The sequence below is a fragment of the Nostoc sp. genome, assembly GCF_036917935.1.
Classification (GTDB): Bacteria; Cyanobacteriota; Cyanobacteriia; order Cyanobacteriales; family Nostocaceae; genus Nostoc.
Genome location: NZ_JBALEL010000015.1, coordinates 1 through 57,671, shown reverse-complemented (window position 1 = coordinate 57,671; position 57,671 = coordinate 1). Strand labels below are relative to the sequence as shown.

General features: G+C 43.1%; 34 protein-coding genes, 1 tRNA gene, 3 pseudogenes and 1 other annotated feature (1 of these 39 running past the window's edge). Of the genes and pseudogenes, 16 read left to right on the top strand and 22 right to left on the bottom strand.

From position 1 onward, the window contains the following. The 3 genes from V7K62_RS06930 to V7K62_RS06920 all read left to right on the top strand — a co-directional run. Positions 1 to 5,041, top strand: the 3' portion of a protein-coding gene (locus V7K62_RS06930; RefSeq protein WP_334863006.1) for an AAA family ATPase. 2,123 nt of this gene lie to the left of the window's left edge; the window shows 5,041 of its 7,164 coding nt (coding positions 2,124-7,164); its start codon lies beyond the left edge, outside the window; it ends in the stop codon at positions 5,039 to 5,041. 137 nt (positions 5,042 to 5,178) lie between these two features. Continuing rightward, on the top strand, positions 5,179 to 5,391 hold the full coding sequence (locus tag V7K62_RS06925; protein WP_334863005.1) for a hypothetical protein: 213 nt from the start codon (positions 5,179 to 5,181) through the stop codon (positions 5,389 to 5,391). After that, positions 5,384 to 5,623, top strand: a complete 240-nt coding sequence (locus V7K62_RS06920) for a hypothetical protein (protein WP_099101018.1) — start codon at positions 5,384 to 5,386, stop codon at positions 5,621 to 5,623. The genes V7K62_RS06925 and V7K62_RS06920 overlap by 8 nt, the downstream gene beginning before the upstream one ends. Here V7K62_RS06920 and V7K62_RS06915 read toward each other — a convergent pair. The 9 genes and pseudogenes from V7K62_RS06915 to bchH all read right to left on the bottom strand — a co-directional run bounded on the left by V7K62_RS06915 (position 5,612) and on the right by bchH (position 20,426). Next, the gene (locus tag V7K62_RS06915) at positions 5,612 to 12,232 is read right to left on the bottom strand and encodes a HAMP domain-containing protein (protein ID WP_334863003.1); all 6,621 of its coding nucleotides are present in this window, start codon (positions 12,230 to 12,232) and stop codon (positions 5,612 to 5,614) included. The two genes, V7K62_RS06920 and V7K62_RS06915, sit on opposite strands and share 12 nt — an antisense overlap. A 362-nt stretch (positions 12,233 to 12,594) precedes the next feature. Further along, positions 12,595 to 12,819 carry a hypothetical protein gene (locus V7K62_RS06910; protein ID WP_334863063.1) on the bottom strand — a complete coding sequence of 75 codons (225 nt, stop codon included), beginning with the start codon at positions 12,817 to 12,819 and terminating at the stop codon, positions 12,595 to 12,597. After that, the gene (locus V7K62_RS06905) at positions 12,803 to 13,288 is read right to left on the bottom strand and encodes a PIN domain-containing protein (RefSeq protein ID WP_251955518.1); all 486 of its coding nucleotides are present in this window, start codon (positions 13,286 to 13,288) and stop codon (positions 12,803 to 12,805) included. Before V7K62_RS06905 ends, V7K62_RS06910 begins: the two co-directional genes overlap by 17 nt. 98 nt (positions 13,289 to 13,386) lie before the next feature. Next, positions 13,387 to 14,202 carry an NACHT domain-containing protein gene (locus V7K62_RS06900; RefSeq protein ID WP_334862998.1) on the bottom strand — a complete coding sequence of 272 codons (816 nt, stop codon included), beginning with the start codon at positions 14,200 to 14,202 and terminating at the stop codon, positions 13,387 to 13,389. 371 nt (positions 14,203 to 14,573) lie between these two features. Further along, positions 14,574 to 15,014, bottom strand: coding sequence for a hypothetical protein (locus V7K62_RS06895; protein ID WP_334862997.1), 441 nt, complete (start codon positions 15,012 to 15,014; stop codon positions 14,574 to 14,576). A gap of 514 nt (positions 15,015 to 15,528) precedes the next feature. Beyond that, positions 15,529 to 15,878: pseudogene (locus V7K62_RS31485) on the bottom strand (hypothetical protein); the annotation flags it as partial. A gap of 1 nt (position 15,879) precedes the next feature. Continuing rightward, complete coding sequence (locus V7K62_RS06890) at positions 15,880 to 16,065, bottom strand: type II toxin-antitoxin system HicA family toxin (RefSeq protein WP_334862995.1); 186 nt, start codon at positions 16,063 to 16,065, stop codon at positions 15,880 to 15,882. Beyond that, positions 16,065 to 16,286 carry a type II toxin-antitoxin system HicB family antitoxin gene (locus tag V7K62_RS06885; RefSeq protein WP_334862993.1) on the bottom strand — a complete coding sequence of 74 codons (222 nt, stop codon included), beginning with the start codon at positions 16,284 to 16,286 and terminating at the stop codon, positions 16,065 to 16,067. The genes V7K62_RS06890 and V7K62_RS06885 overlap by 1 nt, the downstream gene beginning before the upstream one ends. Before the next feature lie 315 nt (positions 16,287 to 16,601). Then, positions 16,602 to 20,426 carry a magnesium chelatase subunit H gene (bchH, locus tag V7K62_RS06880; RefSeq protein WP_334862991.1) on the bottom strand — a complete coding sequence of 1,275 codons (3,825 nt, stop codon included), beginning with the start codon at positions 20,424 to 20,426 and terminating at the stop codon, positions 16,602 to 16,604. A 486-nt stretch (positions 20,427 to 20,912) separates the two neighbouring features. Between bchH and V7K62_RS06875 the strand changes: the two genes are divergently transcribed. Continuing rightward, positions 20,913 to 21,854, top strand: a complete 942-nt coding sequence (locus V7K62_RS06875; protein ID WP_334862989.1) for an N-acetylmuramoyl-L-alanine amidase — start codon at positions 20,913 to 20,915, stop codon at positions 21,852 to 21,854. A gap of 544 nt (positions 21,855 to 22,398) precedes the next feature. Here V7K62_RS06875 and V7K62_RS06870 read toward each other — a convergent pair. From V7K62_RS06870 to V7K62_RS06855, 4 genes are all read right to left on the bottom strand, one after another. Further along, complete coding sequence (locus V7K62_RS06870; protein WP_334862987.1) at positions 22,399 to 24,054, bottom strand: mechanosensitive ion channel family protein; 1,656 nt, start codon at positions 24,052 to 24,054, stop codon at positions 22,399 to 22,401. A gap of 124 nt (positions 24,055 to 24,178) precedes the next feature. Then, positions 24,179 to 24,685, bottom strand: a complete 507-nt coding sequence (locus V7K62_RS06865) for a hypothetical protein (protein WP_334862985.1) — start codon at positions 24,683 to 24,685, stop codon at positions 24,179 to 24,181. 339 nt (positions 24,686 to 25,024) lie between these two features. After that, the gene (locus tag V7K62_RS06860) at positions 25,025 to 27,244 is read right to left on the bottom strand and encodes an EAL domain-containing protein (protein ID WP_334862983.1); all 2,220 of its coding nucleotides are present in this window, start codon (positions 27,242 to 27,244) and stop codon (positions 25,025 to 25,027) included. Positions 27,245 to 28,017: 773 nt separating this feature from the next. Beyond that, entirely contained in the window at positions 28,018 to 32,259 is a 4,242-nt protein-coding gene (locus V7K62_RS06855) for an ATP-binding protein (protein WP_334862981.1), read from the bottom strand. 962 nt (positions 32,260 to 33,221) lie between these two features. Here V7K62_RS06855 and V7K62_RS06850 point away from each other — a divergent pair. The 8 genes from V7K62_RS06850 (at position 33,222) to V7K62_RS06815 (ending at position 39,835) form a co-directional block, all read left to right on the top strand. Then, on the top strand, positions 33,222 to 33,422 hold the full coding sequence (locus tag V7K62_RS06850) for a hypothetical protein (protein ID WP_099100993.1): 201 nt from the start codon (positions 33,222 to 33,224) through the stop codon (positions 33,420 to 33,422). Positions 33,423 to 33,697: 275 nt separating this feature from the next. After that, complete coding sequence (locus V7K62_RS06845) at positions 33,698 to 34,423, top strand: hypothetical protein (protein ID WP_334862979.1); 726 nt, start codon at positions 33,698 to 33,700, stop codon at positions 34,421 to 34,423. Between the two features lie 32 nt (positions 34,424 to 34,455). Next, positions 34,456 to 34,524 (top strand) — tRNA-Phe (locus V7K62_RS06840). A gap of 512 nt (positions 34,525 to 35,036) precedes the next feature. Further along, a complete protein-coding gene (locus V7K62_RS06835) occupies positions 35,037 to 36,470 on the top strand; it encodes a vWA domain-containing protein (RefSeq protein WP_334862977.1) in 1,434 nt (477 codons plus the stop codon). 175 nt (positions 36,471 to 36,645) lie between these two features. Further along, positions 36,646 to 37,191 (top strand): hypothetical protein, encoded by a 546-nt coding sequence (locus V7K62_RS06830; protein ID WP_334862975.1) that lies wholly within the window; start codon positions 36,646 to 36,648, stop codon positions 37,189 to 37,191. Next, positions 37,188 to 37,967: a DUF4145 domain-containing protein gene (locus V7K62_RS06825; protein ID WP_334862972.1), complete on the top strand. Its 780-nt coding sequence runs from the start codon at positions 37,188 to 37,190 to the stop codon at positions 37,965 to 37,967. The genes V7K62_RS06830 and V7K62_RS06825 overlap by 4 nt, the downstream gene beginning before the upstream one ends. A 174-nt stretch (positions 37,968 to 38,141) precedes the next feature. Next, positions 38,142 to 38,197, top strand: a sequence feature (23S ribosomal RNA rRNA prediction is too short). Between the two features lie 144 nt (positions 38,198 to 38,341). Then, a complete protein-coding gene (locus V7K62_RS06820; RefSeq protein ID WP_334862970.1) occupies positions 38,342 to 39,175 on the top strand; it encodes a hypothetical protein in 834 nt (277 codons plus the stop codon). A 12-nt stretch (positions 39,176 to 39,187) separates the two neighbouring features. Continuing rightward, the gene (locus tag V7K62_RS06815) at positions 39,188 to 39,835 is read left to right on the top strand and encodes a HesA/MoeB/ThiF family protein (RefSeq protein WP_334862968.1); all 648 of its coding nucleotides are present in this window, start codon (positions 39,188 to 39,190) and stop codon (positions 39,833 to 39,835) included. A 231-nt stretch (positions 39,836 to 40,066) separates the two neighbouring features. Here the strand turns inward: V7K62_RS06815 and V7K62_RS06810 are convergent. The 3 genes and pseudogenes from V7K62_RS06810 to V7K62_RS06800 form a co-directional block, all read right to left on the bottom strand. Then, positions 40,067 to 40,246, bottom strand: a pseudogene (locus V7K62_RS06810) (cytochrome P450); the annotation flags it as partial. A 94-nt stretch (positions 40,247 to 40,340) separates the two neighbouring features. Beyond that, on the bottom strand, positions 40,341 to 44,090 hold the full coding sequence (locus V7K62_RS06805; RefSeq protein ID WP_334862966.1) for a beta strand repeat-containing protein: 3,750 nt from the start codon (positions 44,088 to 44,090) through the stop codon (positions 40,341 to 40,343). Positions 44,091 to 44,848: 758 nt separating this feature from the next. Then, positions 44,849 to 44,986: a hypothetical protein gene (locus V7K62_RS06800; protein WP_334862964.1), complete on the bottom strand. Its 138-nt coding sequence runs from the start codon at positions 44,984 to 44,986 to the stop codon at positions 44,849 to 44,851. 86 nt (positions 44,987 to 45,072) lie between these two features. Between V7K62_RS06800 and V7K62_RS06795 the strand changes: the two genes are divergently transcribed. The 3 genes and pseudogenes from V7K62_RS06795 (at position 45,073) to V7K62_RS06785 (ending at position 50,733) form a co-directional block, all read left to right on the top strand. Beyond that, on the top strand, positions 45,073 to 45,912 hold the full coding sequence (locus V7K62_RS06795) for an efflux RND transporter periplasmic adaptor subunit (protein ID WP_334862962.1): 840 nt from the start codon (positions 45,073 to 45,075) through the stop codon (positions 45,910 to 45,912). A 96-nt stretch (positions 45,913 to 46,008) separates the two neighbouring features. Further along, a pseudogene (locus V7K62_RS06790) lies at positions 46,009 to 49,284 on the top strand (efflux RND transporter permease subunit). A gap of 201 nt (positions 49,285 to 49,485) precedes the next feature. Next, entirely contained in the window at positions 49,486 to 50,733 is a 1,248-nt protein-coding gene (locus tag V7K62_RS06785; protein WP_334862960.1) for a bifunctional sterol desaturase/short chain dehydrogenase, read from the top strand. A 218-nt stretch (positions 50,734 to 50,951) separates the two neighbouring features. Here the strand turns inward: V7K62_RS06785 and egtD are convergent, their stop codons facing one another. After that, positions 50,952 to 51,986, bottom strand: a complete 1,035-nt coding sequence (egtD, locus tag V7K62_RS06780) for an L-histidine N(alpha)-methyltransferase (protein WP_334862958.1) — start codon at positions 51,984 to 51,986, stop codon at positions 50,952 to 50,954. A gap of 347 nt (positions 51,987 to 52,333) precedes the next feature. Next, the gene (egtC, locus tag V7K62_RS06775) at positions 52,334 to 53,122 is read right to left on the bottom strand and encodes an ergothioneine biosynthesis protein EgtC (protein ID WP_334862956.1); all 789 of its coding nucleotides are present in this window, start codon (positions 53,120 to 53,122) and stop codon (positions 52,334 to 52,336) included. Between the two features lies 1 nt (position 53,123). On the opposite strand from egtC, the gene V7K62_RS06770 reads away from it, so the two are divergent. Further along, positions 53,124 to 53,894 carry a nucleotidyltransferase domain-containing protein gene (locus V7K62_RS06770; protein ID WP_334862954.1) on the top strand — a complete coding sequence of 257 codons (771 nt, stop codon included), beginning with the start codon at positions 53,124 to 53,126 and terminating at the stop codon, positions 53,892 to 53,894. 394 nt (positions 53,895 to 54,288) lie between these two features. Here the strand turns inward: V7K62_RS06770 and V7K62_RS06765 are convergent, their stop codons facing one another. The 4 genes from V7K62_RS06765 to nagA all read right to left on the bottom strand — a co-directional run bounded on the left by V7K62_RS06765 (position 54,289) and on the right by nagA (position 57,518). Beyond that, positions 54,289 to 54,669: a DUF423 domain-containing protein gene (locus V7K62_RS06765; protein WP_334863061.1), complete on the bottom strand. Its 381-nt coding sequence runs from the start codon at positions 54,667 to 54,669 to the stop codon at positions 54,289 to 54,291. Between the two features lie 64 nt (positions 54,670 to 54,733). Continuing rightward, positions 54,734 to 55,222, bottom strand: a complete 489-nt coding sequence (locus V7K62_RS06760; protein WP_334862952.1) for a hypothetical protein — start codon at positions 55,220 to 55,222, stop codon at positions 54,734 to 54,736. A 276-nt stretch (positions 55,223 to 55,498) separates the two neighbouring features. Continuing rightward, entirely contained in the window at positions 55,499 to 56,185 is a 687-nt protein-coding gene (bchM, locus tag V7K62_RS06755) for a magnesium protoporphyrin IX methyltransferase (RefSeq protein ID WP_334862950.1), read from the bottom strand. 169 nt (positions 56,186 to 56,354) lie between these two features. Continuing rightward, positions 56,355 to 57,518, bottom strand: a complete 1,164-nt coding sequence (nagA, locus tag V7K62_RS06750) for an N-acetylglucosamine-6-phosphate deacetylase (RefSeq protein WP_334862948.1) — start codon at positions 57,516 to 57,518, stop codon at positions 56,355 to 56,357. Positions 57,519 to 57,671 lie beyond the last annotated feature (153 nt).

Below are 57,671 nucleotides of genomic sequence, written 5' to 3'. Positions count from 1 at the left end.
AATTTTGCTGAAGAATGCTAGTCATGAACAAGTGAATGAGCAAATTTTTAATTTAGTCAATCAGCTTAATCTCGCAGTGGATCTGATTATTGAACAAACAGAAAAAGATGAATTGGTACGATTGAATTTAATCGCTGGTAAAAAGGCAAAAGCTTCCACAGCCTACACTCCTGCGAAAAGATTTTTTAGCGTGGCGATGAATCTTTTGGCTGAAAATGCCTGGATTGAACAATATAAACAAACATTTACTTTATTTAGAGAACGGGCTGAGTGTGAATTCTTAACAGGAAATTTAGAGCAAGCGGAAGAATTATTTGAGCTACTATTGCTGAAAGCAGAATCTCATTTGGACGAATCTAATATTTATATGCTGCAAATCAGACTCTATCAAGTTGCAGGTAGGTATGAAGAGGCGCTGACATTGGGATTAGAAGCTTTAAAACTTTTTGGGGTAATATTTCCTGATTCAAATGAGCAAGTGCAAAGTGCGATAGCGAAGCGCAGCAGCGTTGGCGAAGCCTCTCGCAGAGAAGCGCTGATCGCAATTGAAAAAAACCAGGTATTAATAAATTTAGGTGATAGACAAGTCTCTGATTTAATTGATGCTCCGGTAATCGAAGATCCAAATATTAAGACACTGATTAGTCTGTTGACTACTTTGGGCCCACCGACTTATCTCGGTAGACCTGATCTCTTTCCCTTAGTCGTACTTAAAGCAGTTAACTACTCACTCAAGTTTGGTAATACAGAAGATTCCTGTTTTGCTTACAGCATGTACGCCATGTTGTTAGTTTCCATCTTCCATGATATTCCTACAGGCTACGCATTTTCCGAGATGACAATTCAATTAAATGAAAAGTTACATGACTTGAAACTTAGAGGAGTTGTTCTACACATTCATGGAAGTCATATTAACGTTTGGTGTAACCATATTGCCAGCAATATTCCCTTTTTAGAACGGGGATTTATCGGCTGTGTAGAAGCAGGTGATGTGACGATGGCAAACTATAACGGCTATCAAGCCTCCTGGCAAATTATCCAGTTAGGCTCTCCACTTGCAGATACATATAAATCTCTAGAAAAATATATTATCTTCGCCCGCCAGTCTAAACATGAGGCTGTCTATCAGACAATCAGATTACAGCAAATGCTACTGATGAATCTGCGTGGACTAACTCACCAAAATCTGACTCTAAGTGATGATAATTTTGATGAATCACGCGCATTGTCTGTGATTAGAGATGCAGGGTTTGTTAGTGGAATTATTTTTTATCACATTATCAAATTAATTATCTTTTTTACATATCGACAGTATACAGAGGCGCTTAATTCTGCCTTAAAATTATCAAAATTTCCAGTTGCAACATTAGCATTACCAATTGAAACAGATTACATTTTATATTACTCACTGACTCTAACGGCTCTTTATCTAACAGTATCTTCTCAAGAGCAAGAACAGTTTTTGCAAACCTTAGAATCCCATCAGCAGCAATTGCAATACTGGGCTAAACACTGCCCGGAAAATTTCTTACATAAGTCTCAATTAGTCGCTGCTGAAATAGCTCGGATTCAAGGTAGAGACTTGGAAGCAATGCGTTTGTATGAGCAATCAATTGCTTCAGCCCGTGAGCAGGGATTTGTACAATATGAAGCTTTGGCTAATGAGCTAGGTGGTAAGTTTTACTTGGAACGTGAGTTTGAATTAATTGCCAAAACCTACTTACAAGTAGCTAAAAATGCATATCTGCGCTGGGAGGCATTTGCTAAAGTCAAGCACCTGGAAGAATCCTATCCTCAGCTATTACCACAGCAACAGCTTGTCTCTAACGATACGTTTTTCAGCACAGGTGAACATCTAGACTTTCTATCGGTAGTTAAAGCCTCTCAAACCATAAGTAGTGAAATTGTTTTTTCGCGGTTGTTGAAAACATTAATGCAAATTGTCATTGAGCAAGCCGGAGCAGAAATCGGTTATTTGTTGCTTGAACACGATCAAAATTTGGTGATTGAAGTAGAAGCTAAGGTTAATCCCCAAGCAGAAAAGCTTAATGTTTTTCGACCTGTATTAGAGGGTGAAATTTCACAGGTTATTCCTAAATCAATGCTGAATTATGTCCAGCGAACTCAAAAAACAGTGATTTTGCAGAATGCCACCGAGGATAATCTATTTTCTCAAGACGAGTATGTAATTCAAAAGCAACCGAAATCTGTACTTTGTTTGCCGATCGCCCGTCAGTCGAAATTACTTGGTATTTTATATTTAGAAAATAATCTGCTCTCCAGCGCCTTTACACAGGAAAAACTTTCTGTACTGAAAATCTTGACAGTTCAAATTGCCATCTCTCTAGAAAATGCTCGTCTTTATCAAGGTTTAGAAAACAGCCAAGCACAACTTAATTTGGCGTTAAAATCTGCCAAAATCGGTGTTTGGAGTTGGGATATAACCAGCGATCGCTTTGACTGGGATGAGCAGATTTATCAACTATTTGGGTTGACACCTGAAACCTTTGCTGGGACTTCCGAAGCAATTTTAGCTCGTCTGCATCCAGATGATCGGGGATTGCTGGCTGAATCTTTGAGTCGAGCGATTAACGAAGGCGTGGAGCATAATTTAGAATATCGAATTATTCAAGATGACGGCAGTATCCGCCACGCATCCTGTCGGGGAAAAGCCTTTTTCAACGAAACTGGGAAAGCTACACACATGAGTGGTGTTGTGCTTGATATCACAGCTCGCAAACAATCTGAAGCCGAACGTATCCAACTGATTCAAGAGCAAACCGCCCGACAGGAAGCAGAAGCCGATCAAGAACGAGCAGCGTTTTTGGCTCAAGTCAGTGCAACCCTCGCCTCTTCCCTCGATTACGAAAGCACACTAGCAAGTGTGGCTAACCTGGTTGTGCCTTACTTCGCCGATTGGTGCGGCGTTGATCTTTTGCAAGACAACCAATCAATTAATCGGGTAGCAGTTGCTCACCGAGATCCAGAGAAAGTAAAACTCGGTTGGGAACTTCATCAGCATTATCCCAGAAAGTTGGATGAACCTGGAGGTGTGCCAAAAGTGCTGCGTACAGGACTTGCTGAAATGGTAACTGAAATTTCAGATGCAGCCCTAGCAGCAGCCATCCCAGATGCAGAACATCTGCGGATTCTGCGTGAACTTGGTTTAAAGTCCTGTATAATCTTGCCTTTGATGGCACGTGAAAGAATTTTTGGTGCAATTTCTTTTGCGATTGCTGAATCAAAACGTCATTACAGTACGGCTGACTTGTCATTAGCAGAAGATGTTGCCCATCAAGCAGCGATCGCCATCGATAATGCCCGCCTTTACCAAGAAGCACAGCAAGCACAGAAAACGGCAGAGCGAGCCTTAGAGCGCATTGCCCGTCTCCAATCCATTACGGCTGCCCTTTCAGAATCCCTGACACCTACCCAAGTATCTGAAGTGATTGTGGAGCAGAGTATGGCTGCTTTGGGAGCCAGTTGTGCCCTTGTTGCTTTGCTGAATGAAAGTAAAACTGAACTGGAAATTGTGCGTGCGGTTGGCTATAAGCAGGATTTTATCGACGTTTGGCGTAATTTTGCCATCGATTCACCCTCTCCCTTAGCAGAAGCTGTGCGAACTGGGAAACCTCTTTGGGCTGAACCAATACAAAATCGGGTAGCTCGTTATCCCCATTTAGCTGAAGCTTACGCCCAATATGACTTTGAAGCCTGGATTTCTATTCCATTGATGGTAGAAGGTTGGGCAGTTGGCGGTATAACTTTGGGATTTACCCAGCCTCAACAACTTAGTGGAGAAGATCAAGCATTTATCTTGGCTGTTGCTCAACAATGCGCCCAAGCGATCGCTCGCGCCCATCTCTATGAAGCCGAACGAATGGCACGAAGCGCTGCGGAATCCGCAAATCGCATCAAAGATGAATTTCTCGCTGTGCTATCCCATGAACTGAGAACACCGCTTAACCCGATTCTGGGTTGGGCAAAACTGATGCGGAGCCGCAAGCTTGATCAAGCAACAAGCGATCGCGCCCTAGAAACCATTGAGCGCAATGCCAAGTTGCAAACCCAATTAATTGAAGATTTGCTGGATGTTTCTCGCATCCTTCAGGGTAAACTTAACCTTAACTTCGACCGGATTAATTTGGTATCAGTGATTGAAGCTGCGATCGAGACAGTGCGTTTAGCGGCGGAGGCTAAGTCTATCCAGATTCAGACAATTCTTGAATCTGGTGTCGGGGAAGTTTTAGGCGATGCCAATCGATTGCAACAAGTCATTTGGAATATCTTTTCTAATGCCATTAAGTTTACTCCCATCGGTGGACAGGTAAAAATTAAATTAGAGCAAGTTGCCTCACAGGTACAAATCCGTGTAACTGACACAGGGAAGGGAATTGCACCTGAGTTCTTACCTTATGTATTTGATTATTTCCGTCAAGCAGATGGTGCGACAACTCGAAAATTTGGCGGTTTAGGTTTAGGATTAGCGATCGTTCGCCATCTTGTGGAACTTCACGGGGGAACTGTGCAAGCAGAAAGTCTGGGCGAAGGTAAAGGAGCAACTTTCACTGTCAGACTTCCATACTTACAGGATGAAAGCAAAAAAATCAAGGATGCAAAAGATAACTCCTCACTGGTGGCAGCTCAGTCTTCGCCGCTGTTTGGCTTGGAGATTCTGGTGGTGGATGATGATGCAGATATGCGAGAATTCTTGCCCTTCATGCTGGAGCAATATGGTGCAACTGTTACCGTTGCAGCCTCAGCGATTGAAGCTTTAACTGCATTGAGTCAATCCCAGCCAAATCTGATTATCAGCGATATTGGGATGCCAGAAATGGATGGCTATATGCTGATGCGACAGGTGAGAAGTTTGGAACCAGAGCAAGGGGGGAGAATTCCGGCGATCGCTTTAACTGCTTATGCTGGTGAGATGGATCATCAACAAGCGATCGCTGCTGGATTTCAACAGCATATTTCTAAGCCTGTAGATCCAGAGGAATTGGTAAAGGCGATCGTGTCATTGGTTCCCGATTTGGCATGATGGTGGAATATAGCAGGTTACAATTTTGGCAGAGTCAATTGCTTCACTCTAACCGATTAAAAGTCAATAAGGTTCAGTTAGGGCTTGATCCTGCTAGAGGAGGTCAGCGATCATGTACAACACAATAAGGAGGTAATTTGACCCAAGAAAAACAGCCAAACGAGAGTATAAGGCGCTCTCAGGGCAAATTTGACCCCTTCCAAGAAACTAGGCAATGGTCAGCAGCAGCGTCCGAGGAACGCTGTAAAAGAATAGCCAGAAACACAGGTAAACGATTAGTCGAAATAATCGACACAGAAGACGAACCCCTACCAATAATTTGTATTTTTGAGGACTACCCAGATGACTGAGACAGCAACCCAAATACCGTTAACCGCCTTACTTCCTATGCTGACAGCGATTGGCGAACGGGACTACCCACGTTTTAAAGAGCTTGAGATTGATTTTGCCTCTACTCACGGCGTAGAAGTGTGGGAGGATGTTTTTAATTTTCGTCTCAAGCCAGCACTGGACAAAGACTCTGACCGTTGGCTGTTAATTCAAAAATGCAGTAAAGGTTTTACAGTAGTATCAACGATATAGCCAAACACGCAACAGTGAAAGCAATTGTTCGGTATCTACGGGTTTGGTGATGTAGTCTGATGCACCGGCTTGAATACACTTTTCGCGATCGCCTTGCATGGCTTTAGCGGTCAGTGCAATAATCGGCAAAGATTTAAATCGATCGTTCTGGCGGATCGTGCGTGTTGTTTCGTAACCATCCATTTCTGGCATCATTACATCCATCAAAACGACATCAATATCTGGTGTATTTTCTAACAGGGTAATCCCCTCCCTGCCGTTTTCAGCATATAAAACCTGGATTTGATAACGCTCCAGCATACTCGTAAGGGCGAAGATATTCCGCATATCGTCGTCTACAATTAGCGCTGTTTTGCCAGTGAGTAAGTAGTCTTGTGAATGCAGTTGTTCGAGTATTTGGCGCTTCGGTGCAGGTAAATTTGCTTGGACTCGGTGTAAAAATAATGCTGTTTCATCGAGGAGACGTTCGGGCGATCGCACATCTTTAATAATGATTGTCTCGGCAATCCGTCTGAGTTCCGTTTCTTGAGCTTTGCTAATTTCTCTACCTGTATAGACAATAATTGGTAAAGTTTTACCGTGAGGTAAAAGCTTTATCTGCTCGATCAGTTCAAACCCGGTCATGTCGGGTAGCCCTAAATCGAGGACAAGGCAATCAAAATGCTGGGCGCGAATAGCTTCTAAAGCTGCTGCACCAGTGGCTACAGCAGTGGTTGAAACATCGCTGTTGCCAATCAACTCAACAATACTCAGCCGTTGAGTATCATCATCTTCGACTACCAATAAATTTTTCACCTGGCGCTCAACAAAACCTTTAATTTTGGCCAACGCCTCAGATATTGTCTCGCTGGTTAAGGGCTTTTGCAGATATGCGATCGCACCTAGTTGTAAACCGCGTTGTCTCCCTTCCTCAACGGTCATGATGTGTACGGGAATGTGACGGGTATTTGGGTCATGTTTGAGACGATCTAATACCGTCCAACCATCCATTTCTGGCAACCGGATATCTAGCAAAATGGCTGAAGGCAGGAATTGCTGCGCTAGCATTAAACCTGTACTACCGGTTTGGGCAGCTATCACCTTGAATCCTTGTTGTTGCGCCATATCGAGAAGGATACGCGCAAAATTAACGTCATCTTCGACAATTAGTAACACGCGATCGCCTCTTTCAATAGTAGTGCGATCGTCATTTATGAGTGCTGTTAGCGGATGGCTAGGGTTTAGCCCCTGCTGAGTGCTGAGTGCTGTTAGCGGATAGCTAGGCTTCAGCCCGTGGGGAATGGGGAGTGTCGATCTAGACTCAGCACTCAATTGTGGTAAATAGAATGTAAAGGTGCTACCTTCACCTGGTTGACTAATTAGTTTAATTTCGCCGCCGAAGAGACGGGCGATTTCGCGACTAATTGATAAGCCCAATCCGGTACCGCCGTATCTGCGACTGGTAGAGCCATCGGCTTGCTGGAATGCCTCGAAAATCACTTTTTGTTTTTCGGGGGCAATGCCAATGCCTGTATCGCTGACTGAGAAAGCAATCACAAGCTGGGCACAATTTAAGGTTTCGTGGTCGTTGCTCCACCCTAGCTTCGCCACCGCAATCCGTAAGCGTACCTCTCCTTGCTCTGTAAATTTAAAAGCGTTGGAGAGGAGATTTTTCAACACCTGTTGTATGCGTTTGACATCTGTATAAATGCTGTTTGGCAATTCGGGAGTAAATTCAATAACGAAGGCAAGTCTTTTACTCTGAGCGATTTGGCGGAAGGTGCGCTCAGTCTGCTCACCCAACTCTGCTAATGGCATTTGGGTCATGTCAATGGACATGGTTCCCGATTCAATTTTAGCGAGATCCAGAATGTCATTGATTAATGTCAACAAATCAGTACCGGCTGAGTAAATTGTCTGGCTGTATTCCACTTGCTTGCTGGTAAGGTTGTTATCAACGTTATCTGTTAACAATTTCGCCAAAATCAACAAGCTGTTTAGGGGTGTCCGCAGTTCATGGGACATGTTGGCGAGAAATTCTGATTTGTATTTTGAGGAAAGGGCGAGTTGTTCGGCCTTGTCTTCTAAAGACAGTCTTGCTTGTTCAATTTCGCGATTTTTGCGCTCGACTTCTTTTTTCTGCATCGCCAACAACTCTGCCTTTTCTTCTAATTCGGCGTTGGTTTGTTGCAATTCCTCTTGCTGTCCTTTGAGTAAATCTTCGGAGGTTTTGAGTGATTGGGCTTGTTGTTCTAAACGCTTGTTGGTTTCCCGGAGTTCGCTTTGCTGGGTTTGGAGTTCTTCAGCCAAAGATTGCGACTGCTTGAGTAATTCTTCAGTTCGCATCGATGCGGCGATCGTGTTGAGAACGATCGCGATACTTTCGGTAAGCTGGTCGAAGAATGTCAGATGAATTTCGCTAAAGCGGCGAAAGGATGCTAATTCAATCACTGCTGTCACTTGTCCTTCAAAAAGTACAGGTAACACTACGGCATTCAGGGGTGTGGCTTCTCCTAAACCAGAGGAAATTCTGATATAATCGCTTGGCACCTCCGTCAACAGTATTCGCTCTTTTTCTAAAGCGCATTGTCCCACCAAGCCTTCACCTAATTGGAAGCGGTTAGCTAGATGTCTGCGTTCGCGGTAAGCGTAGCTACTAATTAGTTTTAAATATGGTGTATTTTCCAGAGACTCCATCAGGAAGAATACGCCGTGTTGCGCTCCTACCAAGGGTGCTAGTTCTGAGAGAATTAGTTTAGATACAGTTTCTAAGTCTCGCTGACCCTGGAGCATTCGGGTAAACTTGGCTAAGTTAGTTTTCAACCAATCTTGTTCGGTGTTTTTCTGCGTTGTCTCTCGCAGATTGGCAATCATCTGGTTAATGTTGTCTTTAAGTATCGCTACTTCCCCTAGTGCTTCGACGGCAATTGAACGAGTTAAATCACCCTTAGTTACAGCTGTAGCAACTTCTGCGATCGCTCGCAACTGGGTAGTAAGTGTAGCAGCAAGTTCATTCACATTATCTGTCAAATCTTTCCAAGTCCCAGCCGCCCCAGGTACTCTCGCTTGTCCGCCCAACTTCCCTTCAATTCCCACTTCTCGCGCCACTGTGGTTACTTGATTGGCAAAGGTCGCTAGCGTATCAATCATCTCGTTGATTGTCTCTGCCAAGGTTTCAATTTCTCCCTTAGCATCTAACATCAGTTTCCGTTTCAAGTCACCGTTAGCAACTGCGGTTACAACTCTGGCAATACCGCGCACTTGTGCCGTCAAGTTCCCCGCCATCGAGTTAACGTTATCCGTCAAATCTTTCCAAGTCCCGGCAACACCTTGGACTTGGGCTTGTCCGCCCAACTTCCCTTCAGTTCCCACTTCCCGCGCCACCCGCGTTACTTCACTGGCAAAGGAACTGAGTTGATCTACCATCGTGTTGGTAGTATTCTTCAAATCTAAAATTTCGCCTTTGGCATCGACGGTAATTTTCTTAGATAAGTCGCCATTAGCCACCGCTTTCGTAACTTCGGCGATGTTGCGAACTTGTCCGGTGAGATTCCCCGCCATTGAGTTCACGTTATCCGTCAAATCTTTCCAAGTCCCAGCTACTCCTCTGACGTAAGCTTGTACACCCAATTTACCTTCAGTTCCCACCTCACGGGCAACCCTGGTAACTTCTGATGCAAAGGAATTAAGCTGATCCACCATTGTATTAATGGTGTTTTTAAGTTCCTGAATTTCCCCTTTCACATCGACGGTGATTTTCTTAGATAAGTCGCCATTTGCGACGGCGGTGGTAACTTCGGCAATATTCCGCACTTGCGCCGTCAAGCTTCCCGCCATGAAGTTTACGCTGTCGGTGAGATCTTTCCAAGTGCCGGCTACACCTTTAACTTCCGCTTGTACGCCCAACTTCCCTTCAGTTCCCACTTCACGGGCAACTCTTGTAACTTCACTTGCAAAGGAATTGAGTTGATCTACCATTGTGTTGACGGTGTTTTTCAACTCTAAAATTTCACCTTTGACATCAACGGAGATTTTTTTAGATAAGTCGCCATTAGCTACGGCGGTGGTAACGGCGGCAATGTTTCGCACCTGTGCCGTTAAGCTTCCCGCCATAAAGTTCACGCTATCAGTTAAATCTTTCCAAGTTCCAGCTACGCCGCGCACATCTGCTTGGACACCTAGTTTACCCTCGCTTCCCACCTCACGGGCAACTCTTGTAACTTCACTTGCAAAGGAGTTGAGTTGATCCACCATGATATTGATGGTATTCTTGAGTTCGAGAATTTCGCCTTTGACAGCAACAGTAATTTTCTTAGATAAATCACCATTGGCGATCGCAGTCGTAACTTCAGCAATGTTCCGCACCTGCGCCGTCAAGCTTCCCGCCATAAAGTTCACGCTGTCGGTTAAATCTTTCCAAGTCCCAGCAACGTCTTTCACTTCCGCTTGTACACCCAATTTACCTTCAGTTCCCACTTCACGGGCGACTCGCGTCACTTCACTTGCAAAGGAACTGAGTTGATCTACCATTGTGTTGATGGTATTTTTCAACTCCAGAATTTCACCTTTGACATCGACAGTGATTTTCTTGGATAAGTCGCCTGTTGCAACCGCCGTAGTCACTTCGGCAATATTTCGCACCTGCGCCGTCAAGCTTCCCGCCATGAAGTTTACGCTGTCGGTTAAATCTTTCCAAGTGCCAGCTACGCCGCGCACCTCTGCTTGCACGCCCAGTTTACCTTCACTTCCCACCTCACGGGCAACCCTTGTTACTTCTGATGCAAAGGAATTGAGTTGATCTACCATTGTATTAATGGTATTTTTCAACTCCAGAATTTCACCTTTGACATCAACAGTGATTTTCTTAGAAAGGTCGCCAGTTGCCACAGCCGTAGTCACTTCGGCAATATTCCGCACCTGCGCCGTCAAGCTTCCCGCCATGAAGTTTACGCTGTCGGTCAAATCTTTCCAAGTACCAGCCACGCCGCGCACATCGGCTTGGACACCTAGTTTACCCTCACTGCCCACTTCACGCGCAACCCTTGTTACTTCACTGGCAAAAGAACTGAGTTGATCCACCATTATATTGATGGTATTCTTGAGTTCGAGAATTTCACCTCTAACATCGACGGTAATTTTTTTGGATAGATCGCCATTTGCGATCGCAGTGGCAACTTCGGCAATATTTCGCACCTGTCCGGTGAGATTACCCGCCATCAAGTTAACGTTGTCAGTTAAATCTTTCCAAGTCCCCGCTACTCCCCGCACTTCTGCTTGTACGCCCAACTTTCCTTCTGTTCCCACTTCCCGCGCCACCCGCGTCACTTCTGATGCAAAGGAATTGAGTTGATCCACCATTGTGTTGATGGTATTTTTCAACTCTAAAATTTCGCCTTTGACATCCACAGTGATTTTCTTAGATAAGTCGCCATTTGCCACAGCCGTAGTAACTTCGGCAATATTCCGCACCTGTGCCGTCAAGCTTCCCGCCATGAAATTCACACTATCGGTAAGGTCTTTCCAAGTACCCGCTACCCCGCGAACTTCTGCTTGACCGCCTAATTTACCTTCTGCACCCACCTCACGGGCAACTCTTGTGACTTCTGATGCAAAGGAATTAAGTTGATCCACCATGATGTTAACGGTGTTTTTCAACTCTAAAATTTCGCCTTTGACATCAACAGTGATTTTTTTAGAAAGGTCGCCATTAGCTACCGCCGTTGTCACTTCCGCAATGTTACGGACTTGGGCAGTCAAATTCCCTGCCATCAAATTAACGTTGTCAGTGAGATCCTTCCAAGTTCCTGCTACACCCTTAACTTCTGCTTGTACGCCCAACTTCCCTTCAGTTCCCACTTCACGGGCAACTCGCGTTACTTCCGATGCAAAAGAATTCAGTTGATCCACCATCGTGTTGACGGTGTTCTTTAGTTCCAGAATTTCGCCTTTCACATTAACAGTGATTTTTTTAGATAAGTCACCATTTGCGATCGCAGTCGCAACTTCGGCGATGTTGCGAACTTGTCCAGTGAGATTACCCGCCATCAAGTTAACGTTATCAGTCAAATCTTTCCAAGTGCCAGCCACACCTTGGACTTCGGCTTGGACACCCAACTTACCCTCAGTTCCCACCTCACGCGCCACCCGCGTTACTTCCGATGCAAAAGAACCAAGCCGATCTACCATCGTGTTAACAATATTAGCAGTTTGGAGAAACTCACCTTCGAGAGGTCTGCCATCAATTTCTGTAGCGATCGTTTGGGATAAGTCACCATTGGCGACAGCCCGAATCACCCGCGTAGTTTCAGCTGTTGGTTGAACTAAATCTGTAATGAGAGTATTGACAGAAGTAACACAATGTGACCATGAACCTCGAACATCTCCGAGAGAGGCGCGATCGGCAATTTTCCCTTCTTTGCCGACAACATTACCAATTCGTTGTAGTTCCGCCGCCATCCGCTCATTTTGATCAATAATATCATTGAGCGTATCAGCTATTTTCCCCGCCACACCAGTATGATCTATGGGCATCCGAGCCGAGAAGTCACCTTGTTTAACAGCATTCAGCGTTTTTAGTAGCTGATTTAAATCTAGATTATCGCTGTCTCTAGTTAACTGTTCGGTTGCCATAGCCTTATCTCTAAAAAATTTCCTGAGTTTTTGTGTTTAAAAAAGGTTTTATCCAAGCAGAAAGTTGATTTTAACTCTCATCAGTGTTTTTAAGTTTTCTGGTACTAGCCATAGCAACAAATCTTTGGTAATTTGATTAGCTTGGAGTATGTAGTTATTTAACTGTCGAATGTCCCTGGTAATCACTGATACTGAGGCTTGCACTAGTAAGACGTACTCATTCTAATGATAACGGGGGAAATTAAAATTTCTCAACGGGCAAGGCAAGAAGGCTTGGTTAGGAAATGCCTCAATTTGGACGTAGTGGTGCGCCCCAAGTTGTCAAAGGCATAGCGCGATTAATTCAAATATTCTCCAAATCGCTACTCAATAATTTCATCATATTGATTGGTGTCGTCTTCGGGTAATTGTTTAATCTCCACCAATACATCCGTCAAAGTTTTTTCATCTAGCCATTGATGACGTTCTTTGGTGTAGTCTCCTTTACCCGGACTGAAATATTGAATAAACCGAATAGTATCGGGAACTCCCAGAGAATTGATCAAGGCATCGTAGCCCTGTTTAATAATTTCATTTTGGGTTTTCATCATTACTTTCCTCGACTTGTATTACTTCAGCCAGCCATTGAACGGGATTATTAATCAATACGTTAATTAATTGAGAGTTTTTTTGAGCTTTTTTGAAGAGTCTGTCATCTGTTGTGAGAAATACATCAGCCTGACTTCTTTCGGCGCTGGCAATGTGGGTGGCATCATAGCTGGAGAATCCTAATTTTTGAAGTTGAGCGGCTCTGTCTTCAATGAAGGTGCTATTAATAACTTTAATTTTAGCAATATCGAGTAATTTTTTGACGTTTTGTAGTCTTTCTAAATCAGGTGTTTGGTTTAATTCGGCGATTAAAGCACTGCTGTTGATCAGTTTCCAAGCCACTGATTGACATTGATTTAGAATTGTCATAACTGCCTGTGCTTCTAAATAAATACGAGATTGCGTCTGGTCATCAAACGGACGATTCAAACAACAAGCATCAAGATAGATTTTATATTGTTTGCTCATGGTGTTTACTCATTTGAATCATATTTAAGTCGGGTTGACTCCGTGAGTAATTTCTACATTATGCCCTGTTTGAGGGCTTTATAAGAAGAATTCAGAACTCAGGAGCGGAGCCGGAGACTTCCGAAAGCTAAAATTAAATCGACTATTTCTTTCTGATACTCCCGCTTTATTTCTCCTGCCAACTGTCGCAGCATTTTATCACCCACCTCTGGCAAATAGGCGCGGACAAACTGCTGCATCTGCGCTTCTGTGAGGGGTTGCATTTCCAGTTTTTTTTCAATACCCAAATCACCCCCCACCCCCAAATACCGCGTAGTAAAAATCATCGGCGTGACTCGGCGGTATTTCTGCCGAAATCCGTCTAAATCTCGTCTAGCTTCATCGTTGGGTAATTCATTCAAACCGTCTACAAGTAACAAAAATCGCCCTGTAAACAGTAGATTTTCAATCTCTATCCTGTTTAGGTTTAACTGATAGCTAGTCAAAAAGTCCCGAATTAAATCCAGCACCGAAGTTTTGTAGCGCCTTAACTCCACTAGCACGGGAATTTTCTGATTTGGTTCTCTTTGTTTCCCCTTTTGAGCTTCTTCCCACAACAAACGTTCTAAAGCTGTAGATTTGCCTGAACCCGGTCTTCCTACTAGTAATACATGGTCAGGTGCATACTTCCGTAACCCTTCGAGGATATTCAATTGTTCAATTTTTTCTCTGTCTGGTGTTTCACCTTCTCGTTGCTGTGGTACTGTTTGCACCATCAAACTCAACTCGAAGCCTCTGCGCGATTTTTTGGGTTCAAGTCTTTGACGGTCTATGGCATCAGTTGGCGTGTATAAATCTTGCCATTCTCTATATGTGTCATCCTCGGTGAGAGATTCTAGATACGTATGAAAATCTATGCTCTGGTCTGCAACCATAGTAGTCAATTGACCGAGGACTTTTAAGCACTCTTTTATATACTACACAATAAAACGCTCAATCCTTTCTATGGTGTCCGTCCTACAATAGTAAAATTGATATCCCGCAAGGAACTGAAGTTCCTTGCTAATAGCAAAAGTCATCTGAAGATGACTAAATATACTCAAAAATCTTGAGTCTACTTTAGTAGACTTTAGCTGTTATAGCGTTTCCTAATCACATGAAGTACATCATAGCCCCCTCATCGCTTGCGGGGAGGGGGTTGGGGGTGGGGTTCTTGTACCTCACTCAACTCAGAACCGCTATAGCCTGGGAATTAATTCCCAGGCGGGTGAGGAAGCTAACAGTTGACACGCCACTACGTATTTTTTCAACTCACGATCGCACCCGATACCCCATTGATAGATTCATTTGCAGAAGAAAGCTTAACAGAATCGGCTGCGAAAGAATTGGTGGGTTTGGAATTGCCTAGTACGCTTTGCTTCTTCTTGGCATTACCTCGTCGCGCACCACCCGCCATCTCGTATTCTTGGCTGTTTTTACCGTAACGGCTGCCAACTCCTAGTAACATTTTTTCTGACATCGTCATTACAGCCTTTTCTGCGTTACTCAGGTCATCTGTGAGTTTGTCAATGGTAGATAATGTAGTGTTGTAGGCAGCAAGCTTAGACCGGAGATCGTTAATTGTCATGGTGTAAGCTTGTATAGTCAATCCTTGGCCAAAGTCAAGTTCTACACTGATAGATTGTAAACTTTCAATCCGGCGATCGGCTCGTTCTAAAACGCTGGAATTTCTTTTACGACGTGCCATAATGCATCTCTGCTATTTGGTTATTAGTACTGTTTTATACCAACATATTTCTGATTGTCATGGGAAAATATAGCAAATCAGTTGCGATCGCATCTCTAAAAGCTTAGTTAATTTCACGTAGACTATATTTTATTTTAGGTAGTAAATAAGTTAGTTACAACAATTGCTGCAATGATTTAAGCGTTTATTATATATGAAATAGCATTTGTTGCAAAGTATTAAACATTTGCAAGAAAAACTTAAGCATTTCTTATATATGGAATAGCATTTGTTGCAAAGTATTAAACATTTGCGGCAACGGCTTATACATTTGCAAGAAAAACTTAAGCATTTCTTATACATGGAAGAGCATTTGTTGCAAAGTATTAAGCGTTTGCGGCAACGGCTTATACATTTGCCAGTAAAACTTAAGCGTTTCTTATAAATGAAGTAATATTAGCTGCAAAGGTTTAAATTTTCACAGTCTCAAGCGTAGGAGCGCTTGATTTTAAGTTTTAACGCATCTACTTTCTAAACCGTCACCCCCTCCAACTCTTACCAAAGAACCAAAATCACCCGCCGGATTAGAAAACAATCTCGCCGATACATTTTCCACACCTTGAGCTTTTAAAGCTAAGAGGATGTTTTAAAAGTCCTCTTGTCGGTAACAAAACGTTTTAGATCCCCCTAAATCCCCCGATAAATTGGGAGACTTTGATTCCGGTTCCCCCCTTTTTAAGGGGGGCTAGGGGGGATCAATAAGTGCCTAAAATCACAACCAACTACTTTTAAAACATCCTCTAAAGCATGTCTTCTAATAAAATTCTGATCTTCCGGTTCATCACCATCAGCCGCCCGTTGAAATAAATCATCTAACAATTCGATACTAGGGTGGGGGAATTTCTAAATCTTTGCAAATCTTGATAGCTAGAATATCAACAATCTCAGTATGTCTTGGAACTGCCGAGGTTCTGTTGTTTGATGAATTGTAATAAATCGTATGCCTTCCACCCTCCCGAAGAAACAAACAGCCGTTCTTTTCCAAATGGCGAATCAATTCACGTCTTTTCACTATAATTTGACAGTAATCTGTTCACGGACGACATCTTTACCGGAGAGTTGTTGCTCTGCGAGTTCCCGATTTGATATTAGAATTAACTCTATCGCTTCCCGTAGACTTTCTCTAGCTTCTTCCAGCGTTCTCTCTTGTATATTAGCGCCGGGTAACTCCTGAACGTAGCCGATATACCAATCATCTATCTTTTCAAATACAGCAGTAAAAGAGTTTTCCATTGTTGGATGCTTCAGAACCAAAGTTTATATTTTGCCTTGTATAACTAACATATTAAGTCATTGCAGACTCCTTTTTCAGCGCTTACCTCTAAACATTCTTTGATTGCCTCTTGAATATTTTACTATGCTTCTTGTTCAGTCTTTCCTTATAGCGTTTCCTAATCACATGAGGTACATCATAGTCCCCTCATCGCTTGCGGGGAGGGGGTTGGGGGTGGGGTTCTTGTTCTTGTACCTCACTCAACTGAGAACCGCTATAACCCATCTTCATTTGGAAATATAGTAATCATCAACTTCATAATTTATCCCTATTTACTAAACTGTCACTCCTTCCAACTCTTCATCTGTCAACTCATATAATTGACGCAGCTTATCTAACTTCTCACCATCAGCTTCCCAAAAACCCCGCCCATGCGCTTCCAACATTCTCCCTAAAATATTGCGAAAAGCTTCAGGATTTGCCTTACGTAACTTATCCGCCATCTCTGCATCTAATGCATAAGTATCTGCGGCTTGATCATAAACCCAATCATCGGTAAAATCGGCAGTACCACCCCAACCAATCAACGCCGTCATCCGTTGGGAAATTTCAAAGGCACCACCAGAACCTTGATTCGCCATTGCTTGCGCCCATTTGGGATTTAGCAACTTGGTGCGATACTCCATCCGCAACAAATCATCTAAATTGCGCGGTGTAGTATCCTTCGAGAAACTTTCCACAAAACTGGTTGTAACCTTCTTACCGCCTTGTTTTTCTGCTGCCCTTTTCAAACCGCCAGTATTAGCGTAATATTCTTGAATATCAGTTAAACCATATTCTACCGAATCGATTTCTTGAACAATGCGATCGCTAGTTTTTAACAACGTATTCAACACTTCCGGTCTAGCTTGACCTTTATCTTCTCTCCCGTAGCTAAATACATTGCGACTTTGCCAAGTATTACCTAACTCCTCGCCAGATTCCCAGTTACCATCCACGACACGATCATTTACCAAAGAACCAAAATCACCCGCCGGATTAGAAAACAATCTCGCCGATACATTTTCCACACCTTGGGCTTTTAAAGCTAAAGCATGTCTTCTAATAAAATTCTGATCATCCGGTTCATCAGCATCAGCCGCCCGTTGAAATAAATCATCCAACAATTCGATGATATTTACAAAACTATCCCGAAAAATGCCAGACAAATTACCCAACACATCAATACGGGGATGTCCAACTTCCGCCAACGGCTTCAACTCATAACGAACAACCCTACCAGTTCCTTCCTTAACAGGTTCAGCCCCCACCAATTCCAACAGAATCCCCAAAGATTCACCCTTAGTTTTAATCGCATCCAATCCCCATAACATCACCGCCACCGTTTCCGGATATTTGCCACATTCATCCAAATGCTGGGCGATAATTTTTTGAGCAATTTCCCGTCCCCGTTGGTATGCAGCAGGTGAAGGCATCCGATAAGGATCTAAAGCATGAATATTTCTCCCTGTCGGTAACACACCAGCCCCATCCCGCAACAAATCCCCACCAGGCGCAGGCGGAATATATTCCCCATTCAACCCCCTTAACAAATTCGTTAACTCATCCGTAGATTGCATCAACAAATCTGTAATTAGCTTTTCTTCCTCTCTATGTGGTTCATTTTCCTCCCCAAAATAAGCCTCCAAATACGACGCCAATTCCTCCTCATTTGGTGCTTCCCCCAAAGTATGTAACCCAGAAGAAAACAACCGATTTTCTAAAACCTGCAAATATTCATACAACTCCACCAAATAATCATCAAAAGCATGACTGCTAAACATCCGAATATTTTCAGGAGTAAACGCAATCCCCAACCGTTTAGCATCCTCAAACGGACAATCTGCATCTAAACCAGAGTCCACAATTTTTTTACAAATCCCTTCCTTCAAGACATAATTCTTTTGCGGATCTTCCCGATACTCTGAAATCAAATCTCGCAATGCCACCAATTCCTTATACAAACCTGCACGACCATAAGGCGGTACATTATGAGAAATTAACACACCATAACCACGACGTTTTGCCAACATCGATTCCGAAGGATTATTCGCCGCATATATATATAGATTAGGCAAATTTCCTAACAGAATATCCGACCAAGAATAACCCGTATTACCCAAAGGGGAACCAGGCAACCATTCCACCGTCCCATGCATTCCAAAGTGAACTAAAGCATCAGCTTGAAACTCATTTTGTAACCATTTATAATAAGCAGCATATTGGGGATGGGGCGTTAAATCTCGTTCAAACATTAACCGCATCGGGTCGCCTTGTATACCCAAAGGTGGTTGTACACCTATCCACACATTTCCTAATTGCACACCGCCAATTTGGAATTCATCCCCATAAGTTTTAATTCCAGTCCCCGTTAGAGATTTCCATTGTTTTTCAATGCGGGAGGTTTGCAGATATCCCAACCATTTTTCTAATGTGCGAACATTTACACTACTTGTGGGGTGGGCATCTTGCCCGCCATTATCTAGGGGCAGGCGAGACGACTGCCCCACAAGAGGATTAGTTTCATCCGCTTCTTTTACCCAGCGAATCAATTCTTCTCCATCATCAGGTAAATCTCCCACGGTATAACCTTGTTCTTTAAGTGCGTGGAGAAACTTCAGCAGACTACGCGGCACATTTAATAATGCAGCTGTCCCCACAGCACCATAACCTGGAGGAAACCCATACAAAATAATCGCAATCTTGCGTTCCGATGCAGGTTTTTGCCGCAAAGCCACCCAACTTTTCACTCTACCAATTAATCGCTGCACCCGTTCGGGAACCAGATAAATATTTTCGCCCACCAAACCACCAAGGGGAACGGTATCAATAGCCCCATCCAATTCTGGTAACGCATACAACACGACACTTTGTAATCCGCCCACACCTTGGCGCGTCCACGAGGAAATATCTTGAATTAATAGTGGTGCGGCAATCATATAAGGTACATTCTTGGCAGTGAGGATGCGCTTGGCTACTTCCACTTGACGCCCTGCTTCCATTGAACCAGCCGGGCCACCCACCAGAGGAAAGCCAATTGTCGAAACGATCGCATCTACTTTAACTGCTTCACTAGATAGTGAGGGAGTCTCGATATTACCTAGTTGTCGTTGCTGAATTTCATAGTCGGTAGTCATTAAATCTCGTACCGCTACGTGTCCTTCCACGCCGTTGATGAAAATAGGTAAAGGAGTTAACCCGGCTTTTTCAAAACTGCGAATTAGTTGGGGAATGTAAGGCTGTTTGGTGATGACGTGTTTTCGGTAGAGAAGAATTCCCACAATGGGTTTTGTACCATTAGATCCCCCCAACCCCCCTTTGTAAGGGGGGCTAATATTCCCCCCTTTGTAAGGGGGGCTAATATTCCCCCCTTTGTAAGGGGCGCTAATATTCCCCCCTTTGTAAGGGGCGCTAATATTCCCCCCTTTGTAAGGGGGGCTAGGGGGGATCTTCTGATACCATTCCAGATACTCACGGGGCGATTCAAAAAACCCTTGATAGTCGGGATGGAGTAATCCGATATTGGGGGTTTCGACTAGCGGGGGAATGTCGCCGACTTTTAAACCCAAGTATTTTTCTGCCAGTATCCAGAATAATGAAGCGACGTTTTCTGAACCGCCAGCATTCCAGTAACCATAGATAATTAACCAGTTGCGTAAGTCTTGGACTTTTTGCACTGGTACATATTTCAGTAGTTTGGGGCCAATTTTTAAGAAGCTGATGTAACCAGCGAGTTTGTCTTCTTCTCGTCCGTTGCTAAATTTGTCGAGGATGAATTTAACTGGTTTGGGCATTCCTTTGGGGTTGTCGCCAATGGCAAAAATACCCAGCTTGGTTAAACTCATCAATTCCAAGGCTGACTCAAACACCAGGCGGATGGGAATTTGGGCAATGCGATCGCAAAGCCACACAACTTGGTCATAATCAAATAGTAGGCTACCGAAAAACACATCAGCGCCATTAAGTGCTGTTTCTACCTCAGTGCGTTTGTTGGTAAGATCGCGATCGCTAAATACCCGAATATCCAACTCAGGACAGCGAGAGTTCGCCAAAAAGGCTGCTTTCCTGTACAAGTCAGCGTTAAACGATTCAAACCCAGCAACCAAGACGATGCGTTTCATGCCTGTAAGCTACGAAATATTTCTTTACTTAAATTTTAAACGTGCTTCCACGCTGATTGTTAAATATCTACCCACAGATTCCGGTCAGTAATTGCTTGAGGTAGTTAAGGCTTCACTATCACCACTGCCTTTCGGATATTTTGATTTCAAAACAGTTGCGATGTGCTGAGTCAAATACAGTCCCTCATTGAACTCTTTTGATTCCTGTAACGCTTCCTAGCAAAAATTAACTTGTTATTTCCGATTTTGATAACTTATAATAGTTGTGTTTTTAGTTACAATATACCTTTGAATTAGTGGATTTTACACATGAAATTTGCTGTTCAGGTTCGCACAAAAACTTATTTTGTCTCCCAGCGTAGTCATGCTTAAAATAATACGGACATTGCTAACAAGTACTCCAACAAATTTATTAACAAAACTTTACCTCTGTCAATTGGAAGAGTTTTGAACTAGTGTAAAAATAAGTTAGTTGAGGATTAAATCATGAAATTTGGAATTGATAGCGGGCACAATTGTCCACCAGATACAGGAGCCAGGGGGATTAAATTTGAGGATAATTTAACTCTAGATGTAGGTAATAGAGTTATAGCCAAGTTAAGAGCTTTGGGAAACGAAGTCGTAGTATGTAGACCAAGTAGTGCTAGTACAGTACGTGACTCACTCTCAAAGAGATGTTCTACAGCTAACGGGAGCAAAGTAGATATTTACGTCTCGATTCATTTTAACTGCTTTAACGGACAAGCGAACGGCACAGAAGTATTTGCAACTAGTGATACAGGAAGAAAAATCGCTAAACCTGTATTAGATGAAATCGTCAAATTAGGATTTTTTAGTCGCGGCGTTAAGAGTGGTTCCCACTTGTATGTTCTGAAAAATACAGATATGCCTGCGATTCTGGTAGAAGGTTGCTTCATCGATTCGCAAAAAGATATGAATCTTTATAATCCGGAAGCAATAGCTAATGCGATCGTCAAAGGCTTAACTGGTAAAGTGTCAAGTACTCCTGTTAACCCTGTACCAGATGAAGAGGAGAACATAGATACAACTATTCTCAGACTGCAAAAAGCCTTAAATAGACTAAAAATAACCGATAAAAATGCTAAGGGGTTAGTGGAAGATGGTTTCACTGGGGGTAACACCAAATCTGCCGTAGAAACATTTCAGACTATTGTCGGAGTTCAGCCAACTGGAATTGCTGATGACACTACATGGAATGCCATAAATCTAATTTTGGCAAAACGAATTATCAGACCAAACCATGCCGGTGGTGCAGTTGTCAGATACTTGCAATACCGTTTAGGTGTTGATAATGATGGCGTCTACGGCCCGCAAACAGAGGTTATAGTTAAGAACTTTCAAAAGCAAAATGGTTTAGATGCCGATGGGATTGTCGGGCCTGCTAGCTGGCAGAAATTAATTGGTTAGGCTGATGGTGACTAGAGACTAGGAACTGGGGGAGTAGTAGTGCTGAGTAAAGAAGTGGGGAATCTGACTTCTTTACTCAGAACTCCTCACGGGCTAAACCCTAGCTATCCGCTAACGGAACTGTTTTGCCTAATGATTAGGCGACCATCAATCTTGGGTTGACCCCAAATAATTAAAAGAAATAACCAGGGCGTAGGAACTCACCTATGCTGCTGACAAGGATATGTTCAACTTAACCAAGTTTGCATTTGATAAGTATCAATCGCATTTGGTCACAGGTAATTTCCTATCGCTCTGGTGCTTTTTTGGCGGTGAAGTTTCGCCAAAAGTATAAAAGTAAAGGGCTTTTCAAGACTATAACAATCACTACTGTTTTGTTGTATAAATAAACACGATTTTTGCGAACTTTGAAATTTCTTGCCGATGTCATATCAAGGCTGATACAACTCTTCCAGATGTTCGGGTTCTACAACCCACAGTAAAGACGTTGCACTGCAACGTCTTTACATTATCGAATTGGTATTTTTTTGATACCTGAAATTCATCATCCTAGTGTGTATATATAAGCTTGTCTTAACCGCCTTACCATCTCTCGACGCACCTCATTTTGGACGCGGTTTCCACGTCGCCAGTGTTCTAACTGAATATTATCAACGTAGAAGCGCACAGAAAATTGCATACCAGAGCCTTGGATATCAGTTAGCTGAACTTGTGGCTCTTTCCAGGCAGTATTAGACTCTTTAAAACTATCATGTAGCCATTCGACAAATTTTAAGGAATAGTCATCTAATCTACTTTCATCTACTCCGGGATTTGCGATTTTTTGAAATAGTTTATTCAGTTTAATTTTTAGAAGGTCAATTTTTTGCTCCCATTCATCTGGTAAAAGATGTTGGTCTTCAACTACTAAATCAGGATCTTTTAGCCAAGCTTGATACCATTGGCGAATCAAGCCAATCAGAGTTGGTTTCTCAGTCTGCTCTTGTTCTTCTAGGCGCGATCGCAGACGTTTCCCCTTGCGTTCTGTGATCACTACCAGCCCCACAATGTTCACTATTTCTAGATAGTTTTTCTGGAGAGTTTTCAGTTCTTCTGGATTCAATCCACCCTTTTCTAGCTTCTTAACTTCTCTAACAAAATCTTCAAATGCTTGCTCAATTTTTTGCAGTTGCCCGTTCACATCTTTTTCAACTAATAAACGCAGCCGTCCGGCTTCTTTTTTTGACAGTTTATCATCCTTGGGTTCTCTCAATGCAGCAAAACTGTCTAAATATTGAAGTTTTTCATCAAGATCACCTAATATGTCTGGATGACCGACGATAATTTGTTGCAGAATGTTTGTTGCTACCACTGCATCAGCATCAACTCTAACTGACACTTTAATTGTATAAGCGTAGTGAGTTGTCGGACGACTGAGATTGACTATGTTTTGACCTCCCAAAGTCGTGTTTGGTGTATACACCTCGCAATGCTCGTTAATCAGATATAGTTTTGTCACCCGGATGCCAATGTGTTTAATAATTGCAATTGAACCATCTGGCATGGAAATCACATCTCCAAATCTAAAGGGTGTATCAACTAACAAAACCAACCCACTGAAAAAATCGCTTAAAATATCTTTTACTGCCAATCCCAAAACTACAGTGATGCTACCTATTGCTAACCCAATTCCTGTTAAATCAACCCCAATGGTGCTGAAAAATAGAGATATTCCAATTAGGTAAGTGATGATTGGGATAAAATTTTGTAAGAGTGGAATTAATACGTCATCCCAGACAGCCTCAGTTTTTCGGGCGTAGTCTTTTAAGTAGTAGACTGCTGCTTCTGTAAACAACAAAGTTATGCCGTAAGTGAAAGCAAGAATTAAAAAAGCCGTGAGTCCTCGATCAATCAAATTAATAATTCCCCCTGTTCCTAGTTGAGTCAGAGAGAGTTTTAAACTCGCCAGGATAAAAATAGCGATCGCCGGGATTTGTAAGATCCCAAGGATGAACAGGGCTGTATCTTTTTCTGTGCGGCGAAGAAACGATCGCAGTAAATAGAACAATAATATATAGAGTACAAATGCCACAACTATGGATGCGCCGAATGTATAAAAGGAAGAGCTAATTTGTGCGCCTGTTGGAAAAGTTGGAGGTGGTGGTACTACAGAAGCTTTTGATGCAGATTGTGCGGCTTGGGCGATCAGAGTATAATTCATTAGTGCCTACTTCAAGTATTGCAATTTAAAATAAGTTGCTCTGCCTATTTGGGATTTTCGATTTCCGGAAAAATCCCAAATTGAATCACTCTTGAGTTCTTTGTTGTTAAAAAAAAGTGCTAAATTAACCTTCGGTACTTTCAGCACAAACGGGAATTCCACCGCTGATTCTGTGATAGAGGGCGCTAAAGAAAGCATCAATACTTTTATCGTCGGCAGTATTTTTTTCTAAGTTCTTGGCGCGAGTACTCGCTACCTTCAGCCAATATTTGAGAAATTTCAGTGCGATCGCTGCTAAAATCAAAGTGCCAATGCTCTGAGCTATGCCAATTCCTAGTGTCACCCAAAATATTGATGGAATACGCTCAATCAATAAGAGGATGTATTGCTGAAGGTTTTCGCCGCGATAAACTAGATAACCATTAGTACCCACAATCAGAATACACGACACCAAACAAGTAAGTAACAATAACCCTGTGATATTTCGGCGGAGGGTTTTGATACTTCTATCTTCGCTTTTAAGTATAGATATCTTAGTAAATAGCTTGAATAACTTGCCTAAAAGCCAGTTTATTAATAAAAAAACCAAGATTACAAGGCTGATTTCAGCCAAAATGATTAATATATTCATGTCTGAGCATAAAACTGAAGTATTTTAACGGTTGTATTGTCAAAACCTATTGAGAATATTAAGAAATCTCTATAGATAGATGATAATTATTTCATATAATCACAACTTGTCAAGCTATTAACATTTTATTCACATGTTAACTTTTCGTATCACCTTCACCGACTCCAAGCGATGCTAATGGATGATTACCGCTTCATCTCATGTCCGCATAATTAGTTGTGATGCTCACAGTCATTGCACCCCACCCCTGAATCTCCTGGGAGACAAAGCGTAGCTTCGGCAAAGTGGGGTGATTCGGGTTTAAACGGTTTGAACTATGCAACTTAAAAGCGCATCAGCTTATCTAGCATCAATATCCTCACAATCCATCTGCACCACACAATTTCTTCCTTGTGCTTTTGCCTCGTAGAGTCCTTGGTCAGCAGCAGCAATTAAGGTTGCAGGAGATAATTGGCTATGAGGAGTGATGGTTGCCACACCAAGACTTAGGGTAATGAATTCACTGACCTGAGAATGGGAATGAGGCATTTGTAATGCACTAACATTAGTCTGAATATCTCTTGCAACTGCAATGGCCTCTTCCATATCAGTATTCGGCAAAATGACTGCAAACTCTTCTCCACCATAACGAGCAACTAAATCAGCAGGGTGTTTAACTGTTTGAGAGATTACCTTAGCAACCTGTCTGAGTGCATCATCTCCTGCCAGATGCCCATAGGTATCGTTGTAAAGCTTAAAGTAATCGACATCACACAAAATCAAAGATAGTGAGCCTTGCTCTCGTGCCAACCGTTGCCACTCTGCGTTGAATGTGTCATCAAAGCAGCGTCGATTAGCCACTTGGGTTAGACCATCGGAAGAGGCAAGACGCTGTAATTCCTGGTTTGCTTGTTGTAATTGGTGGTAAAGTTCTGATTGCTGAATAGCGATCGCAGCTTGACCTGCTAACTGGTTAAACAAGTTAATCTCAGATTGCTGCCATTGTCTGGCGTGACGGCATTGGTGAGCAATCAATAGTCCCCACAAACGCTCTTGCTGCAAAATGGGGACTATAAGGTTTGCCCGGATTTGCAAACTTCGGAGGAGGTCAACATGACACGGCGATAGTCCCGCAGCTTGAGTATCTTCAATCGCTTTAGTATTGCCTTGTTGGTAGTAAGTTGCTCGCGTGGATTTAAAGCACGTATCCATGACGTGAAATCCCAAAATGGATATGCACCCTTCTGCTAAGGATTCTACAGCAACTAAACCACTCCAGTCTGGCTTAAACTGGTAGATCACCACTCGGTCTAAGTCAAACAGTTGTCGCACCTCATCTACCGTGGTTTGCAAAATCTCGTCTAACTCCAACGATTGGCGAATACGCTGTGTCACAGCCGTGACAATTCGCTCAGAATCGCTTTGGTGTGGAACCTGCCGCTCAACCAGCTGAGAATTTGCCGATGCTACAGTTAATGCGATGGCATTAAAGTGAGGGGTTGTAGTCACAGGCACTGCACTAGGTTTAGCAATCAAATAGCCTTGAGCAAGATTTGCACCTCGTTCTCGCAGCCAATTCAGTTCCTCAATGCACTCAATTCCTTCAGCAACGGTCTGGATATTTAACTTTTGAGTAATCTCTAGAAGCTTCTCGGTAATCGAAGCTTTGTAAAGGTCTTGATGCACATCTCGAATTAACTCCATATCCAGCTTGATAAAGTCTGGACGTAACTGATGCAGCAAGTTTAGGCTGGAATAGCCAGAACCCAGGTCATCAAGGGCGACTAAAAACCCAGTATTCCGGTAGTATTGCAGCACTGCCTTCAAATGGTCTAAATCTTGAGGTTTGTCTGATTCCACGACTTCAAAAACAACTCGATCGTGGGAAATGCCGGCAGCATCAATTGCCTCTACCGTGCTACGTAGGCAAAAAGCTGGATCATAAAGTGACGTTAGTGCAAAATTGATGAAGATGTGTCCACTTACTTGATGGCGACTGACTTGAGTGATTGCGCTGAGGCGAGCAATTTGGTCGAGTTGTGGTATGAGTCCGGCTTCGGTTGCTAACTCCAGAATTGGTTTCGGTAGCATTAAATTGCCTTGTTCATCCAGTCCCCGCAAGAGCGATTCATATCCAAAAATCTGCGATGTATCCTTAATTGAGACAATTGGTTGGAAGTAAGTGGTGAATCGTTCTGTTTCCAGCATTTCAACCAGCCAGTCGGATTGGTTTAACTTAATGAAGCGTTGTAATGAGGCGATGTCACTAAAATCCTGGATTTCAGGTTGAATAGCGCCTCGAATGAAAAGGACTTGCGTCTCTTTTAATTCTCTCGGTGCAAGTAGTTTGGCCAGGTTACGGGCAATTTCTAGGGACTGTCCGGGTTTACAGTCCAAACTCAAACCTGGTCGCTCGTGCATCAGTTCATACTTAAGAGTAAACTGCTGTAGGTAGGAGGTGACTTTTTGCAGAGTATGTGGAACGGGGAACCAGAAAAAGAGCCTACCTGCCTCCTTAGTCCGGCAGCGTGCAACATTGCGACAAGCACAGGTTTTGGAGATAGGACGTATTTGGCTCATGGCTAATTAATGTGCTTAATCCGATTTAGTCTATTATTCCCACTCTTCTTACTGTAAAAGATAAACTACACTTCAAATACATGAAGATTTGATGAGTTAAGTCAACTGAATAATTTAGCTGAGTCAGACAATTTTAGATTTTAGATTTTAGATTTTAGATTTTAGATTGACCCCAGCAATCAAGTCAGGGGCAAGTCATTTAATTTCAGATTTGGGATTAAAGAATTATTCTCGCGTTGAAATTCGCTTGCTCTAGACCTTTTTAAATTTGGGATATTGAATCTTCATAGCTCCCATTAGGAGGAACTTTTAGCTGGATTCATTCAGAGTAAATATACCAGGGAACAGGCTTGAAAGTCTCTTGGTGTTAGTGTTTTCTGATTAGCTGATGTCAACCGCTACCTGGCAACTGCTATATACAGCGTATTTCAGGTAAATGAAGTACACGGGTAGGGGCACAACATGTTGTGCCCCTACGATTATCTGTACCTCACTATGTTGCAATCTGCTGTATATTTTTTCAGAATCAACCTACCCTCAAGAAACAACAAAATCTTTGAAACCAGTTAATACCGTATCTCCTCTTTTAGAGGATATTTGAAGTTGTAAACTGCTGTATACCCTGTATTCTGTGAGCCTCAAAATTAGTTAAAATACCACGGCGCTTTATTGCCGCTCGTTTCCCGCATCCCGTGTATTCCTATTATGAGATAAAAGTACTCAGTCTTTTAACTCAGCACTCTTCATGCGGTTTATGCATAGCAACCAAACACTCAGCCATTCCCACTCTTGCCAATCAGAGTTGCAATTGCCTTGACTAACTCCTCCGGTTCGACGGGTTTGGACAAATGCTTTTGAAACCCTGATTCAAGTGCTTGTTGCTGATTGATTTCTCCGGCATAAGCAGTTAAAGCGATCGCCGGAATTTGTTTGGTTTGTTTGGCCTGCAATGCCTTAACTTGGCGCATCAGCATATAGCCATCTGTCTCTGGCATCCCAATATCACTGAGCAGAATATCTGGTTCTGACTCTGCTAAGACTTGCAGTGCTTCTTTTGCTGATGTAACTGCTGTCACCATTGCTCCAGCCTGTTCTAGCACAAATGTGTGGAAGTCACGGGTATCATCGTCGTCATCCACTACTAAGATTTGGATGCCTGCAAGGATTTCAGTTGAAGGAGAAGGATTTAATGCAGCAATATTGATGAGTTGTTTTGGGGTTAAATCTTTTTTAATTAGCGGTATCCTGACTCTGAAAATAGCTCCTTGCCCTTCACCTAAACTTTCTGCCCAAATTGTGCCGCCATGTAATTCGATCAAATGACGGACAATTGCTAACCCTAACCCCAAGCCACCAAATTTTCGGGTTGTCGTGCCGTCAGCCTGACGAAAATATTCAAACACATAAGGGAGAAAGTCCGGGTTGATTCCCTTACCTGTGTCGCTGACGGTAATCTGAGCTTGAGCGTCAACACGCTCCAGTTGAATATCAATTTTTCCTCCTTCGGGAGTGAATTTAACGGCATTCGATAAGAGATTCCAGACAACTTGTTGTAAACGACCGGAATCACCCAAAACGTAGCCTAAAGAAGCATCTAGCATCGTTTGAATTTGAATATTTTTAGCTTCTGCTGCCAAACGTACTGTTTCCAATCCCCCCTCAATCACTTGCACTAGGTTGACAGGAAACATCTTCAGGTTGAGCTTGCCTTGTAAGATCCGAGAGACATCGAGCAAATCTTCAATTAGTTGAGCTTGTAATTTAGCATTTCGCTCGATGGTTGCGATCGCTTTCTTGAATTCTGCTGCGCCAAACTCACGAGTCTGCAAGAGTCTCGCCCAACCAAGAATGGGATTGAGAGGCGATCGCAATTCATGGGAAAGCACCGCCAGAAACTCATCTTTAATCCGGTTGGCTGTTTCGGCTTCAGTTCTGGCAGCTTGCTCAAGTTCTAGGAGGCGATCGCGTTCGGCTTCTGCGACTTTGCGTTCTGTAATGTCAATCACTGAGCCGATATAACCTTTAAACTCACCGTCCACGCCAAACCAGGGATTAGCCGCATCGATGCAAGAGCGATACTCGCCGTCTTTGCGCCGCAAGCGGTACTCTAAACGGAAAGCCGAGCAGCTGCTAGTAGCTTCAAGAAAAACATTTCTGGCATCATTGTAGTCCTCTGGATGCACAGCATTCAACCAGCCAAATCTTAGACCCATTTCCTGGCTCTGACCTGTAAAGTCGTACCAGCTTTGACTGAGGTAGGTGCAGTAGCTATTGGTGTCTGTTACCCAAACCATGAAGGGGGCATTGTCAGCCATGTTGCGGAACTTTTCTTCGCTTTCACGAAGGGCTTTTTCTGCCTGTTTGCGATCGCTAATCTCTGTAACAAAAATGCTTACTCCAAAAGTATTGGGGTAGACGCGATTCTCAAACCAGCGCTGCCAAGCCGGGTAAAAGTATTCAAACTGAATAACGGTGTTTTGTGCAATCGCCCGATGAACCTCGGTATAAAACTCACTTTTAACCACATCGGGAAAAACTTCCCAAATGATCCTACCCAGCAACTCTTCCTTTTGGATACCAACAACTTTTACTACCCGTTCATTGACAAAGCTATAACGCCACTCTCGATCCAATACAAAGAACTGGTCTTGGATGCCAGCTATGACAGTCTCTAGGTGTGCTTTGGCAACCTCAGCTTCAATTCGCAGCCCTTGCTCGCGTTCCATTGCCTCCCGGCGCAGACGAGCCATTTTTAGGGCTGCTTCTACTCGCGCCAACAATTCACGGGCAGAGAAAGGTTTAATCAGATAATCATCGGCTCCCGCTTCTAACCCTTCTACCCGTGCTTCTTCCCCCGCCCGTGCTGATAACAGGATGATTGGAACTTTTTGCGTCTGGGGATGGGCTCGTAATTCTCGCAGCAATCCAAAGCCATCTAATCCAGGCATCATCACATCTGTCAATACCAAGTCTGGGACACACCCACGAGCAGAATCCAAAGCAGCTAAACCGTCCGGTACTGATTCCACCTCATACTGCTGACTTAATAGCCGCTTGATATAATCGCGCATATCTGAGTTATCGTCAGCCAGGAGAATTCGGGGGAGAGAGGGTGACAGGTGATAGGTAATAGGTGATAAGTAAGATTCTTCCCCGTTCCCTGTTCCCTGTTCCCTGTTCCCTTCTTCCGGTAGCCAACGCAGGGCTTCTTCTAGATAGGGTGTTGCACCTAATGCGGTTGAAGCTAAAGTTCGAGAGGCACTAATTCGGTTTGGAGGCAAATGAGCATATCCTGTTGGAATTGACACAGTAAAGCAACTGCCTGCTCCGAGAACACTGGTAACATGAACTGTTCCACTATGCATTTGCACCAATTCTTGCACCAGTGACAATCCAATTCCTGACCCTTCAAAAGTTCGTCCTTGCGCCCCTTTGACGCGGTGGAATCGTTCAAAAAGGTGGGGGATTTCTTCGCCTGCGATACCGATTCCGGTGTCTTTGACTGCGAACTCAATATGGTCATTTGACCACTGCAAACTGACCGCAATTTCTCCGGCCATCGTGAACTTGAAGGCATTCGAGAGCAGGTTAAGAACAATCTTTTCCCACATCTCTCGATCTACATATACTGGTGCTGGAAGGGAAGGACAATTGACTGATAACTGCATTCCTGCCCGTTCTACTGCTGAACGAAATACACTAGCTAGTTCGGCGGTGAAGGTAGCAAGGTTGGTGGGTTCATAAGAGGCTTGAACCCGTCCGGCTTCAATGCGCGAAAAATCTAGCAAGCTGTTAACCAGTTTCAGCAGCCGAAGTCCGTTACGTTGCACCATTTCTAGCTGCTCTCGTTCTTTAGCTGGAAGCAGGGTGGCACAATTGGTTAAGGTTTCCTCTAATGGCCCCAACATCAGGGTAAGTGGGGTACGGAACTCATGGCTGACGTTACTAAAAAAGACCGTTTTCGCACGATCAATTTCTGCCAAGGCTTCAGCGCGTTTGCGTTCTTCCTCGTAAGCTTGGGCGTTAGCGATGCTGGCTGCAATTTGAGCCGCAACTAAATCGATGAATCCTTTATAATTGTCGTCGAATAGCCTGAAGGGGTTCAAACCCGCAATCAATATACCAGCTTTTCCCGTTTGACCTGATGGGGCAATGGGTATTGCGATCGCTTGATGAGGCGATCGCTGCCAAACACCACAAGGTAAACTACTAAAAGACACTTCCAAATCAGAAATCAGTTTTGCTCGATGCGTTTTGATCACTTCCGCAAAGGGCCAAACCCCATCAGCATCGAGAGCCACTGTTTCCGGAACTGCTACGTGGTTTTGCCCGATACGGCACGTTCCAGCCAGAAAAACTTCCTGCTTATCAGGATCAACCAGATAAATCATTGCGAAAGGGAGATCGTAAGGGTTGCTCTCCAGACAACTCGCACTCAACGTACAGGCTTGATCGAATGTCCGCGCGTCTGCCGTCCTCGCCGCTAGTTCGCGCAAAAGTGCCAACTGACGCTCACCGATAATCCGCTGTGTGTCGTCTGTATTGGCGCAGATGATCCCACCTGTGTCGCCCTGGTCATTAGGAACCGGGCTATATGAAAAAGTATAATAGGTTTCCTCCGGGTAGCCATTGCGCTCCATAATTAGCAGCAGGGCTTCGTCGTAAGTGCCCTCATTCTTCAGCATCGCTGATTCGGCTCGAGGCCCAACCTGATCCCATATTTCCCGCCACACATAGGAAGCTGGCTGCCCAAGCGCTTCTGGATGTTTGCCGCCAATAATAGCCTTGTAAGCGTCATTGTAAAGGTTAATCAGTTCCTCGCCCCACCAAACAAACATGGCTTGACGGGAAGTTAGCATAATCCGCACGGCAGTCTTCAAACTCTGTGGCCACTGCTGTGTTGGGCCAAGGGACGTTTTTGACCAATCCCATTCTCGCATCCTAGCACCCATTTCACCCCCGCCGAGAAGGAAATTTACGTCGGCGTTGCTTGCTAACGTTGACTCGTTCTTCATTAATTCCTCTCGATTGGTCATGCGTCGGTTACAGGCTAAATCTCTGGTTGTCTTTTAGTAAAAATCCTTTATAAATCAGACCTTTAGGCTCCTCAACAGTCATTTTAAAGGATATTCAAAGGCATATACAGCATGATATGCCAACTCTGCTGTGACTTTTTATTGTCTCCTTTATATCATCGATATTCTAAGCTACCAAGGCCAATTCTTATTCAGAACTGATCGAAGAAAGGCAGGGGACAGGGGGCAGGGGGTTTTAGAAAATAATTCTCCCTAGAGCCAAAAGGGTCTAAGAGCAACTAAATTTATTATTTATGAAAAATAAAAAAAGAGTCAGAAAAAAGTCAGATCAGATAAGTAATTAAGCGAACATGACATAACACGCATTAGAATACGAAATTTGTAGTATCCCCTTGACATTATGTCGATTTCATACTACAAATGTAGTATGAAAATAAAGACGACAACAAAAGGCAAAACTAAAACCCCTTGGCTTGGAACCTTGACAATTGCATAGATGCAACTTTTGGGGCCGCGATTGGTGTTCGACTGCTCCGAAGCCAACAAACGGACGGTTGCAGGATTCGGGTACCCTTCGGGAAGGTAAAGCCTACAATTCCCGACGGCTCCACTGCTTTATTGACTGCGGTTGAAGTTTTGTAAACACTTCCGGGAGCAAGATAAGAGCATCGCAATTATGCTTTCCTTGGGTCTGTAGCTCTAACGGTAGAGTTCCTAGATGTTACTTGTGCCCTAACAGAAAAAGCTTACATACTAGCTCAATAGTAGAGCTATCGTCTCTAAAACGATAAGTTGCAGGTGCGATTCCTGCGGTGTAACCACAGCTTTTTCAACTTGCACGAGGTGTGAGTGTAACTCTCACAGGGAGGGTATCGGTTCAATCCCGATCAGATCCACTAATATCAATTCGTAATTCGTAATTAAAAGAAGAGGTGATTGCAATGGTTCATATTCGATTTGAAGGGCGTTCTGTTGATGTGCCAAAAACACAATTGGGAATTGCAGCAGGGATGAATGATCTGGCAGTGAAGGAGCGGGTTGCTCGGCATCTAGATGTGAATAGCGATCGCCTCTCTGCTTACGTAATTGATCGCCGTCCTAGTGGTGATTTGATCGTCCGCCCTGAAGCTGTCTATGGTTAAATTTCCTACTCATCCGCGCCCTAACTTGTAAAGCCTACACACACCATCCGGCAACGGAATGCAGGTTCAAATCCTGTCGCTCCCTTTAATGGGAGCGTAGCCAAATTGGTATAGGCAATTGTGAAAACTGCTTTGCTAACTTGTGCGGAATTTCAATTATTTAAATCGGATTTATCTATAACCTTTACTCAATACAGAGGTGAGTTCAATGATGTTAGCTAACTCATGTTTAATAACAACTCAATTAGTACAACTGCATTTAAACAACGTGAGATATGAGCGAACATCGTTTGAGCGAGATTGTGATTGAGCGTCCTCGCGGGGGGAGGAGAATTAGCCTCAAAAAGGTGACTGGCTTTAAGAAGCAATTATACAAAATCACCGAGGATGCAATTCAGGATGGATTGTTGAATCCCTACCTGATTAAACCAATAAATAAATCTAAGTATCTTTCAGACCATCTCGGCCCTCTGCGGCGGTTTTTGCGCTCAAAAGTCGGACAGCCTTGGAATGACGTTTACAGTCAACTGTGTCAACGACTAGATCCCAGTACAATGGCAGGACAGCATGTTATCGATCATGTGTGGGACTACGTTGAACGGCATGTAGAAATAATTGATGGTGGTTTCTATAGCAAGCCTTATCGAGGGTATCGAATTCAGCTAGATGTAAGCCATCGCGATCGCTTCTATATCCATCCGGAAACTGAAATTCTTTGTGCAGCCGAGAAAGTACCTCGAAAGCAGAAGCAAAAGCAGAAGCAAACTGATATTGTCATCATTGATAATTATCATCAATACCAGAAGCTAAACGAGATTTGGTATTTAATTACCTTTGAAGATTTTCCACCGCCACCGACTCATTATGTGACGGATGTTGTCAAAGGTATAATTCATTGTTCTGCGGCAATGTATAGAGGTCGAATAATTTACGCTGTTAGGAAACAGCAGTGTAACAAGAAAGAAATTCGATTTATTTTAAATCAACTTTCTAAAACCTAAAATTTTCACTTCGTGCCCTAACTTAAAAAGCTTACATACTAGCCGAATGGTAAGGCACTTGACTGAAGATCAAGCAACTACGGGTTCAAATCCCGTGTGTGAATCAACAGCTTTTTCGACTTGCATGAGGTGATCTTATTTCATTTCAATATGGAGGTGAGAACGATGAAAAAGATTAAGTCTATTTCTGCTTTTGAACATAAGAGATCCCCCAACCCCCTTAAAAAGGGGGCTTTTAGAGTTCCCCACTTTTCGCCATTCAAGTTGCATAATCAGGGCGCTCATGTTGCCCACCCCACAAGATATTGAGAAAATTTGAATATGCAAATTAGATGTGTTTTAGCCTATCCCCCTAAATCACCCTTTTTAAGAGTGACTTTGACTCCGGTTCCCCCCTTTTTAAGGGGGGTTAGGGGGGATCTAGGTTTTAGGTTTTTAGTGCGTAAGTTCTGATCAAATTTCTCAATTGGCAGTTGTTGCCGTGCCCCGATCGCAGAAGCTTACATAAGTCTGAACAATTTATATCACAATGCTTCTACAACTTGCGCGGTGACTTGATCGCCCCGCGTGCAACATCTGCCTCCTCATCCATCACAATTAGAGGAGGTTCATAATGAACACCGCAGAACGTGACCTGCGCCTGGAAATAGTCAACAGTTTGCTCACAAGTCCTCACCGCAAGCTAGAGCAAGTTACAGAAATTCATCAGTTAATTGTTGAACTCGATCCCATCTTCTACGGACACCTGGCAGTCTGGTATCAGCGTCATGGTGATGTCCGCGACCACAAGGAGGTGTTTGTTGCTCATTTGTTAACTAGCAATTTGACTGAACACCGAGATGCTGGATTTATGATGCTGCAAGAGTTTCCTCCCTATCAGGTGGCTCGTGTGGTGGACTTTATGAAGCAGCAGCAGAATAAACTGCCTCGTTCGGCTCGGACTGCGGTACGGCGTTATCTAAAGGTACGGGAGAGTAATCCGGCTCTATTCGATCGCGCCGCTTTGCGAGGTCGTAAAGCAATGAAGCACTTATATGCTTCACTGCACGTCAAGCCAAATGAACGGGCAAATGCGATTCTATTCCGCGATACTCCTCCAGAGGGTTCCTTAGCAAATGTGCTGAAGCAGCTTGCTAAGGCAGAAAATGCCGCAGAACAGGCACGGCTGATTGTGGAGTTCAAAATTCCCTACACGATCGCAATTGGTGCGATCAAGCAACTCACACCTGTTGTACTGGTGGCGTTAATCAACAGCATGACTCCTCAAGAAGCGATCAACAACCTCAAGTCTCTCCAGACTAGAGGTGCAATGGATCACCCACAAGTCAAGAAGCTGATTGATTCCAAGCTAGAAGCAGCGTCTAAGAGTACGCGTGTCTCAGCATTCAAAGCACAGATTGCCGCAGACGCAGGAGATTTTGACGCAGACACAGTTGCCCAATTGGAAAAGGTGACAAACGAACAGGTGAAACGGCGCGGTGCGATCGCTCGTCCAACCGCTTTACTGGTGGACAAGTCTGGTTCAATGGAAAATGCGATCGCGACGGGTTTGCAACTCGCTGCCCTAATCTCTGGTATCACTAAGGCAGAACTGTTTGTCTACGCCTTCGACACCATTCCTTACGCTGTTACGGCAAAAGGCAAGGAGTTGACCGACTGGGAGCGTGCCTTCAAGCACATTAACGCTGGTGGTGGTACTAGCATCGGCTGTGCATTGGAAGCAATGCGGAAGAAGAAGCAGGTAGTTGACCAGATTATCATAGTGACGGATGAGGGCGAAAATGCGGCTCCTTACTTCGGTGAAGTCTACAAAAATTACTGCCGGGAGTTGGCGATAATGCCCAATGTGGTGATTGTCCGTGTGGGTGGTCATTACGACTGGGTGGAGAGTCAATTGAAGCAGCAGCAAGCACCTGTAGATACGTTTACTTTTGCGGGTGATTACTACAGCTTGCCGAATCTCGTCCCACTTCTAACACGCCCCTCTCGTCTGGATTTGTTGATGGAGATTCTGGATATGCCATTGCCTGTGCGAGATGATAAGTAGAAATGTATCTGAGGGTGTATTGACAATGTTTTAGCACCCTCGTGGCACAAATTAGACTTTCTAGTTTCCGTAGAAAACTGACAAATGTGTGTATGTTAAGTATAAATATCAGCTAAAGCTGTTAAAATACTTTACCGCCTTTCTCAACAAATTTAGTAATTCACCGAAAACTAGAATGGCTACACCCAAGGTCAAATTCAAACTGAGTATAAAAGAAATCTCTTTCGAGTTTGAAGGAGATCAAGCAACTGGACAAGACCTTGCAGGTACGATTAATCAGTCACTTGCTAGCATATCTGATGCACAGAATAAGTTGTTAGACGTTGAAGCTTCTCCTGTACAAGGTAGAGAGTTGCGTTCTGCTGAGATCCCTGCACTGCCAACCCAGACTGCTCGTAGAAAGAAGCGAAAACGAAAGACCGAAAGCATTCCAAGCAACGGTAGTTTCCAAAATGGAGATAGTCTTTCAAGTGGTGAGGAGAATATATCTAAGGGAAGCCGTACTAAAAAAGACTCTGCTAGTTCACAGTTAAAAGCCATACTCAATGATGGATTCTTTGCAGAAAACCATTCAGTCAAGGAAATCAGAACTGAGTTAGCTAAACGTGGTCATCACTTTGAGTCAAACCACATTTCAGGAGAGTTACTTCGTCTAACAAAAGAAGGTTTATTTGTACGTGAGAAGAACGAAGAGGATAAATGGATTTATAGACAAGCATGAATGTTGCGGAGTTACGTTCAGCAATTATTGCTTTCATGAAGGTTTGTGAAGGCATATACGCTATTTCAGAAAAGGCTTTACGAAGCAAAAAATCCCTTTCTGGAAGAAATTTTTACGCTGAAAAATTTCATATTGAAATCTTGGAAATATCAAGATTTGAATCAAATATCTTGCTTGTTATAGAATCTCATCAGATTCAGAACCTAGATTTAGCAGTACTTCGGAGCTATATCTCAGTTTTGAAATCAGAGTCTGCTAAACTTCCTCAAAGAACAGAAGCAATCAGAAAACTGCGTCTAGTTTGTCATTCTTTAATTCTGCCGTACATTGAAAATCTTACGGCTAATCCTATTCCCACAACTGAACTGGTTCTTCCCTTATCTACTGTGCAAAATACAAGGGGATATATCGAAAAAATCATTTTACAAGCCAATGGTTGTTATGAATATCAATGGTATGATGCTTGCTCTGTAATGATTCGACGATTCATCGAAACCCTCATAATAGAAGTTTATGAGACACATGGTAAGGATTCTGAGATTAAGGATACTAACGGCGATTTTATGATGCTTCGCAATCTCATAGACCAGATTTTGTCTAACAATTCATGGAATTTAGGTCGTGAGGCAAAACAAGCACTTCCGCTAATCAAGAATTTAGGAGATCGGTCAGCACATAACCGTAGATTTCTAGCTAAGAAGCAAGATATCGATAAAATAGTGCCTGGACTACGTGTTGTTGCAGATGAACTACTTTATCTAGCTGGACTGAAGTAATGCAAAGTTAGAAATGCAGTAATATATACCGGATAAGGGGCAAATTCTTGTGTAGTATGTTGTATTATATTAATATCCTGCGTGCCCCAACTCGTGTGAGCCTACATACTAGTACGAGAGGAAAGGTAACACTGTCAATACAGTGGGCGTGTGTGAACGGGGAGTACGAAGAACCTGGGAGGTAGGCTCAAAAGTAGCCATCCTTGAAAGAGTGTGTAACAACTCACCAGCGGAGTCCCTCTAGTAACTGAGAACACGCAATGCTCCACCAACTTGCACGCAGAATTATATTAATTCGTAATTAAGAAAGTTACATTTAATCACGGTTTTTAGGGTTGCATTGGTAGCCTTATTTTTTAAAATTGGTATTAGTTATGACTAACATATTTAAGCTAATCAACCAAATTGCGATCGCAGAAGCGCAATTACATACCACCCAATTCCTCGCGCCCTGTGTCAAAGGTGGACGAGTTCGCACATGGGTAGCCGGGATGATCTACACCTTCAGTCCAAAGCCTAGTAAATTTGAAGGTTGGGGCATTTTTCAGGCTGTGGATGAGAAGACAGCAACGGTTGTAGAAGAAGCAGACTTGCCCCAGGTTGCGGAATACCTGCAACACTTTCCCCAAATACGACTGCGGTTAGCACACCAACTGCGGGGACAAACTTGGTTAGCATACCCTGTGAATGAAGTAGATATGCGTCAACGGTTGAAGGTAGTTAAGCCGATCGCAGTGCATCTAGTAACTGAAGGTATCGCTTTTGAGCAAATCATTGCCCGATGGAATGGACAGTCTTGCTGGTTTGAGGAAGTAGATCGCCGTACCGATCCGGTAATTGTTGAAACTCTGCAATCTGCTGTTAAGCAACTCATTCCTGCTGAAGAATTACAGTTTAAGGGCATTACTCCAGAAATCCGCACAGTGTATGAATTAGCAACTCGGCGCATTGAGGGATTTACTCAACCTCAACAGGATGAAAAGCGACTGAGAAAGGCTTTGCAAATGGGTGGCGGTGAATTAAACCAATTCCACGATCGCAGCGATTACTGGACAGTCGATTGGACAACTGCTGATGGTGTTCGCCATAGTAGTGCGATCGCTAAAACTGATTTGACTGTTGTCAGTTCTGGTATTTGTCTGAGTGGACGCGATCGCGATTTTGACTTGCAATCCTTAGTAGGTGTGATGGAACAACAAGAGTATTAATTACGAATTATTATGAGTATCTTTTTTCACGAACAGCTTTACCGCAGCAATGCTGTGATGATAAAGTTAAAAAATTATCCTGTAACCATTTGTGGGGCTGGAGCATTAGGAGCTAACATAGCTGAAAACTTAGCTCGGTCTGGTTTTGATAAACTTACAGTGATAGATCGCGATCGCATTGAGGAGCGCAATCTTTCGACTCAGCCTTACTACCGTTCCGATGTGGGAGCGTTCAAGGCGAAGATTTTGGCGAACAATTTATATCGAGCAATTGGTACTAAAGTTGATGCTAAGACAAAGGAGTTGACACCAGCAAATACAACTCAATTACTCCAAGACAGCCAGTTAATTGTTGATGTCTTTGACAATAGTGTGGCACGTCAAGCAGTGAAAGATTATGCTGAAAAGTTAAGCGTACCTTGTCTTCATGCTGGACTATCGGTTGATTATGCAGAAGTGATTTGGAATGACCTTTATCGCGTTCCTTCCGAGGTTAATGATGATGTCTGTGATTATCCGTTGGCACGAAACCTAGTGATGTTAACCGTGGCTGTGGCGTGTGAAGCGATCGTTTCATTCGTTGCCACAGCAGAACAGCGTAACTTCAGTATCACCCAGAAGGATCTGACTGTTCAATCTCTGTTTTTGGAGATTGCGTAGATGTTTGTGATTTTAATGATAAATTGACCATCAGTCTGTCGAGAGCGTGTCAGAGGAAGAAGAAGAGTTACCTGCGGTAACGGACTGCACATCACAATTGATGACACGCCTTAGCGCTCTTTTATATCTCTCACCAGAGACATAAAAGAGCGCTAAACACCGCCGACTTCCACCACCAAAAGGTATGTACTCCCAAGGGGAATACTGCCGTCCGAGAAAACTTTCTGGATTAAGAGGCTCTGCAATTTTATTCCCACGACCAACGTCAAATTTAGAATCTTGACTGAAAATTTCTTGAATCGCTTGGGGATGGCTAAGAATTACATAAGAACCGAGTCAACTCAGCCGCATGGAAAAAATGTCTCCATACTTTTGACTATATTCTTACTGAAATTCAATCGGATCGCTTATCCATTATGACTTGCATTCAGCAATGGAATACGAGATGCTAAAAATAGCACTTCGCAAACCGTAGCGGTTGATGACAACAGAGCGCTAATTTCGATTAAGCAACAACAAAATTATTGTTGGTTAGTGACAATCCACTCAAAAGTTGGGCAAATTTTACCTGACTAAACCCAGATTTACTACCATCTTGGTCAAAGTACAGTCCACCTGTAATAAAGTCATAGATAAATCGTTGATTGCTTGTCGTTGCAGATGTTCCCAGGGTAAACTGATTAGCTGAAAGTGAACCTATTGATAACCCGCCAGCAAAAGAAAAAGCTGATATCTGAATCAAGTCATTAGTAGCGTTGAAGTCATAAAGATTGTCAACACCTTCATTGTAATTATAAAAAACAAAGGTATCAGTCCCATTCCCTCCAATTAGGCTGTCATTACCCTTTCCACCTGTCAGAGTATCATTGCCGTTGCTCCCCACAATCAAGTCATTGTAGTCTGTACCTGAGATATTTAATCTTTCGATATTGTTGTAATTAACTAGATACGTATCTGCCGTAACCGATCCAGTGTTAGTAGTAGCATTAAAAGTCGAAGCGATTCCTTTTGTAATAGAGTTGTAATACAGAGACATAGACAATAAATCGTTACCATTACCCCCATTTACCGTTTGAGTCGCTAAATCAGAGGGGACACCATCTGAGGATGTGATGCCTAAATTGAAGGAATCATTGCCATCACCCCCAGAAAGGAGGTTATTACCTTTTGTATCGATAGCATTTAAGGTATCGTCACCAGCGCCACCGTTGAGGGTGTTATTAACTATGGAAAGAGTAGGGTCGCTGCCAGAGATGTCAAGATAATCATTGCCATCGCCCCCAGAGAGCAGATTATTGCCTGTTGAACCGCTACCAGACAAGGTATCGTTACCTGCACCTCCTTCTAGGGTGTTATTACCTGTGCTGCGAAAATCTTCGGAGTAGTAAAAGGAGGAGTAGTAGTTGTAGTAGCCAGAGATGTTAAGAGAATCATTGCCATCGCCCCCAGAGAGCAGATTATCGCCTGTTGAACCGCTACCATATAAGGTATCGTTACCTGCACCTCCTTGTAGGGTGTTATTACCTGTGGAGCGAGAATCTTCCGAGTAGTCAGAGGAGGAGTAGTATCTGCCAGAGATGTCAAGAGAATCATTGCCATCACCCCCAGAGAGCAGATTATCGCCTGTTGAAGCGTTAGCACTCAAGCGATCGTCATCGGCACCTCCTTTTAAGGTGTTATTACCTATTGAACCGCTAACATTCAATATATCGTCACCGGCATCTCCGTCAAGGATATTATTGCCTGCACCGCCAATCAGAGAATCATTGCCTGCACCGCCAATTAGAGAATCATTGCCTGCACCACCTCTGAGTATGTCATTACCACTCAATCCGTCGATAATGTCATTACCGCCTTGACCATTGATGAGATCATTAGAGTTGGCAAAACCTGTAATATTGTTATCGAGGTCATTCAGGAAAGTAACAGTGTTCTTATTGAACAGGTTCGTTTGAGTGGAATTTGCATCAAACACATCAAAACTGTCAGTGACACTAGTTTGACCATAAAAGAGGATATTGCCAATAGCAGGTCGTGAAGAAGTTGCTGGCAAATTATCCAGGTTTTCTAATTTGAAGTTTTGCAGAATGACTTTGCTATTAGGGAGATTTTCAAAAGTGATTTCTAAGTTGTTGCCATTTTGAGTTAATTGCAGATTTTGAGCAGTGAAATCATAACTTGTAAATTGTAAGGTGTCTAAGGAGGCAATCAGCGTTGCTGAGGCATTTGAGCCTTTACCCACACCACCGAAATCGGTAATAGTATCAGTATTTTTGCTGTAGTAATAGTCGTTGTTGTAAACAAATTCATCATTACCAGCGCCACCAGTTAGAGTATCCTTACCAACGCCCCCGGAGAGGGTATCGTTGCCACTATTCCCCACAATGTTGTCATTGTATTCTGTACCTAAGATATTTAATCGTTCGATATTCTTATAATTAACCTGATTCGTACCCGACCTAATTGAGCCAGTGTTAGTAGTGGCATTGTAAGTTGTTGCGATCGCCACACTACCGTTGTAATTGACGGACAGTACATCGTCACCCTCACCCCCATCTATGGTATCATTGCCACCATAGCCCGTGGAGAGCGTATCGTTGCCACTGTTCCCCACAATTTTGTCATTGTAACCTGTACCTGAGATATTTAATCGTTCGATATTCTTATAACTAACCTGATTCGTACCCGCTTTAATTAAACCAATGTTAGTAGTAGGATTGAATGTCGTTGTAATTCCCGCTGTAACGTCATTGTAATTGACGGACAGTACATCGTCACCCTCACCCCCATCTATGGTATCATTACCAGCATAGCCCGTGGAGAGCGTATCGTTGCCACTGTTCCCCACAATGTTGTCATTGTAACCTGTACCTGAGATATTTAATTGTTCGATATCCTTGTAATTAACCTGATTCGTACCCGACCTAATTGAGCCAGTGTTAGTAGTGGCATTGTAAGTTGTTGTAATTCCTGCTGTAGTAGCGCTGTAATAACTGTAATCAAGGGACAGCAAATCGTCACCCTTACCCCCATCTACCGTTTGATTCTCTAAATTTAGATAGAAGGAATCATTGCCATCGTCCCCAAAGAGGAAGTTATTTCCTGTTGAATCCTCAGCCCTCAAGGTATCGTCACCAGCACCACCGTTGAGAGTATTATTGCCTGAAGAGAATAATATAAGATCGTAGTAAGTGGGAATACCAGAGATATCAAGATAATCATTGCCATCGCCACCAGATAGCAGGTTATTGCCTGATGAACCCTCAGCCATCAAGTAATCGTTACCAGCGCCACCGTTGAGGGTGTTATTGCCTGATGAGATAAAATTAGGATCTGCTCTATAAGTAAAAACACCAGAAGTGGAGAGAGTATCATTGCCATCGCCACCTGATAGCAGGTTATTGCCTTTTGGAGACTTAGCATCCAAGTAATCTTCACCAGCGCCACCGTTGAGGGTGTTATTGCCTGATGAGGCTGTATAAATATAACGGTTTTTAGAAACGTAAGAGGTGGAGAGAGTATCATTGCCATCGCCACCTGATAGCAGGTTATTACCTGATGAAGCCCCAGCATTCAAGTAATCGTCACCACTGCCACCGTTGAGGATGTTCTGGCCTGTTGAATATTCAACATCCAAGGCATCATTGCCCACACCACCAATCAAAGTATTATTACCTGCACCACCCCGCAGTAAATCATTGCCACTTTTGCCATCAATAAGATCATCACCCCCCTGACCATTGATGACATCATCTGAGTTATCAAAGCCGTTAACATTATTGTTCAGGTCGTTAAGGAAAGTGATTGTATTCTTATTGAAGATAGTACTTTGAGTGGAGTTGGCATTGAACACATCAAAGCTGTCTGTAATGGTAGTTTGCCCAGAAAACAGGATATTGCCCGAGTTGACAGTTGCTCCTGTAGATAAGCTTAGGTTATCCAGGTTTTCTAAAGCAAAGTTTTGCAGAATGACTTTGGGACTATCCTCTGCTTTCAAGAAAGTGATTTCTAGATTGCTGCCATTCTGGGTTAGCACTAGATTTCGAGCAGTTAAGCCATAAGCGAAATTTAGGGTGTCTACTTCGGCAATGACTGCTGCTGAGGGGTTTACACCTTTACCTACTCCACCAAAATCGGTGATAGTATAAGTACTATACTCGCTGGAGTCGTAAATGTCGTTACCACCTCCACCAGTCAAGATGTCGCTACTGCCGAATAGGGTATCGTTACCCTTCGTTCCAATGATATTTGCCATAATTTTTACCTACCTCAATCGATTTTTTTAGTAATTTCAGTTTTGAAGGGAGCTGTTAGTGGGACTTAAACAAAAAGTAGCCAGAAAAGAGCCTAAAAGCTATATGCGGATATGTATTTTCCTTGCCTTGCATGGGTTTCAGCCTTGTTTCTGCCTCAAAAATGTTTAAGTCGCGTTAGTGCTGTTTTCAGGCAGAAACGCCCCCCAAAATTTGATGTTGTCGGCATACTTTTCTCCGTCACCTTTGGGAAATATTACTATTTCTCGAAAATTCAGCCATTAAAGAATGGCTTGTAGTAGCACTGATTTTGATTTCTCTTACTATCTAAGTTTTAAGCATTGTACAAATTCATCAGCGTCTGTATTGAAAATTCCGAATAATCAGTCATTACAGGCTAAATAAATTATCTTTGTCCATTAGAACTCAGTGAACAAGCATCAAAAATCCAGCCTTTATATTTAGTTTTTTGCCAGTGCCTAAATCCTACTAGAAGAGAAAATAGTCAAGAGTTAACTCTGGCTTGGTAAATATACTTTTATACCCTCCTTATGGGCAATTATGCGTAAATGTTTAATTTGAGAATACAGACATCTCAAGAACCCAACACTGACCATATACTACCGTATTTACTTAGATGTCTTTGCTTCCAGACACATCTTTGCATATTCTTCACATTATTTACTGATAAATTTACGTAAAAATATTTTGATTTATGCGCTATTAATGTGTCGTCTTTTCCTCTTGCTAAAGGCTATTACTAATTGCTATAGCGTTTGTAACCAAGAAATTTGCGATCGCAGACATTACTGCTTCTGCCTCCAAAGAACAGATCAATCACATGACCTTTGTTCTCAAAAATTCTCCAATCCTTGAGTGCGGTGTTAATGGATCTCATGGCTGGGTTGATTTCACACTTTTCTTTTGGTTACGTAAGAAACACAAACACCCTAGACATCGCCCTTGCTATAGCAATATGGTTGTTTGCTCAAGCAAGGGGCAATCAGTAAAGAACAGGCGGAACAGTATCAAACCAGTGCTGATGCTCAACAGGCGACGGTGAACGCAGATCAAGGCGGAGTGGCGAATGCTCAGGCAGGGGTGGCGGCAGCCCAAGCAGATGTCCAAAATGCTCAGGCAGCAGTAGCATCAGATGAAGCTGCGATCGACAATGCCAAAGTTCAGCTTTCTTACAGTTCCATCTACGCACCAATTGCCGGACGTACAAGTAGCCTGAAGCTAAATCAAGGTAATTTGGTACAGGCGAATAGCGATGATCCGCTAATTACAATCAGCCAAATTCGCCCGATTTACGTCAACTTTTCCATTCCCCAGCGACTGCTGCCAGACATCAAAAAATACAGTGCTAATAACGGCAAGTTAAAAGTCGATGCTTTACCTCCTAAAGATGCAGGGCATCCGGTACGAGGCGAACTCACTTTTGTCGATAGTGGAGTCAATACCCAAACAGGCACTATTCAACTTAAGGGTACTTTTGCCAACGCTGACGAACGCCTGTTTCCAGGGCAGTTTGTGAATGTAGTACTCAAACTGAGCGAAGAACCAAATGCGATTACTGTGCCTTCTCAGGCGGTACAGAGTGGACAAAAAGGGCAGTTTGTGTATGTAGTCAAACCTGACAAAACAGCAGAAATGCGTTTAATTACCGTCGGCGACATCGTTGAGAACGAAACGGTGATTAAGCAAGGGTTGAAACCAGGTGAACAAGTAGTCACTGATGGACAATTCAACCTAGTGGCTGGTGCCACAGTCGAGGTTAAACCGGAAGTAGGAAGCACAGGGGGAGTGGGGAGTAGGGAGTAGGGAGTGGGAAAAATTTCTAATTTTTAACTCAGCACGGGCGAAACCCTAGCTATCCGCTACCGCTAACAGCACTCAGAACTCATTCAAGGGAAGGCGATGAACATTTCCGAGCTATTTATCCGGCGTCCAATCATGACAACCCTAGTTATGGTTGGCATTTTGATATTTGGGCTGCTCAGTTACCAACAGCTACCCGTTAGCGATCTGCCCAATGTGGATTATCCAACACTCCAGGTAACAGCTAACCTACCCGGAGCTAGCCCAGAAACGATGGCTGCCTCAGTTGCAACCCCCTTAGAGCAGCAGTTTTCTAGCATCGCGGGATTGAGTTCGATGAACTCTACCAGTTCTTTGGGTACCACACAGCTGACGCTGCAATTTGACCTAAATCGGGATATCGATGGCGCAGCCCAGGATGTGCAGTCTGCTATTTCTAAGGGAGCGAAGCAGTTACCAACTAATATGCCTAATCCCCCATCTTACCGAAAGGTAAATCCGGCGGATCAGCCAGTTCTCTATATCTCCCTCAATTCGTCTATTCTGCCCCTGTCAACTGTAGACAAGTATGCTGAAACATTGCTGGCACAACGTCTATCAATGGTAGATGGGGTGGCGCAAGTGCAGATTTTTGGTTCTCAAAAGTACGCGGTACGAATTCAGCTTGACCCCGAATCACTGAGTGTAAAGGGAATAGGAATTGATGAAGTAGCTGATGCGATCGCAAATGGAAATGTCAATCTACCTACCGGGACACTTTACGGTAAGCAGCAGAATTCTACAATTCAAGCAAACGGTCAACTCAATGATGCCGCCAGCTATCGCTCCCTAAATGTAGCTTATCAAAACGGCGCACCAGTGCAGTTAGGAGAACTGGGTCAAGTTCTGGACAGCGTGGAAAATGATAAGATTGCGAGTTGGTATTTTCCTGTCAAGAAAGAGAGTAAAGGAGTAGAGGAAAAATCCTCAATCCCAAATTCTGGCGTGCGGGCGATCGTTCTGGCAATTCAGCGCCAACCGGGAACTAATACTGTTCAAGTAGTGGATGCAATCAAGAAACTGCTACCCACCTTCCGTACACAGATTCCGGCGGCTGTGAACATGGATATTCTCTACGATCGCTCCCAGTCAATTCGTGAGTCGGTGGATGATGTACAATTCACGCTGTTGCTCACCATCGCCCTGGTGGTGCTAGTAATATTTCTATTTCTTCGCAATATCTCTGCTACAGTCATTCCCAGTTTGGCAGTACCGCTTTCGATAGTAGCGACTTTTGGGGTCATGGTGCTACTGGGCTTCTCCCTCGATAACCTATCGCTGATGGCGTTGACCCTTTCAGTAGGTTTCGTGGTAGATGATGCCGTAGTCATGCTGGAGAATATTGTCCGCCACATGGAAATGGGTGAAAGCCGTATGGAAGCAGCCCTAAATGGTTCTAGAGAAATTGGCTTCACCATTTTATCTATGACCATTTCCTTAGTAGCAGTATTTATCCCGATACTTTTCATGGAAGGCATTCTGGGGCGACTGTTCCGTGAGTTTGCCGTTACTATCAGCGTTGCAATCTTGGTTTCTGGCGTAATTTCTCTCAGCTTGACGCCAATGCTGTGTTCCAGATTCTTGAGTCCACCTCATCATCAGCAAGAGAGTGAAGAACTTGAGGGAGTAGAGGAAGCAGGGGAAGCAGGGGAAGATGAGGGAGAAATTCTCAATCCCAAATCCAAAATCCAAAATCTAAAATCCAAAATCCAAAATTTCAACCGTCGTCTCTACAATTTTTCAGAAAACATCTTTAATGTGATTTTGGGCGGATACGATTGGAGTTTGAAGAAATCACTCAAGTATCACCGCACGACGATGGTGATTTCGGGAGCGATTCTTTTAGCAACAGTTTATCTATTTATAATAGTGCCTAAAGGGTTTGTGCCCAACGCAGATGTTGGACAAATTACGGCAACTACTCAGGCATCAGAGGATATATCCTTTGATGAGATGGTAAAACATCAACAGGCTGTAGCTGCGATCGCTTACAACGATCCAAATGTCGATTCTATCAACTCCAGCGTCGGGGCTGGTGGGCCAAATGCTTCTGCTAACGCTGGACGAATTTTAATCGAACTCAAGCCCCGCCACGAGCGCCATCTCAGTGCTGATGAAGTTGTGCAGGAACTCCGACCAAAGTTGTCAGTTGTGCCTGGAATCAAGGTTTTCTTACAAAATCCCCCAGCCATCAATGTCGGTGGACAACAGACAAAAGCGCAGTATCAATTTACTCTGCAAACTCCCAATATTCAGGAACTTTACCAGTAAGCTCCCGCTTTAGAAGAGAAATTGCGTAGGTTTAGCCCGTCGAAGACATCGCTCTCAGATTTACAAGATGTCAACAGCGATTTGCAAATCAAGAATCCCCAAGTCAAAGTAGACATCAACCGTGACCAAGCTTCGGCTCTAGGTTTGACCGCCAATCAGATCGAAACTGCTCTGAGTAATGCTTATGGTACTCGCCAAGTTTCCACCATCTACGCCCCCGATAGCCAGTACCAAGTAATTATGGGCGTGGAACCAAAATATCAGCAAAATGCCAATGCTCTAGATTTACTCTCAGTTCGTGCCCCTAGTGGACAACTTGTACCTCTCAACGCTGTAGCAACCTTGAGCAAAGATGTGGGCCCCTTGACCATCAACCACAAAGGCCAGCTAGCATCTGTCACCTTCTCCTTTAATCTTAAGCCAGGAGTTTCACTCGGTAACGTCACTGGGAAAATTGAGCAACTCGCGCGTCAAACCCTACCACCTACTATTAGTACAGGTTTCCAAGGTTCAGCACAGGCATTTCAATCTTCAATTCAGGGGTTAGGATTGCTACTACTGGTTGCCATCTTAGTGATTTATATCGTGCTGGGGATTCTCTACGAGAACTTCATTCACCCGCTGACAATCCTTTCTAGCTTACCCTCCGCTGGATTTGGAGCAATACTGACCCTGTTGCTGTTTCAAGTTGACTTGAATATTTACGCCTTCGTCGGCATTATCTTGCTAGTTGGCATTGTGAAGAAAAACGGGATCATGATGGTTGACTTTGCAATTATTGCCCGTCAAAACGGCAAAACCCCTTACGATGCTATCTATGAAGCTTGCTTGGTGAGGTTTCGCCCAATTATGATGACGACAATGGCAGCACTCATGGGTACACTGCCCATCGCCCTCGGTTTGGGAGCCGGAGCAGATACACGCCGCCCCCTTGGTTTAGCAGTAGTTGGAGGATTAGTGTTCTCGCAGTTTCTCACACTTTATTTGACGCCCGTTTTCTACACCTACATGGAGTCTTGGCAAACAAAGCTCAAAAAACGCAGTTGGCGCAAACAGTCAATTTGACACTTCCCCGACTGAACAAATGAACCAAGCGTTATTTGTTCAGTCGGGGGATTCTACATTCACAGACTCGCCGTTAGCTAGGTTGGTTCGGTTGAGGTGTCTTCCTCACTCTCCATTCCCTTTGATTTTAATTTGCTTTAGACTCGACCTTAACGCACCTTTATCATGAAGAATGATTAAGCAAAACGAGTATAGACAAACATGATAAAAATCCTAGCTGAAAACTTGATGGGAATTGAGGCAAGATTACAAATTAATTGGGTTTGGCTAAATGCTAGCTTACAGTTTGCTAGTTGGGGACTCTTCTCACTTTTACTCGCTGAGGTCTTGAGAGACAGTTACCATGCTTTGTGTCACCAAGTCAATTGGCTTGCGAAATGGCACAACAAGCACCATACAGCCTATCGCCGCGATTTATCGATAGTTTCCCTGAAAGTTTATCAAGAATCTCAGCTCTATCACGACATTTTAGAATCGAGTCTACTGCTGGTGATATTGGTAGTCATTGCCTTAATTGTCCAACATAAGGGGTTATGGCTGGGAGTAGCTTATGCTTGCACCTTTTTGTATGGTGCGTCTGTGCGATATTTCCAGGGAAAAATTGATACAGATTACAACCACCTACCCGGCCCTTTAGAAACAATTCCATCCATTTGGTGGGTGAATCGGTCTTACCATTGGCGGCATCATTTTGATGATGTCAATGCTTACTACAGTGGTGTCTTTCCCCTAGTGGATAAAATTCTGGGCACAGGACTGTCTCTCAAGGGTAAAACCATCGCTTTAACCGGAGCATCAGGTGCGTTGGGGCAAGCATTAGCGGCTGAACTTGTAAAGAAGAATGCTAAAGTCGTGGCATTAACCACTAATCCAGAAAAATTAGTCGAGCAAGTTGGGGTGAAGGTGGTTCCTTGGGAGTTGGGCAATGAAGCCAATCTGAAGCATAGTTTAGAGAAAGTAGATATTTTAATTATCAACCACGGAATCAATGTCTACACCAAGCGCACACCAGAGGCCATCAACTCCTCTTATGAGGTGAATACCTTTTCAGCATTGCGGTTGATGGATATATTTTCGACAACTGTAACAGGGCCACAAGCAAAAGCAACCAAGGAAATCTGGGTAAACACTTCTGAGGCTGAGGTTTCTCCAGCACTGAGTCCGCTTTATGAACTTAGTAAGCGATCGCTAGGTGATATTGTTACCCTCAAGCGTTTGGATAGAGATTGTGTAATTCGCAAGTTAATTCTTGGCCCATTTAAGAGTCAACTGAATCCTTATGGAGTGATGTCTGCACAGCAAGTTGCTCGTGCCATCTTATTTTTGGCACGGCGCGACTTCCGAAATATTATTGTGGCAATAAATCCTCTCACCTATCTGCTGTTTCCCTTAAAGGAAACTAGTACCTCGCTATACTATCGACTTTTTAGCCGGACAGCGAAAAGTTAATAATTTCCGGGTGATAACCCAGTTTCTAGTTCAAATAGTTTAGGATTTTAGACTTGAGAACCTACCTGACTTGTCACTCTTATCTGGAAAACCTCTCTCCTAAAAGGAGAGAGGCTTTGAGTGTTACTCCCCAACACTTGTAGGGAAGGGTTATTTATTAAGTCTATATTGGACTCAACTGAGAACCGCTATATATGTGAGACATACTCTGATTTGCTTTATGCTTGCAGCTGACAGAGTAGTAAACCAAACCATTGATTTGGATCTGTCCACATCCGAAGAGGTAATAAACCTTGTGTGGTTAGTTGCTGTTTGATGGTATTAAGGTCAAATTTGCGGGAAATTTCAGTGAGGATAGTCTCACCTAGTGCAAAATTAAGCTTGAGATTAAGAGCGCGTAATTCTACAATTTGCGATCGCAAGCTGCGTAAATGCATTTCTATTTGATGCTCACTTTGATTGTAAAACGCCCAGTGTTCAAACTGCGTAGTGTCGAAATTCCCCTCAAACCGCTGATTTAAATGTTCTAGCATATTGAGGTTAAATGCTGCCGTCACTCCTTGGCTGTCGTTATAAGCTGGTTCCAAAATCTGTTTTGGCTTTCGTAAATCTATCCCCAACAATAAATACTCACCTACTTGTAGAGCATTTGTAATTTGAGAGAAGAATATATCACACTCATCAGGTGTAAGATTACCTAAAGTGCTACCAATAAAACAAATCATCCGACTGGGTAATTGCGTCGGTAGGAGTTGTGCAAGGGCTAATTCATAGGTTCCCGCTAGTGCATAAACTTGCAATAAGGGATAATCTCCTAATAACTGCTTGGCACTACTTTCCAACATACCTGCACACACATCAATTGGTAGGTAGTGCAGGGGATAGCCTAGCTGCTGGTAGGCATCTAGTAAAATGCGGGTTTTGCTAGAACTGCCACTGCCAAGTTCTACCAATTCACAAGCGCCAGTTATCTTGGCAATTTCGCCAGCATACTGCTGTAAAATCGTTGTTTCTGTGCGTGTGAGATAATATTCTGGTAAATCACAGATTTGCTCAAACAGATCAGAACCACGGTCATCATAAAAGTAACAAGGGGGTAGAGATTTAGGTGTTTGAGTTAATCCCTTAACCACATCACTCCCAGCAGTAGGTGCAACTATTTGAGTTACTCCTACCAAACGCTCTATCTGCAAGCGTTGAAAAACGCTGCTTTGAGAAGTAACATTGCTGTTAACAGCTTTAGATATCGACATTAAACCTCCGTTTGCTTGGCGTAATAGGTAAGCTTTGACAGCACACCTTTACTCCAATTAGTGAAACACATAGCCATAGCTAATAAAATCATGCCTGAGCAATATAGCTCAAGCTTTAAAGCTATTTTTCGGCATTTTTCCATTAAAATGATCGCAAGTAAGCGCCTAAGTGCTATGTTCTCGCAGCCATAAAGACTTGATATAGGCAATATGCCCCAAGTGTCAGCCAACAGCGGCTCAAGTCAGGATGAGGCTGACTTGAGAATGTGGCTTTGTCCATATCCTGGAATAGTGCAAAAGTTTTCCAGCGACATTCATCGAAGGCTTGAGAAATAACCTCTTTTACACTAGATTTGCTCAATTTGGATCTCACAGTCTGCTCCCACACTAATGATGCTATTTTCTGGGCAAGCAATCCAATTACCTATAAATAGAGGTTCAGATGCAATAATTACGGAATTGGGGAAAGTCAGATCATCTCGTATCCAGTAAAGAGATGGAGGCGGTGAAGTGGTAGAAAAACGAGAAGCTATCAGGCGATGTCCGTCACTAAAGATTATATTGAGTGAGGCTTCTACTTGATAGCGTTTTGCCATCTCTAAAAGCGTTAATAATGTCGAGCGTAAAGCATATTCTGGAGGTCGATGTTTGTTAATTTGACTTTGTGAAAGTAACAATGCAAAAATGTGTTCGGAGTCAGTACTGCCATTAATTTTTTCGTAAAATTCTTGGGTTAAAGTGCTGCGGATTTTTCTGTGTAATGTTTTGCGGAAATTCTCAATTCGTCCATTGTGAATAAATAGCTGTTGTTGATGGTTAAAAGGCTGACAATTAGCAAAATCTACGGCTTGTCCTGATGTAGCACTGCGGACATAAGCAAGTACACACTTTGATTCAACGTAACGGCTGAGACTAGGTAGATTTATGTCATTCCAAATAGGTAGGGTATTTTTGTAGATAAAAGGGTCAGTATCTTTTTGATTATGATACCAACCCACACCAAAGCCATCTGCATTTACCACTCCAGAGATCATTTCGCGGGGTTGATAACTCTGGACTATGAGTGAGTGTTCTGGTTTATACAGAAGATGTTCTAATGAAATAGGCGAACCGAGGTAAGCAAGTAAACGGCACATTATGAATATTCCAACTTCTATTAACACAATTATTGGGCAACAGCCTTACCCGTTTTTATTCACCATTATCAGTGGTTCCCACTTATATGGCTTTCCCTCACCTGATTCCGATTATGACTTGCGTGGTGTGCATATTTTACCAGTTCAAGAAGTAGTGGGATTAGAGACTAGAAATGAAACTATTGAAGTTTCAGAACTTCGCGAATCTTTAGAAATTGATTTAGTAACTCATGATGTCAAAAAATTCTTTTTGATGCTACTTAAAAAGAATGGTTATGTGTTAGAACAACTGTATTCTCCTTTAATATTAATAACTTCACCTGAACATGAGGAATTGAAAATTATTGCTAGAAGTTGTATTACCCGTCATCATAGCTACCATTATATTGGTTTTGCTGCAACCCAATGGAAAGTTTTTGAGAAAGAGCATACGTATCGAATCAAGCCATTACTTTATGTTTATCGAGTCCTATTAACTGGAATTTATCTGATGCAAACAGGAGTAGTTGAGTCTAATTTAATTAAGCTCAATGAGGTTTTTAATTTACCATATATTCCTGATTTAATCGCCCAAAAATTAGCAGGTACAGAAAGGTCTATTTTGTCAGATATTTCAGATATTAATGTAGATTTTCATCAAAGAGAATATGAAAGTCTGCATAATAAGTTACAGGAGGCATATCAATCTAGTGCATTACCTGAAGCCCCTTCAGCGAATGCCGCGTTGGATAATTTGTTGATACGCTTGAGAGCAAGGAGCTATGAATTATAGGCTTTTAACTCCGCACTCCTAGCTTTTTTAAAAAAGATAGATTTGGGAATTTTAAATCCGGCGTTACCTATAGATAACGATACTAGTTTATTTATTTTTCAATAGGTCAAATAATTACAAACTCTCTTACTTACTCAAGTTATGATTGATGAATTTGTCAATCTTATTTGTTGGAGAATATTTTTGTTGCCTTATTAGTTTTTGTACATACGTAATAATCACTTTCCCTACTTAAAAAGTAAGGAATTGAGTTTGTCATTTGTAGTTTATAGGTTGGGCATTACAACGCTCAATCTACTATAGGGTACTTGTATTAAAATATGCTGTCAAAAGCAGGTAAATGAGCTTCTAAAAAATGGAGTTAAGAGTTAGAAACTCTTAACTCCTAACTTTTTTACAACTTCAAATTCCAAGCGGCAAAAGCTAAAGTACCCCAACCAGCAAGAAAGGCTGCACCGCCTAGTGGTGCGATCGCTCCCAAGGATTTAATACCGGTTAAACTAAGGGCGTAAAAGCTACCTGAGAAAATAGCTATGCCAATGATAAACAGCCATCCACTGGCGATAAGAGTGGGTTGAGGAGACTCGGTACGACTAATTAGTATGGCTACTAAGAAAAGTGCTAAAGCATGATACATTTGGTAACGAGCGCCAGTTTCAAAAATTTCTAGGGATCGCTCACTAATCTTTTCGCGCAACGCATGAGAAGCAAAAGCACCAGCAGCAACTGACAAACCGCCTAAAATGGCAGCTACGCTCAAAAAAATCTGCGTCATTAGACCTAGCCGTAAGTTGAAGATTGTCATTGGTCATTGGTCATTGGTGAATAACAAATGACAATTAGACATCAAAATGATATGATACAGCCCCTTCTTCATTCACCTTAAAGTTTGCATTGAATTCTTTAGCTTTTTCATCTAAATATTGTCTGGCGTGGGCTGCGGGTAGTTGTGACTGCATGGCAAAGCCCAAAACAGTTACGCGCCCGTGATTTTCTTGTAGCATCTCATAAAAAATCGATTGCAGGCGATCGCTAACTTGTTGATTAATCGCCTTTTTCTCCTGCCGACTTTGACGGTACAATCCCAATGCTAACCACGTGCCCAGTGTTAGGGTAGGAATACCAAAAATTAGATGTTCTACCGCAGTATTATCAATTACAGGCGTCTCTGTTGCTGGTGAGAACTCAATCGAGCCATCCCAAGCTAAGGGTAGCGTGATTGATTTTTCCATAGTCGTTCTATTAAATACGGCTGCTGCTGATAACATTACAAACATGAATCCTAGTGTCAGTAGCCAACCGGCAGCTAATTTTTCAGCAGTTTTCATAGTTTCACTTCAAATTTACACTTTGCTTGCGATTTTAACCTTACTTTCACAAAGGTTCCAATATAAGTAGTGAAACAGAATTAATTACACAACGTCATTGCGAGCGTTTGCAATGACTGTAAATATTTTTGTCCATCTACTTATCAATCTATTCCCAGCGACAGTTTTTTAGCTTTTGTACAAGACTTTTCTGCCTAGCTTGCTTTATGAATGTTAACCTTTGAGATTGTCAAATCGCAGCAAAGGTATAGTCTTTTTCTTGCTGCGATTTTAACCTTAGTTGCGTGTAGCTTCCAGTAGGCGAGAAAAATAGAAGCGAGTTTTCGTCATTGCGCGTCGTTGCAAAGAAAAGCCATTACTTTCCAAGATTCGCACCACATCAGCCTCACGATGCAAATATGCACGAGTGGCTTTACTTGGCCCAGGAAAGAAACTGCCAATTTTCTTAAGTATACTCAGGGCGCAGGTCTTCGGCGCAAAACTGAGAATTATCCGCGACTGTGCCAAAGAACAGAGGTGAGATATCATCTCATCGGCTTTTTCTTGGGGGTAGTGGATGAGAACATCTAAGCAAATAACGGTATCGTAACTACCATTCAATGATTCCAAATCCTGCACAGCAAAAGTGGGATTTTCGGCATTTCCCAAAGTTTGCTTGGCTCTATCTTTGCCTTCTTCCACCATTTTTTCAGAAATATCGGTGGCATAGACTTTCGCACCATCTACCGCTAGGGGAATGCTGAGACTACCGACACCACACCCAGCATCACAAATTGATAGCTCTGGTAAATTGTTATCAGCCTTCAGCCAACCGAGAACTGTATCCACAGTTTGCTGGTGTCCAGTGCGGATGTCTAATTGGACTTTGTTGACTTCGCCATCGCCGTAGATTCGCTTCCAACGGTCAAACCCTGTGGAATTGAAATACTCACGAACAATCGTTTTGTCGTCGGCTACGTTCATAAACTTTGATTTTTAGGGGTTCCCAATGCTTAAAATTATCATTGATAGGAACCCATAAGAGCGGTCTTCCAGATTTTTCCAGATAATACGATAAGCAAACAGACACCCACGTTTAACAGAAATGTACATTTTTACTGAGTATATTAACGATTTTACTTTGACGCGAAATTTAGCCCAATAATCGTTGCCAAGTTAGTTCTTTTGTCATTTCATCCCAATGGCAGCGCAATAAATTAGCGGCTTGACTCTTGGCAATTCCTGGCAAACCAATCGCTTGTCTAGGTGCATCCGTAGCTAGTAAAATCGCAGTCTCCACGTCACAAATCCCCCAGTTCACCAAATTCTGCACTCCCACTAATAAGGGTAAAGTCGTCCCCGATAAGGTGCCATCGGCCAGTCTTGCTGTACCGTTTTTAACTTCAATTTGCCGACTGTCCCAAGGATACATGCCATCGGGTAGCCCCAGAGGTGAAAGGGCATCGCTGACGAGGAACAGCCCTTTTTCTTGATAGCTAGCGCGAAGTAAAATTTGCAGCATCGTGGGCGAAACGTGTTCACCATCAGCAATAAAACCACACATCACATTAGGATAGGTAATTGCTGCCCCTAATAATCCTGGTTCGCGGTGATGCAATGGTGGCATGGCATTGAAGGCATGAGTTACCATCGTTGCACCGAGTTCAAAAGCACGTTGCGCTTGGGCTGATGTTGCCTGAGAATGTCCTAAACTAACGATAATTCCCAAAGAACGCAAATATGGAATTACTTCGTCAGTGGCATCTAATTCCGGCGCTAAGGTGATGACTTTTACAATGTGGGCATAATCACCCAAAACCCGCTTTACCCGATCAATTGTTAAGGGTAACAAGTACTCTGCTGGGTGTGCGCCGCGCTTTTGGTAATTCAAAAATGGCCCTTCTAGATGTACTCCGAGAATCTTGGCACCTGCTTGTTGACTGGGGATAATATCAGCAATAACAGCAAGCGATCGCTGAATCTTTTCTACTGAAGTTGTCACAAGTGTCGGTAAAAATCCATCTACCCCGACATCCCACAAAAATTGCGTTATTTTCTGGAGCTTATGAGCATTTTCAGCCGTCAAATCAGGAAATGCTAAACCCAACGCACCGTTAATTTGCAAATCAACGCCACCCAATGAAATCCAGTCGCCAGCTACATCTATTACGGATGCACGTCTGTCTGCCCCCACTGTAGCCATTGGCAAGATTTGCTCAATTATGCCCTCTTGATTAACCAAGAGCATCTGCAAATCTTTGTACCCTGGTACTCTAGCATTGATAATATCTACAGGATTTTTTGTTGCTTGAGTCATCACACTGGCGAGAAGATACCTAAATCTCATCCGATTTTAGATGAAAGAATCGGCGATTAATCCAAAATCCAAAATCCAAAATCCAAAATCCAAAATCCAAAATCCAAAATCCAAAATCCAAAATCCAAAATCCAAAATCCAAAATCCAAAATC

What these genes read in the sequence shown, in the direction of transcription:
- V7K62_RS06920 (WP_099101018.1), top strand. Translation starts at nt 5,384, where the DNA reads ATGACTGAGACAGCAACCCAAATACCGTTAACCGCCTTACTTCCTATG.
- V7K62_RS06915 (WP_334863003.1), bottom strand. Translation starts at nt 12,232, where the DNA reads ATGGCAACCGAACAGTTAACTAGAGACAGCGATAATCTAGATTTAAAT.
- V7K62_RS06910 (WP_334863063.1), bottom strand. Translation starts at nt 12,819, where the DNA reads ATGAAAACCCAAAATGAAATTATTAAACAGGGCTACGATGCCTTGATC.
- V7K62_RS06905 (WP_251955518.1), bottom strand. Translation starts at nt 13,288, where the DNA reads ATGAGCAAACAATATAAAATCTATCTTGATGCTTGTTGTTTGAATCGT.
- V7K62_RS06900 (WP_334862998.1), bottom strand. Translation starts at nt 14,202, where the DNA reads ATGGTTGCAGACCAGAGCATAGATTTTCATACGTATCTAGAATCTCTC.
- V7K62_RS06895 (WP_334862997.1), bottom strand. Translation starts at nt 15,014, where the DNA reads ATGGCACGTCGTAAAAGAAATTCCAGCGTTTTAGAACGAGCCGATCGC.
- V7K62_RS06885 (WP_334862993.1), bottom strand. Translation starts at nt 16,286, where the DNA reads ATGGAAAACTCTTTTACTGCTGTATTTGAAAAGATAGATGATTGGTAT.
- bchH (WP_334862991.1), bottom strand. Translation starts at nt 20,426, where the DNA reads ATGAAACGCATCGTCTTGGTTGCTGGGTTTGAATCGTTTAACGCTGAC.
- V7K62_RS06875 (WP_334862989.1), top strand. Translation starts at nt 20,913, where the DNA reads ATGAAATTTGGAATTGATAGCGGGCACAATTGTCCACCAGATACAGGA.
- V7K62_RS06870 (WP_334862987.1), bottom strand. Translation starts at nt 24,054, where the DNA reads ATGAATTATACTCTGATCGCCCAAGCCGCACAATCTGCATCAAAAGCT.
- V7K62_RS06865 (WP_334862985.1), bottom strand. Translation starts at nt 24,685, where the DNA reads ATGAATATATTAATCATTTTGGCTGAAATCAGCCTTGTAATCTTGGTT.
- V7K62_RS06860 (WP_334862983.1), bottom strand. Translation starts at nt 27,244, where the DNA reads ATGAGCCAAATACGTCCTATCTCCAAAACCTGTGCTTGTCGCAATGTT.
- V7K62_RS06855 (WP_334862981.1), bottom strand. Translation starts at nt 32,259, where the DNA reads ATGAAGAACGAGTCAACGTTAGCAAGCAACGCCGACGTAAATTTCCTT.
- V7K62_RS06850 (WP_099100993.1), top strand. Translation starts at nt 33,222, where the DNA reads ATGGTTCATATTCGATTTGAAGGGCGTTCTGTTGATGTGCCAAAAACA.
- V7K62_RS06845 (WP_334862979.1), top strand. Translation starts at nt 33,698, where the DNA reads ATGAGCGAACATCGTTTGAGCGAGATTGTGATTGAGCGTCCTCGCGGG.
- V7K62_RS06835 (WP_334862977.1), top strand. Translation starts at nt 35,037, where the DNA reads ATGAACACCGCAGAACGTGACCTGCGCCTGGAAATAGTCAACAGTTTG.
- V7K62_RS06830 (WP_334862975.1), top strand. Translation starts at nt 36,646, where the DNA reads ATGGCTACACCCAAGGTCAAATTCAAACTGAGTATAAAAGAAATCTCT.
- V7K62_RS06825 (WP_334862972.1), top strand. Translation starts at nt 37,188, where the DNA reads ATGAATGTTGCGGAGTTACGTTCAGCAATTATTGCTTTCATGAAGGTT.
- V7K62_RS06820 (WP_334862970.1), top strand. Translation starts at nt 38,342, where the DNA reads ATGACTAACATATTTAAGCTAATCAACCAAATTGCGATCGCAGAAGCG.
- V7K62_RS06815 (WP_334862968.1), top strand. Translation starts at nt 39,188, where the DNA reads ATGAGTATCTTTTTTCACGAACAGCTTTACCGCAGCAATGCTGTGATG.
- V7K62_RS06805 (WP_334862966.1), bottom strand. Translation starts at nt 44,090, where the DNA reads ATGGCAAATATCATTGGAACGAAGGGTAACGATACCCTATTCGGCAGT.
- V7K62_RS06800 (WP_334862964.1), bottom strand. Translation starts at nt 44,986, where the DNA reads ATGAGATCCATTAACACCGCACTCAAGGATTGGAGAATTTTTGAGAAC.
- V7K62_RS06785 (WP_334862960.1), top strand. Translation starts at nt 49,486, where the DNA reads ATGATAAAAATCCTAGCTGAAAACTTGATGGGAATTGAGGCAAGATTA.
- egtD (WP_334862958.1), bottom strand. Translation starts at nt 51,986, where the DNA reads ATGTCGATATCTAAAGCTGTTAACAGCAATGTTACTTCTCAAAGCAGC.
- egtC (WP_334862956.1), bottom strand. Translation starts at nt 53,122, where the DNA reads ATGTGCCGTTTACTTGCTTACCTCGGTTCGCCTATTTCATTAGAACAT.
- V7K62_RS06770 (WP_334862954.1), top strand. Translation starts at nt 53,124, where the DNA reads ATGAATATTCCAACTTCTATTAACACAATTATTGGGCAACAGCCTTAC.
- V7K62_RS06765 (WP_334863061.1), bottom strand. Translation starts at nt 54,669, where the DNA reads ATGACGCAGATTTTTTTGAGCGTAGCTGCCATTTTAGGCGGTTTGTCA.
- V7K62_RS06760 (WP_334862952.1), bottom strand. Translation starts at nt 55,222, where the DNA reads ATGAAAACTGCTGAAAAATTAGCTGCCGGTTGGCTACTGACACTAGGA.
- bchM (WP_334862950.1), bottom strand. Translation starts at nt 56,185, where the DNA reads ATGAACGTAGCCGACGACAAAACGATTGTTCGTGAGTATTTCAATTCC.
- nagA (WP_334862948.1), bottom strand. Translation starts at nt 57,518, where the DNA reads ATGACTCAAGCAACAAAAAATCCTGTAGATATTATCAATGCTAGAGTA.